Genomic DNA, 57,671 nt, shown 5'->3' with positions numbered 1-57,671 from the left:
CGTTGTAATAGAAGATGGCACCACTGGTCATAATCCCAGTTTTTAGAAGGCCTTCGCCGAGACCCTTCCAAGTGTCGAATGTACCGTCTGGCCCTACGCCGACCATTGACTTTAGGCCGTTCACCGTGCCTTTTCCTGAGTCCCACGCACCGTCCCACAATTTCCGGATCCCTAAGCGGGTGTCTGGCGGATTCAGCGCGGCGTTGAGATCCTCACCCGGCTTGGCAGTTGCGGTCCGCCCGTCGGAGGTTTTCGCAGTCCGGTTACCGTCGGGCGAAGTGCTGATCTCGATCCAAGTCCCGTCGGAACCGCCAATTCGTTGAGTGACTGTGCCGTTATTCCATTTTGTGAGGACGCCGTCTTCATTCAGGCGACCGGAGGTGATTTTGCCATCTTTGCCATAGTTGATTCGCCCGATGACCTTGCCGGATTTATCAGTGATCTGACTTTGTTGTAGCCCAGTCTTGGCGTCGATGTAAGTGAAGGTGCGAGACCCTGTTTCCGGGTTGGTTGACATATAGACAGGTGAGCCAGCCGGATCCTTGTAGGTCGTCACCTTCTGGCCCGCGTCATTAATGAGCCATCCGGACCCGCGAGCGTCGATCTTTCCCGTCACCGAGGAAGCGCCCGAGGAATCTGTTTTGACCAGGGTCACACTTCCGTCGGGTGCCGTGCTCGAATGCTCCCAGTTCGATCCGATCTTCTGCGACACCGTGACTGTTTCACCGGTCGGACCATAGCTGCTGGTCACTGTCTCGCGGCCGTCCACCGCTGAACAAAAGCCGAAGCCGCCCCGTCATTGGCCGGGTCAGCGCCGGGCGACCAGTTGGCCCCGTCACCACCGCACCAGGCTCAAGTTGGGACTGGTAGCCCGACTGTCCGTTGGAATCGCTACTCCAGCGTTGGAATCCGCCCTCCCCGTTGGAGACCACCCGCTGACGGGACACGACATTGCCCGCCGCGTCATAAAAGACCTGATCAACGGTCTGGTCGCCATTGCCTTCGGGGATGACATTGACGACCTTGCCGCCATTGAATGTCGTCTCCCAAGTGTGACCGGGCTCCTGCCCGGCAGCTTCCGTCAGGACCGCGCCGCCAACGCCTACCTGCTCTGCAACGGGAACCTCCGGACTATCGGCCAGTGCGACCCCCGGGGAACCGTCTCCGTCGGGGTCATCGACGGTGCACTCTCCGACGCCGTCGCGCTCCACCTCGAGCTTCTGGATATAGCCGGTTGGCAGAGTCGACGCCGGGGCTGCCACATCGCCAGTCTGAACATTCGTTCCGCCGAGCGTTTCGATCGGCGTCGAGCTGTAGTCCGGAACGGTGGTATTGCCCGATGGCGCAGGGACCCCAGCCGGTGCTGTGATTGACGGAACACTCATGGTGCTAGGTCCTCAGCTCTCAAGATGGTCGGTGAACAAGGTCTGCGCCAACCGGAGCATCGCGATCGAACCGGCCGGACCCAGCAATCTGTAATCAGGTGGCGGCGACCAAGACCAGGCATCCCTTGTGAGGTTCATATCGGCAAGCGCAGGCGTGAGGTCGACGACATTCGGAAATTGCACGGTATCTCTCTCATCGTGTGCGCCAAGCGTGACTACGGTCAGCCGACCAGCGTCGCGGAAACGTGAGAGTGGGTGCTGGCCTGTCCACAACCAGCCCGGCGGCACGGTATCCGGAGATACCCCAACGACGTGAGTGACCTTCCGAAGCGCTGGCTGCATGAGGTCATCGGCGACCGTCGGATCTATCACGGTGATCGTCGAGCGGAACCGTCGCGCCAGAACGTCGCACGTCAATTGGACTTCGAACTGTGCCAGGGATGGGTCGCCTATGCCTAGGGCTAGTAGCGCGATGGGGCCATCGGCAGGAAAACTCAAGTAGTCGTCGATCTCCTTGCGCGGCACCGTCGCAGAGTCGACGTCCATCAAATCTAAGAGCCGTCCGACATCGGAGCCCGCTCGCAGTGACCTCGCGCTTTGGCCTGTTGCAGAAGGATCAAACACTGCGACTTCTTGTCGCTTCACAGTCGTCCAAACGCGCGCGATCACCGCGGCAATAAGTGCCACCGGTGCGTCGCTACTCAGGGGCACGACCGCAATTTTGCGAGGACGCCAGTCAGTCACGGCAGTCCGCCGCTCAAACGCAACTGCTGCGCGCAGGCGGCGGTGGTCGCTGAACACCTCAACAAGGTACATCGCGGACTCCGCGGCTCAGTCAATCGAGGTACGGGGCACTAGTATCGACAGCGTGAGAAAGCTAGTGGATCTGCCTGGGATGCGCGTCGGATATCAGGCAGGCGATGACGCCGCGGGGGCCGACGGGGTCGCGGCGAATCTGGATCCGACGTGGCTGACCGGGGAACCGCCATGGCGCGAACTGTTCGACGCCTGGCTGGCAGAGGCGGTGGCCACGCGGATTCCCGAACCGAACGCGATGGTGATCGGGACGGTCGACGCAGACGGACACCCAGCAACGCGGACCGTGCTGTGCAAAGGCGTCAGTGACGCGGGGATCGTCTTCTTTACCGGCTACGAATCCCAAAAGGGGCTGGCGTTGGCCGCCAACCCGTATGCGTCCGTGACCTTCCCCTGGATCGCGATGGAACGCCAGGTCCACTTCCGTGGGCCCGTCGTCAAAGTGGATCCCGAAGAGACCCAACGCTATTGGGATTCGCGACCGCGCGGATCCCAACTGTCCGGGTACGCGTCGGCACAGTCGCAGCCCATCGGGTCGCGAGCTGAACTCGAGGAAGCGGCCCGCGCTGCCGCCGAGCGATTCGGCGACGACGAACTCATCCCGGTTCCCGAAGCCTGGGGCGGCTATCGGCTCGAACCAGAAATCGTCGAATTCTGGCAGGGCCGTGCCAACCGCCTGCACAATCGGGCGCGGGCCGTCCGGACCGCTGACGGATGGCGCCTCGAGCGGCTCCAGCCCTAATGGCCAAGCGGATATTCGCCGACACGCGACCGCTGCAAAATATCTACTTCCGGCGGCTCTGGACCGCCAACATCATTACGGTCATCGGCGCGCAGCTGACGGTGGTAGCCGTGCCCGCGCAGCTGTACGCCATCACCGGCAGCTCCGCCTACGTCGGCCTGGCGGGCATCTTCGGGCTCGTGCCGCTCGTCGTTTTTGGCCTGTGGGGCGGGGCCCTCGCCGACACCTACGACCGTCGCCGCATCCTCATCGTCACCACGATCGGTCTCATCGTCACGTCGGCGGCCTTCTGGGCGCAAGCGGCGGCCGACCTCAATAATGTGTGGCTGCTGCTGATGATCTTTGCTGTTCAGCAAGGCTTCTTTGCGGTCAACCAGCCGACGCGGACCGCCGTGCTGCCGCGCATCATTTCGATGGAACAGCTCCCCGCCGCGAACTCCCTCAACATGACGGTGATGCAGGCCGGAGCCATCGCCGGGCCGCTGGTGGGCGGGGCGCTGATCCCGTTCATCGGGTTCTCGATGCTGTACGCGGCCGACGCCGTGTTCCTGTTCGCGACGCTGTGGGCCGTCGTCACGCTGCCACCGCTGCCTCCCGAACACACGCCCGGTATGGACAAACCGACGGCCGGCTTCAAATCAGTGATCGACGGCCTTGTCTACCTCAAGGGCCACAAAGTGCTCCTGATGTCGTTCGTCGTCGACCTCATCGCCATGATCTTCGGCATGCCGCGCGCCCTGTTCCCGCAGATCGCGCATGAAAGTTTCGGCGGCCCCACCGACGGCGGCCTCGCCTTCGCGCTCCTCTTTATTGCGATCCCGCTCGGCGCGGTGGTCGGAGGCGTGCTGTCGGGATGGGTGTCGCATGTGCGACGGCAGGGTATGGCCGTCATCATCTGCATCATCATTTGGGGACTGTCGATCGTCGTCGCTGGCGGTGTCCTGATCTTTGCCCACGGCACCATGCTGCCGATCTTGCCGATTGTGATCGTCGCTTTGATGATCGGTGGTGCCGCCGACATGGCGTCGGCTGCGTTCCGTCAGACGATGCTGCAGTCGGCCGCCAACGACGACGTCCGCGGCCGCCTACAGGGTGTCTTCATCGTGGTCGTGGCTGGCGGACCGCGCATCGCCGACGTGACCCACGGTGCGTCGGCCGCGATGGTCGGCACCGCCGTGACCTTCGCTGGCGGCGGCATCCTGGTAGTAGTGCTCACGGTGGTCGCGGCCTTCGCAGTCCCGGTGTTCTGGCGCTACCGGACGTCGTTGAAAGAAACCGACGCCACTTAAAGGTCGTTCAGAAACTCGATCATGGCGTCGTTGACCTGCTCGGCAGCTTCCATCTGCACAAAATGACCGGCACCGGGAACGATCAACGACCGCCGCAGTCCGGGCGTCATCTGCGCCGTGAGATCCAGAGCTTTGCTGCCCATCATGGTCAGCACCGGGTCTTCTGCGCCAGCGATGAACAGGGTCGGGACGGTGACGGGTTGGTCGTGGAGTTCGGCCATCTGCTCCCAGACGAGGTCTTCGGCGCGGTACCAGTTGAGGCCGCCGGTGAAGCCGGTGCGGGTGAATTCGTCGACGTAATGGTCGAACGATTCCTGCGTCAGCCACGGCCAGGGGAGTGCGGGCGGATCGGGGAGAACGTCGAGGTAGCCGTTGCCTTCGGTCGGGAACTTCCAGCAATCGAGGTAGTTCCCGTCGCCCGACAGCGCGTGAAAAATCTTGCCGAGAAACTCGCGGGGCGCAGCGTCCAACTCGCGGTCGGCGACGCCGTACTCCTGGAAGTAGTGGAAGTGCACGAAGTGCTTGGACGCCATGTAGGCGAAACCGTCGGTCGGTCGGATCTTTTGCCGCGGCATGCGGGGCACGCTCAATTGGATGAGGGCCCGCACGCGGTCGGGTGCGAGCGCAGGGAGATCCCAGGTCAGGTGGGCCCCAAAGTCATGGCCGCCGAACACGGCATCGTCGATCCCGAGGGCATCGAGCAGCCCGGTGAGATCGGCGACAGTGTGCGTGCGGTCGTAGGCGGCAACGTCAGTTGGGGCGTCGGTGCCGCCGTAGCCGCGCATGTCGGGTGCGATGACCCGAAAACCGGCGTCCGACAACGCCGTCAACTGGTGCCGCCAACTGTAGGCAAGGCCAGGGAAGCCGTGGCACAACACAATCGGCGTACCTTCGCCCTGCTCGGTGACGCGCATGGTGATGTCGCCAACCTCGACGGAACGGTGAACCAGCGGCGCAGGCATAGGAAGGCTCCTTGTTTCGGGGCAGGTGGACGGTAGTCAGTTGGACGGCCCAGACTCCGCTTGACCTTACGTACGCGCCGTCGCTCCGCTCCGTCTTTCCCCTTTTCTGTCACGATTCGACCAGACCGTCACCAAACGATGCGTTCGGTGACGGTCTGGCGGACGCCGGACCCGTGGATGTGACAGAAAAGGGGAAAATCCCGGGGCACAAAGCCCCTGCTACGTGCCCTTAACGTTCAGGATCTGGCGAAGGGTGTGTTCGACGTCGACGAGGTCGCGGGCGTCTTCCATCACCTGGTCGATGTCCTTGTAGGCGTCGGGGATCTCGTCGACCCATGCTTCGCCGTGCCGGTATTCGATGCCGACCATGCGGGCGGCGAGGTCGTCGGCGGTGAAGCGGCGCCTGGCTTCGGTCCGCGAGAACCGGCGTCCGGCACCGTGCGGCGCCGAATCCAATCCGGCCTTGCTTCCTTTACCTCGCACCACATACGACCGTGTGCCCATGGAACCCGGGATGACGCCCCGGACACCGTCGCCGGCATGGATCGCACCCTTTCGGGTGAGCCACACCGTCTTGCCGTGGTGCTTTTCCTGCACCGTGTAGTTGTGGTGGCAGTTCACGCGGTCGGTCTCGATGCTGTCGCGGTCGGGCCCGTCCAATGTTCGACGGCGCGCACAAAGCGGTCCATCATTTCGCCACGGTTCTCGAGCGCAAACTTCTGCGCCCACTTCAGGTCGGCGAGGTAGGCGCTGAACTCGGGCGTGCCCTGCGGCAGGTATGCAAGCTCGGGCGTCGGCAGCTCAATCCACCACTGCTTGCAGAGGCGTTCGGCGATCTTGATGTGCTTCTTCGCGATCTTGTTGCCAACCCCGCGAGACCCAGAGTGCAGAAACAGCCACACGTGGTCGCGTTCGTCGAGGCACAACTCAATAAAGTGGTTGCCGCCGCCCAGGGACCCCAGCTGCCGCTGCCACGTCGGCGAGTGACTCAGGTCGACGCCGGTGCGCTCGGCCAGTTCCGTCAGCTCGTCGAGGCGGGCCTGAGTGAAGTCGTAGCGGCCGGTCCCCGAGTTGTAGACGCCGGGCGACAGTGGGATCGCCGATTCCACCGAATCACGCAGCGCCGCCAGATCGAGGCCAGCGATGTCGGACGCGGTCAGGTGCGTTTCGACGGCGATCATGCCGCAGCCGATGTCGACGCCAACGGCTGCGGGGATCACCGCGTTCAACGTTGGGATCACGGTGCCGACCGCCGACCCCAACCCATGGTGGGCGTCGGGCATCAATGCGATATGCGAGTGCACGAAAGGCATTGATGCGGTCTGACGTGCCTGGGCCAGCGTCTTTTCTTCAAGGCTGGAGGCGTAGTTCAGGACCTTGGGTGCAATCATTTCGGGCATGGCGGTCATTTCTACCGGCGATCGCGTTGCCGGTCCACCCTTTTACTTTTAGTCGTTGACCTCGTTGGTGTTCCACGGCAGATTCGCGCGACGTTTGGCATGCACGGGGCAGTAATGGATCGGGTTGTCGCGCTCGGCACCCGACGGCAGGTTGCGGGCAGGTGTTTCCAGGAGTGGGGCGTCGGGGGCGACGCGGCCGGTCAAGCGATCATCGGCATCGCGGGCTCGGGGGTGGCGACGGTACCTCTTGGGCACCAGGCTCATCGTCGTGTGGACGAAGCGGCCAAACAATCGGAACCGGCGCTGATCGGCATCGGACCACTTCAGGCCCATCATTTCGCGGATCGGCTCATCGTAGAGGCCGGTCGTAACCCACATGTAGAAGCGTTGAATCTGCTGAATCTGGATGCGCCACAGCCAGTTCGGGACAATCCCCGGCATCCACGGCGGCTTTGGCAAGGTGGTGATGTCGAGGACGGTGCGGACGGCCTGATGGTCGCGCAGCACGTACCGGCACATGTGGTCCCAATACTCAAGGAAGTCCTCGTACGTGTCCGGACAGGGCCGCATGCTGACGCCGTACTGTGCGTACCAACCGCGCGACTCGTCGAAGAGGCGACGCTTGTCGGCCTCGGAGATCGGCGGTCCGAAGGCCTCGGCGCAGCGGATATTGCCGTACCAAAACGTGGCGTGCGCCCAATAGAAGACGTCCGGGTCGAGCGCGTGATAGCGCTCGCCGTTGTCCATCGTCCCCTTGATGGTGCGGTGATAGTCGCGGACCGTGCGACCGGTTTCGGGCGTGCGGTCGAACACGACGCCGCTGATTGGGTACAGCGATCGGTTGAGTCGTTCCCATCGTTCGCCGAAGAAGTCGGAGTGGTCCCACACGCCTGCGGCCAGTTTGGGATGCATGTTTTGCATGGACCCCGACCACAGGCCCATCAGGATGCCGCGCCAGTCGCCGAAGTAGCGCCACGTCACCGAGTCGGGGCCCGGCGGGGCAAGGGATTCGGTCGACGGGGAACCAGCCTCAACCTGCGTCATGAGACGAACCTATCGATGCGTCTCAGTCCTGTCAATCGCCGCGCTATCGAAGGATTAGTCGGACTTCATCGCCCGCCACCAATTGCGCAGCCAGCCACAGGGATTCGGTCGTCAGCACGGCGACCACCGGGTATCCGCCGGTCACCGGATGGTCGGCCAGGAAGATCACCGGCTGCCCACTAGGCGGAATCTGAATGCCGCCGAGCGGCACGCCCTCCGACAGCATGCCCGGGAGGTCCCGATGCTCCGGAAGTGGGGCATCCCCGACGCGATCGAGGCGCACCCCCACCCGATTGCTCGCGGGCGTCACCTGCCAGTGGCCTTCACTCAGCACGTCGACGTCGATCAGTCGCGCATCGCGCGGTCCCACTTCGGCAACTAGTTCGACGACCCGTGGGCTGCTGCCAACGGGGGCGAGTTGCGTTGTTGGCCAATCGAGTTCGTCGGAACGCAGCCGAATCTCGTCGCCTGCGCGGAGCGGTCGGGGGCCAAGGTGCGAGAGCAAGTCGGTCGACGCAGAACCAAGTTCCTGCGGTGCCAGAATTCCCCCGCGGATAGCCACATAGTTGCGTGCACCGCGCGACGGAGTGCCCACCCGCACCACCGCCTCGGCGGGAACCTCGATGGTTGCGTGGCTACCGACCGGGACGTCGTCGACGAAGACGTCTACCGCCGGACCGGTCACTGCCAGTACGACCGCCCGCTGTGTCCGCGCCGACCATCCGCCGAGGGTGATTTCGATTCCTGCGGCATCCTCTGGATTGCCGACCAATCGGTTCGCCAACGCGAGGGCCGGAAGGTCGGCTGCCCCCGACCGTGCGACCCCCATATCGGCGAGCCCGGGGCGCCCAAAGTCTTGAATTGTGGCCAACAATCCGGGGCTTAAAACGGACAAAGACGCCGGTGTGACCGAGATCGCTCGGTGGTCTGCGTCGGTCATTTTTGGGTCGCCAGAATCGACGTGATTTTGCATGGCCGACGGTCCGTGTGTCGCTGCCGAATCGACGGCGACAAACCGCACCAGCATCCCCGCGGCGAGCATCGCCGGCTCTCGTCGGCTGGGTTCCCAAAGCGGCGCATCGGTGTGACCCAACAGGTACCAACCGCCGGGCCCTTCGCGCGGATAGATGGCGCCGTATCCGGCCGCGACGGCCACCGAACCGGCGGGCACGGATGGTCGAGATTGAGGACGTCGAGCGATCTGCGCGAGGAGTTTGACGTCGCGGAGGGGGCTCGCCGGGTGGGGAACCAAATATGCGAAACCCGGTGCAAAGCCCAGGAATTGGGCCCTCCAGATGATCCGGGCATGTGCTTGGGCGAGGTGATTGGGACTCACTCCGACGAGCTCGGCGGCCTCGGCGAGATCGGCCCCGTCGTACACCGTTGGGATGACGGCATCGGCCCCCACATCGGTGGCGGTCTCCGGTTCGCGATGGCTTGCGGCGAAGGCTCGCCGCGCCCGGCGAACGACCCGTCGTACGCCGAGCTCGTCGAGTCCAGAACCCGGCCGCGCCTCGATCAGGATCGCCTGTGCGGACGACACCACATCGCACGGTGCGAGCCGCCCGCGAAGCACTGCCGAACGAAGTTCATGTGCCACCGAGGTGGTCTCGGATTCGCTGAACGCGACGCCATGAAAGTCCAAGACGATCGCATCGCCGCCCGCACGGAGCTCTCGCATTCCAACACGGTACCCACTTATGAGTAAGCTGAGCACGCGACAAATGTCGCGGCGCTGAACATGGGACCCACGTGCGGCGTCCGAGTCGAACCACGACTAGGTTGTTACCCAGCAACTGCTCACCCGCGAGTTATAAGGGGTTTGTGTGTCCGTTGATAAGGACGTGACCAACCAGGCGACAGGTAAGTTCACCTATCCCGGTGGCGAAATTGACCTGCCCATCCTTAAGGCCACCGAGGGTAGTGACTCGGTTGAGCTGGGGAAGTTCCTGGCTGATACAGGTATGACGACGTTCGACGGAGGCTTCGTCAACACGGCAGCCACCAAGTCGTCGATCACGTACATCGACGGCGACGCAGGCATCTTGCGTTACCGCGGCTACCCGATCGAGCAGCTCGCCGAGGGCTCGACCTTCATCGAGGTCAGCTACCTGCTGATTTACGGTGAGCTCCCAACTCCGACGCAGCTGGATGAATTCACCAACCGCATCCAGCGTCACACCCTCCTGCACGAGGACCTGAAGCGTTTCTTCGACGGCTTCCCGCGCAACGCGCACCCGATGCCCGTCGTTTCGAGCGCCGTCAACGCGCTCAGCGCCTACTACCAGGACTCGCTCGATCCCAAGGATCCCGAGCAGGTCGAACTGGCAACCATCCGACTCCTCGCGAAGCTGCCGACCATCGCGGCCTACGCCTACAAGAAGTCGCAGGGCCAGCCGTTCCTGTACCCGGACAACTCGTTGAGCCTGGTCGAGAACTTCCTCCGCATGACATTCGGCTTCCCGGCCGAGCCTTACGAGGTGAACCCCGAGGTCGCCAAGGCCCTCGACATGCTGTTCATCCTGCACGCCGACCACGAGCAGAACTGCTCCACGTCGACCGTCCGCCTCGTCGGATCGTCGCAGGCCAACCTCTTCACGTCCATCTCGGGCGGCATCAACGCACTGTGGGGCCCGCTGCACGGCGGCGCCAACCAGGCCGTGCTCGAAATGCTCGACGACATCCGCGCTTCCGGCGGCGACACCAAGGCCTTCATGACCAAGGTGAAGAACAAGGAAGACGGCGTCAAGCTCATGGGCTTCGGGCACCGCGTCTACAAGAACTACGACCCGCGTGCTGCGATCGTCAAGAAGACCGCCGACCAGATCCTGGAATCCCTGGGTGTCAGCGACGAACTCCTCGACATCGCCAAGGGCCTCGAAGAGGTTGCCCTCAACGACGACTACTTCGTCGAGCGTCGCCTGTACCCGAACGTCGACTTCTACACCGGCGTCATCTACCGGGCCATGGGCTTCCCGACCCGCATGTTCACAGTGCTGTTCGCTCTCGGACGCCTGCCCGGTTGGATTGCGCACTGGCGTGAAATGCACAACGACCCGACCACCAAGATTGGCCGCCCGCGTCAGCTGTACACCGGCTACACCGAGCGCGATTTCATCCAGATGGGGGACCGTTAAATCATGAGCAAGCCTGAAGTTGATTTTCCCGAAGGCCCGGCACCGAGCAGCTTGGAGATCACCGACCTGGTGGTTGGCGAGGGCCCCGAGGCGCAGCGCGGCGGCACCGTTGACGTGCACTACGTTGGCGTTGAGTTTGAGTCCGGCGAAGAGTTCGACTCGTCGTGGGACCGCGGCCAGTCGGCCCGCTTCCCGCTGGAAGCGCTCATCCCCGGATGGCAAGAGGGCATCCCCGGCATGAAGGTCGGCGGTCGTCGTCGGCTGGTCGTGCCGCCGGAGCTGGCCTACGGTCCGGCCGGTGCTGGCCACCGACTGTCGGGCAAGACCTTGATCTTCGTGATCGACCTGCTTGGCGTCTAAATGATTGTTCTTGAAGAGCCGCGTCGCATCTGCGACGCGGCTCTTTGGTTTGGGTGAGCTTCGTAGTTGAATCCCCAATTTGGCCAAAAATGGCCGAATTTGCCCAGATGATCTCGGGTAGGGGATTCAAATACGAGCGAGGAGATTGCCAATGACATTCACCGCGATGGTTGCCCGCGAAAACGACGGGGTTATCACCCTGGCGCGGGAAGACGTCGACGAGTCGTTCCTTCCCGAAGGGGACGTCACGGTACGCGTGGAATATTCGTCGATCAACTACAAGGATGCGCTTGCGGTGACGCCGCGCGGCGGTGTGGTTCGCACCTATCCGATCATTCCGGGGATCGACGTCGCTGGCGTGGTTACCGAGTCGTCGTCGAACCTGTTTTCCCCGGGTGATCGGGTGGTCGCTCATGGGCATGCGATCGGCACCGCCCAGCATGGCGGGTATGCCGAGTACGCACGGGTTTCCAGTGATTGGACGATGAAACTGGATGCATTGAGCACCCGCGAAGCTGCCGCGATCGGTACCGCAGGCTTCACTGCGGCGATGAGCGTTCAGGCTCTCCTGAATCGGGGAGTGCAGCCGTCCGATGGGCCGGTGCTGGTGACCGGTGCCAGCGGTGGCGTCGGCACGGTGAGCGTTGACCTGCTGGCGAAGCGCGGCTTTGAAGTGATTGCGTCGTCGGGCAAAGCCGACGCCGTCGAACTTCTGACGAGCCTCGGGGCATCGTCGGTGATCGGCCGTCTCCCCGAGGATCCGGATGCGAAAATCCGTCCGCTCGACAAGCAACGTTGGGCGGCGGCCATTGATTGCGTCGGTGGTCGTACCTTGGCGTATGTTTTGGCCACGACGCAGTACGGCGGGACGGTCGCTGCGAGCGGGCTTACCGGTGGTGCTGGGCTGGAAACGACAGTGATGCCGTTTATCTTGCGCGGCGTGACGCTGGAAGGCATTGATTCGGTGATGGCGAGCACCGATGTGCGTCGCGGCTTGTGGCGGCGTCTCGAATCCGACCTTCGGCCCGCCCACCTAGACAAGCTCATCTACGAGACGAGCCTCGACGACTTGCCTGCGGCCTTGAGCAGCATTCTTGCAGGTGAAGCGACCGGCCGGGGGATTGTGAAGGCGATCTAGCTGAGGCGGTGCGACCCCGGTCGGGTGAATGTCCGAATGGGTCGATAGCATTTGCGCATGATTGTGAGCAATGCCATCGGACAGGTTGTAACGATCGAGCTGGCCCGCGAAGAGAAGCGAAATGCCCTTGACGAAGCGATGGTCGCTGACCTGTCGTCGGCTTTTACCGAGGCGGTTGAGGGCGGTGCCCGAGCGATTGTGCTGACCGGTCGCGGTGCAGTGTTCAGCGCTGGCGCGGACCTTTCCGGACCCGTCTACGACCAAGCGTTCATTACCAAGTTGGTTGCTCTCGTCGCGCAGATTGAGGCGACGCCCGTCCCGGTGATTGCCGCGATTAACGGTCCGGCGCTGGGTGCCGGTCTGCAGTTGGCGATGGCCGCCGACCTCCGGGTGATGGTGCCCGGTTCGGTTGTCGGGATTCCGGCGGCGAAGATTGGGGTGGCGGTTGACGAGTGGACGATTCGTCGGCTCGTTTCGCTGGCTGGTGACGGTCATGCCCGAGGCATGTTCTTGGGTTGTGAGCCGCTGTCGGCCGATAAGGCGCTGAGTGTTGGTTTCGCGAATCGTCTCGGTGACCTTACTGACGCCCAGCATTGGGCTTCGGAGATCGCCACCTACGCTCCGCTCACTCTCCGCCACTACAAGATGGTTTTGACCGGTGACGGTGCCCGCGACGAAGCCCCAGAAGACCGCACGGCCGCCCAAGTCGCGGCCTGGATGAGCGATGACCTCCAAGAGGGCCGTGTTGCCCGCACCGAAAAGCGCGCCCCCGTCTTCACCGGCCGCTAGCCGCCCGACCGGTATTTTTCGCTCCGCTCAACCGCCCCTTTTCTGTCACGATTCGACCAGACCGTCACCGATCACTGCGATCGGTGACGGTCTGGTCGCTTCGCGACGACGTTTTGCGTCAGAAAAGTGCAGATTTGTGGGGCGCAAATTAGACGTGCAGCGGCACCTCGGTAACCTTTGTAAGTCTTTGCCTGTACCGAGAGGAACGTCGTGCGTAGAAGAGCCTGGGTAGGAGTTGCCCTCGCATCCGTGACACTGCTTTCGGGCTGCGGGTCCGACGACGCTTCCGCAGGTCCACAGGTGAAGACGCTCGGTGAGGCGTGCGATGTCCTCGGGCCATCAATCGCTGAGTTCACCCGACAGGCCGTGCGCTGGCAGCTACCTTCGGCACCGTCCGCGGATGGGCCGATCATCCCATTCGACACTTACGTGAAGATGGTCGACGACGCCGATCCCGACCAGCGTCGTGCGAAAGACCTTGCAGTGCAGATCAACCGCCTAACGCCAGAGATGAAGGCGGCGATCGACAACGGTAACGATGCGGCCGCACGGAAGGTCGTCGACTCTGCACGAAAGCTGGAGGACGAGTTCATTGCGGTCTGTTCCACCGACGCGACATGGACGGGGAAGAACGCCCTTGTCAGCATCCGCAAACAGCTGGACGAGCAGCCGTTGACTGGGACCCCGGTCCTCGCTCCGCCGTCGTAGGGTTCGCACGCTGTCACGTCGTAGATTTCCCGCGAGATAACGTCTCGGGCCCTCTCAGGCGGTTCTGCGGGCCCCGAATCTGAACCTTTCTGTCACAAAACCGTGGCCCCATTCGACCAGACCGTCACCGATCGCGGTGATCGGTGACGGCCTGGTCGAATCGTGACAGAAAAGCGGAATTGAGCGGAGCGAAATAGGCCGTCAGGGATGGCGGGCGTGGGGCTATTTGCCGAGGGTTTGGGTTAGGTAGGGGTTGGCGAAGGTGCGGTTGGGGTCGAACTTGTCGCGGATGGCGAGGAAGTCGTTGAACTTCGGGTAGACGGACTCGAAGTAGGCGGCGTCGCGGTTGTGCATCTTGCCCCAGTGGGGACGACCGCCATGCGCCATCATGATGTCTTCGACGTCACGGAAGTACGCGTGGGAATCCGCCACGTCGTCGCGGTGGTAGCGGTGCACGGCGATATAACCGCTGGCACGACCGTGTGCTGTCGACAGCATGAGGTCATCGGCAGCGGCGGCGCGCACCTCAATCGGGAAGCTGACCTTGTACTTGCGGCGATTGATCATCGACCGCACCTCGCGCAAAGCGTCCGGGACCGCCTCCAGCGGCACCGCGTACTCCATTTCGCGGAAACGGACGTCGCGGTCGGAGATAAAGATCTTGTCCGACCGGTCGACGTAGCGGCGGGCCGACAGTCCGCGCCCGGTGAGCTGGCTGATCGCCGGAACCAGTGCCGGAGCCTTGGAGCCGATGGTGCACAGGACTCGCAGCAAGTCGTTCGACAGGAGTTCATCATCGATGTAGCGGCGGACCTTGCCCGGCCCGCTCGCTGGCGTGCTCGCAGGTAGACGTGTGTTGGTCTTGGTAAGCGTGCAGGTGGTGTGCGGGAACCAGTAGAACTCGTAGTGGTCGACGTTGGCGACATTCTCAAGGAAATTGTCAATCGTCTCATCGGCGTCGCCGGGGGCTTCGATCGCTTCGATGGCGTACGCGTCGGTCACCTGCAAGGTGATTTCGGTGAGGATGCCGAGAGCACCGAGACCGAGGGCGGCGGCCTTAAGCTCGGGATCGTTCTCGCCAATGGTGCGGACCTTGCCTGTGCCGTCGACGAGGGTGACCCCGCGGATCTGCGTCGAGATGCCGCCAAACTGGCCGCCGGTGCCGTGGGTGCCGGTCGACGTCGCGCCCGAAACGGTCTGCCGGTCAACGTCACCGAGGTTGATCATCGCGAGGCCCAGCGGGTCCAGGATGCCGGGGATTTGGTGCAGGTTGGTTCCGGCACCCAGCGTGATCCGCTTGGTTTCGGGGTCAAAACTGCGTACACCCTTGAACCCGGCCATCGAGACCTGGATGCCGGGAGCGATGGCGATCTCCGAGAAACTGTGGCCTGCGCCGACGGGTTTGACGACATCGCCGCGCTCAGCAGCTGCGGCGACATCTGCGGCCAACTCATCAACGTTCTGCGGGACGATCAACCGGTTGGGGGTGCAGCTAGCGGTATTGCCCCAGTTGCTCCACGTTCCTGACGCTGCATTGCTCACAAGAAACACTTCCCTTCTCCACGGTAGGTCGGGACCACGTCGACGACCTTTGCCTCGCCGTCAGCACTGCGCTCAATGAGCGCGACTGACGCGGAACGCTCGCATACTTCACCCGATTTGGTGTGCCGGAACCAAACTCTATCGCCCACAGACAGCGACGCTGCAGCCTTACCCTGCAACGGCGTTTGCACTTCGCCTGCGGCCTCGGTGCCGACAAATTGCAGGTCGGCGGGCCACACGGGCTTGGGGAGACGGTCGGGGCCGGGAGGCCCGGAAGCGATCCAGCCGCCGCCAGCGCACGTCACGATTTCGTGGTCGGGTCGACGCAGCACGTCCAGCCCGAACGACAGTGCGGGCGCGGGCTGGAAATGTTTGTAAGTATCGAACAGGTGGCCGCCGAAGAAGCCGCTGCCCGCAGCGATGTCGGTGATGGCGGCGTCTTTCGCCGTCTCTTCGAGCGAACCGGTGCCGCCGCCGTTGACGAACTCAAGATCGGCGACCTCGCGCATGGCGGCAATCGCCTTCGCGCGCCGGTGGCGGAGTTCGCGCATCGACACGGCCTGCATCGCTTGCACGGCGGTATTCATCAGGGCCTTGCCAGCGACTTCGTTGCCGACGCCGGCGACCTGCGCCTCGTACGACATCGCACCGACGAGGCGGAAACCCTTGCGTGAGTCGATAGCTCGCGCAAGCCTTCGTGCCTGCTCGACGCTGTGAATGGGGGAGCGACGCACGCCAACGTGAATGTGGCCAGCGACGGCGCGCAGAGAGGCGTCGAGGTCGATGGCGATCCGAACGGTCGGACGCTTTTCCGGCGGCAGCACGGAGTCGACGATGTCGAGTTGTGCCACGTCGTCAACGAGCAGGGTGACTCGTTCGCAGGCGGTTTCGTCGGCGAACAACTCGGCGAGCGCGCCACGCTTCACCGACGGATAGCCGAGGAGCACATCGGTGATGCCCGACTCGACGGCCAGCCAGTGAGCTTCGGCGACGTCGTAGGCGAGGACGCCAGCGAAACCGTCACGGCCCAAGATGTCGTCGATGACCGAGCGCACGCGCAGCGATTTGCTGGCTACGCGGATCGGGACGCCACCGGCACGGCGGCGAAGGTCGGCGATGTTGTGTTCTAAGGCGCCAAGATCGAGGGCGATAACCGGGGAGTCGAGCCCGGCGCGCGCGACCGCGTCGTTGATTCCGCCCCAGTACGCTTCCGGGTCCGTGACGTAGGGCAAGCCGGTAGTCATTGCGCAGCACTCCTTTTAAATGCGAGCGTTTCGGAAGACCCGAATTACCCGTTACCGATTACGCTAGACAAGCGTGAGGTCTCTGGGAAACGCGGCTGCGGCGAGTGCATTGGCATTACAGGTGAAATTGGCAAAGAAGGCAGGGATCTTGCCTCCGATGCGGGCTCTCGGTGCAAATCGTGAGCAAATCGCGCCGATGACCGCATCGTCGGACTTCGCCCGCGACGGTGTCTTCGCGAACCTGGATCCGGCCCCCGACATCGAGGGGCCCGACATGGGAATCGCGATGGACATGCTGCGACACCCAGGCAAACCGAACGCCCCAATTCCGGTACTGCGCCCGACGTTTCCGGCAACTCCGGACGGCATGTCTGTCACGTGGCTGGGGCATGCGAGTGCCGTCGTCGACCTCGACGGCGTCCGGATGGTCACGGACCCGGTACTGTCCCAGCGGTGTTCGCCGTCGCAATTCATCGGACCGAAACGCCTGCACCGTGCACCGTTGACCGCCGCTGAACTGCCACACCTCGACGTCGTCCTCATCAGCCACGACCACTACGACCATCTCGACACTCCGACAGTGATCGCGATTGCTCGAGCACAACCGGAAGCGATCTTCGTTGTCCCGATCGGGGTGGGTGCGCACTTGCAGGCGTGGGGGGTTGCGCCCGACCGCATTCGGCAGGCCGATTGGTACGAGCAGGTCGATCTCACGGTCCGCGGGACAACCATTCGCTTTCATGCCGCACCGGCACGGCACTTTTCCGGGCGCAGCGTCGCCCGGAATCTGACCCAGTGGGTCAGCTGGTCGGTGATCGGTCCACACCACCGGTTCTTTTTCTCCGGAGATACGGGGATGACGCAGTCGTATGTGCAGACCGGCCGGGATTTTGGGCCCTTCGATGTCACCCTGATTGCTATCGGTGCCTACGACCCGAGCTGGCCCGATATCCATTTGACTCCGGAAGAGGCCGTGGCAATCCACCAAATGCTCAACGGCGCGCCCGGACCAGGCATTCTGCTGCCAATCCACTGGGGTACTTTCAACTTGGCGCGCCACTCGTGGGCTGATCCGATGGTTCGGCTGACAACCGAAGCCCAGCGGCTCGGCTTCGACGTATGTGCGCCACGGCCCGGAGCCACGTTGGTCGCGGAAAACCGCACCGGCACAGCCTTTTTCGACGCGACATGGTGGGAGCGATGCGCATGACCACGCCGACGACAACCGAGCGAGACCCCGGACTGACGGCAGCTCAAGTCGCCGAGCAGGTCGCGGCGGGCCGCACCAACGTCGCCGATAGCAAGTCGGGGCGCACTGTCCTCGACATCGTGAAAGCCAATGTCTTCACCCGGATCAACGCGATTCTGGGCGTGCTCTTCGTCATCGTCGCATCGACCGGTTCGTTTATTAATGGGCTCTTCGGGCTGCTGATCATCGCGAACAGCGGCATCGGCATCATTCAGGAAGTCCGCGCCAAGCGGACCCTCGACCGACTGGCGATTGTCGGACAGGCCAAGCCGATGGTCCGGCGCGACGGCGTTGTCACCGCGATGGCTGCCGAAGAGGTGGTCCTGGGCGACATCATCGAATTGGGCCCCGGCGATCAAGTTGTTGTCGACGGCGAGGCAATCGAGTCCGAGGCCCTCGACATCGACGAGTCGCTCCTGACCGGTGAAGCCGATGCCGTCGATAAGGCCTGCGGTGACGAGATCATGTCGGGCAGTTTTGTCGTCTCGGGCTCAGGCGCCTATCGCGCCACCAAGGTGGGACCGGACTCGTACGCGAACAAGTTGGCCGCAGAGGCCTCCACCTTCACCCTGGTGTCGTCGGAACTGCGGTCGGGTATCGACCAGATCCTGAAGGTCATTACGTGGCTGCTGATTCCCGCAGGCATCTTGACGATCGTCAACCAACTCTTCATTAGCCAGAATGGGCTGCGCTCGGCGCTGCTCGGCATGGTCGCGGCGCTGGTGCCGATGGTCCCCGAGGGCCTCGTGCTGATGACGTCGATCGCCTTTGCTGTCGGCGTGGTCCGGCTCGGCAGACGCCAATGCCTGGTGAATGAGTTGCCCGCGATTGAAGGTTTGGCTCGCGTCGATATCGTCTGCACCGACAAGACCGGCACGCTCACCGAGAACGGCATGCGCTGCGCCGAGGTGCGCCTGGTGTGTGACGACGTCGAGCAGGCTGCGGTCGAAGCAGCCCTCTCGGCAATCGCCGCCAACGACCCGCACCCCAACGCCAGCATCGAAGCGGTTCAAGAAGCGTTTCCTGACGCCCCCGCCTGGACGACGTCGTCGATCCTGCCGTTTAGCTCGGCCAACAAGTTCTCGGGCATGTCGTTTATCGACGCGCAGCAGGCCTCTCAGGGTAACTGGCTGATCGGTGCGCCCGACGTGCTGTTGGACCCGGAATCGGAGACCGCGAAACTGGCCTCCGACCTGGGATCCACAGGGCTACGCATACTGCTGGTCGCAACAACTGACGTCCCGGTCGACACGGTGCCCAGCGGTGCGTCAAAGATCCCGGGCACCCTCGTGCCCACCGCGCTGATCGTGCTCGAACAGCGTGTTCGCTCCGACGCCCGCGACACCATCGAGTACTTCGAATCGCAGCATGTGGCCGTCAAGATTATTTCGGGCGACAACGCTCGTTCGGTTGGTGCTGTTGGCGCATCGTTGGGGCTCGGTTCCGCAGATACGGCCGTCGACGCCCGCGAACTGCCCACGGACGGCGACTCGCTGGCGGCGGTGATCGCTGACGCGGACGCATTCGGTCGCGTGCTGCCCGATCAGAAGCGATCCATGGTGAAGGCGTTGCAGGCCAAGGAACACACTGTCGCGATGACCGGCGACGGTGTCAACGATGTCCTGGCGCTCAAAGATGCCGACATTGGCGTCGCCATGGGTTCGGGTTCGTCGGCGGCGCGTTCGGTGGCGCAGATTGTGCTGCTCGATAACAAATTCGCCACCCTCCCGTACGTCGTCGGTGAGGGTCGTCGCGTCATCGGGAACATTGAGCGGGTCTCGAACCTGTTCCTCACCAAGACCGTGTACGCGGTCCTGCTGGCGCTGCTCATCGGCGGTGCCGGGCTCCTGGCCAAGCTGATGGGTTGGGCTGCCATTAGCTACCCGTTCCAGCCGATTCACGTCACCATTTCGGCATGGTTCACGATCGGTGTGCCAGCATTCGTCTTGTCGCTGGCCCCGAACAACGAGCGTGCCAAGCGGGGTTTTGTTCGCCGAGTGCTGACCCAAGCGGTCCCGAACGGCATCATCGTGGGGCTGGCAACGTTTGTGTGCTTCTTGCTGGTGAACCGGGACTATTCGGGGATGCTGGGGAGTTACGTGGGGCATTTAGCGACGAACCCGGGCGACGGTGTCGCGACGGTCGCTAACGCCAGCCAAACTTTGGGGGCAGTTCAAACACAGGCCGCAACAGCAGCTCTCGTCACGATGATTTCCATCGCCCTGTACGTGCTGGCGGTGGTGGCGCGACCGTACAACTGGTGGAAGATTGTGCTTCTCGCGGTGTCGGTCGGCATGTACGTGCTCATCTTTACGGTCCCGTTTAGTCAGCGGTTGTTCCACCTGGATTCGTCTAACGGACACATGATGACGATCGCCGCAGTTTGTGCCATTGTCGGCTGTATTGCAATTGAGGTTTCTACGCGAGTTTTGAGCCGAATCTTGGCGCGGACATCGTAGTATTACCTGCATGGACATGGATGGAATTGTTAACAAGGCAAAAGACGCGCTGAAGTCGAACCCGGATCTCATCGAGAAGGGTGGCGACATGATCGATAAGGTCACCGGCGGAAAGTTCGCAGACAAGGTCGACCAGGCGCAGGACGCGGCCCGCAAGGCTGTTGGCGCTGATGGTGAAGCGCCAGCCGCCGAATAGTAGCGAGCAACCTGATCTCAATGCGTTAAGTCAGTTTTGCTTTGGCATGCCGTCGGTATGCCGAAACGGACTGCGCGTCAGCTATCCAAAATCGCCACGGCCAATCTGCGGCGAGGCGGATACCGACGCGCGGTCCGTTTTTGATTTCAATGGGCTCGTTCGGGCGTTGCGGTGATAGATGAACGCCGTTCTCGGTTAAGAGGTCGGTCGCGAGATCGGCTTTCGTAATTCCCAAGGCGCGTGTCAGATTGCCCGGTCCTCGGGCCAACAGATCGTCGGCGACGTTGCCCCGTCGTTCTCTGGCGAGTTCAATACCGTCGACGATCCGTCCCGCACGCAACAGCACGGCAGATCCCTGGCCTTCCTCGCTGGTGACGATATTTGCGCAGAAATGCGTGTGGATCTGATACACGTAGAGCCGGAACGGCGGCCCGTACATGATCTCCGACCGCGGGGTCCGCTTATAGGCGTGTGAGGCGGGGTCGTCGGGTCCGTTATACGCTTCAACTTCCGTGACCTGCACGGACACCCCGTGGCCCACCAGGGTTCTGCCGAGGATTCCGCGCGCGGCAGCCAGGACTGGCGGCTCGTCGAGCCGAGAATTTCCATCCAAATCTACCTGTGACGGTGAGTTGCGGTTAGGGTATTCAGTCATGGCGAAGACCAGCGAATCCATTCATGTTGCGCTCTCCCCGGACGATACCTTTGCGTGCGTCGCGGACCTCTCGCGGTACTCCGAGTGGTTGGTGCTGCACGACGGATGGCGCAGTCCACTCCCACCGGCCGACGATCTGAAGAAGGGCACCAAGATTTCCTCGGTGATCGTCGCCAAGGGTATTCGAGTGCGTTTTGCGTGGGAGATTGAGAAGTTTGACCGGCCCAAGCAGGTGATGCTCAAGGGCAACGGCAAAGGTGGCGTGAAGGCCAAACTTGACCTCGTGATTACGCCCATCGGCGACGACTCCAAAATCACGTTCAACGTCGACCTTGGCGGTCTGCCACTGATCGGCCCGGCGGGCAAGGCGGCGATCGCCGCAGTCAAGGGCGACATCGCGAAGTCGTTGGTGAAGTTCAACGAGATCTACGGCCAGTAGTCGGCCCAAGTCTTGATGTTCGGCCAAACCATCGGCGTCGAGCATCACAAAAGGGGCCACCCGATCGCGTGTAGATGTCGACAATTAGCGGCATCGAAGGCGAAGGGGTGACCCCAATCGTGGATCGTTAGTCTTCGATGGGGCGGAATCCACCGGAGATAGCAGTCGGAACAGTCGCGAACCACAGGTCAGGTTTCACGACGTCGTACAGGACCTCGCCGGGCACGTAGAAGAGCCCGGTTTCGTTGACGGCCTTGATGGGGTAGCCCTCAGGTGCGCGCATCGGGTCGGCCGCGAGCGGACGCGTTGCGCCGATTGGCAGTGGCACGGCGCCACCTTCGGCCGGGACTCGGGCACCCGGACGAACGGGGGTTGCCGCAGCGGTCGCGGCAGCTGCGGACTTGGCGATCGAACCGGCTGCACTCGATTCGGTTCCATCGGCCAAGCCAGCGAGCCGCTTGGTGCGCTCAGGCGTGACTTCCGGGAAACCTGGGCCGGTTGCGGGTTTGACGGCCTTGTAGTCGTACGACTTCCGGCGACGCGTCCATGCGAGCAGGAACAGTAGCGGCAGCAGGAGGAGCAGCAGCCACCACCAAGGCGAGATGCCGCCGTTGTCAGCGTTCACATTCGGGGTGTCGACGTTGACCGTCGGAGCATCGATGCTGACGCTGGGGGCGGTCACGTCGACCGACGGAAGGCTCACCTTGGGCAGTTCAACGCCGGGCAGGCCGAAGTCAGCACCCCAGTTCGGGAGCTTCAGTCCGCTGAGCGATGCGGCGAGTGATGCGGGCATCGAGCTCCACTTGCCGGTCTTCAGGTCGAAGGTCAGGTCGCCGTTGGCGAAGCTCTGGGTCAGGTTGGTTCCGTCGACCTTCATCTCGGCGGTCGGAACTCCGAGGGTCTTGCCGAGTTCGGTGCTTGCCGCACTCATCGGTCCGCGAACCAACCATGCGCCGTCAGTCGGGGTCCAGAAGATCTTGGGGTCGCCCGTACCGGCAAATTCGGCGACGCGGCTGGGGTCGCCCACGGTGCTGTCGGCTTCGTTGGTGTCGGGGAAGCCGATGTCGGCCGGGCCATTATTTTGCTGCGTGTAACGCTCGTCGATGGCGCCGTAAAGGACCTTTGCGCCAGTCTTTTCGGACCAGAAAATGGTGCCGCCCGCAAAAACCTGCTTGAAGCCGTCGCCGCTTTCGGTGACCGATCCCTTTTTAGCCCCGAGTCCGGCGTCGTTAAAGCCGCGATCGACAGCACCTGATTCGATCTGCGACGACAGCTGGTTAATCGCTGTCGTGGCGTCGTCAACAGGTGCGGCAAGTGCGGTGGCGGGAACCAGCAGTGCGGAGCCGACCGCTACTGCGAGTCCTAAGGTGAGGGCGCTTAAACGCGTCTTCATCGCTAGATCCTCCTAGTCCGAAATGCGAAGCATTTGCTTCGGTTTTGACTGTAAGCCACAAAACGGCACGGTTCGGGGTTTTGCCTGGCTGACATGCCATTTTTACCATAAGTCATGGTCGGGCATATGTTGCCTTATGTTTAAGGCAAAAAGGGATGAGCGAAATTGGACTGTAGGGCTGAGTGTCGTAGGTATTAGTTATTGATCTCGCGGTGGAATCCACTTAATTGGTGCGCCGGATGCGCGTTTACTGACGGTTGCGTCGGGCGTGTCGAGAAAGTGATTACCGCCGACTGCGGCGATATGAGTGCTCCCGGCAGGATTCGAACCTGCGACACCCGCTTTAGGAGAGCGGTGCTCTATCCCCTGAGCTACGAGAGCGGAGACCGGTGGTGATGCGGGCAGAATGAACTTCTCGCCGCATCGGCCAGTCACGGTCGGCGGGCACGGTGGGGATTGTGTTGCCGACGGAAAGAGTCTACGTGAAGCCCCGCCTACACCTTGCTCAGGTCAACCTCTCGCGTCTCCTGACCCCGGCCGAGCGGCCATCTCCGAGCTCGCCGACTACCTTATTGTCATGACCAAATCGACTACCGGACAGCTGACTGTGCTGGTCACCGGAGCAAGCACGGGAATTGGCGAGGCCGTCGCACGGCAGTTCATCGCCCTCGGACACAAGGTATACGGGACCAGTCGGAACCCTGAGACGGTAAAGAACCCAATCCCCGGTGTCACCTACGTGCGCCTCGACAACGCCGATTACGCCACGGCTACCGCGTGCGCCGAAACCGTCGGCGACATCGACATCCTGATTAACAATGCAGGTGAAAGCGCTGCTGGCGCATTTGAAGACACCCCGATGGAGGCCGTCGAGCACCTCTTTCGAGTGAATGTTTTCGGGCCGATTGCGTTGACGAAGGCCGTGCTTCCCGGCATGCGCCGCCGCCGCACCGGCACCGTCGTGATGGTCGGGTCGATGCTCTCGAGTTTTCCCGTCGCCTTCCGAACCAACTACTCGGCGACCAAGTCGGCCCTCAAGGGGTACGCGATGGCGCTGCGCCGCGAGGTCGCGCCGTACGGAATCCGCGTCACCACCGTAGAACCCGGCACGATCGCCACCGGAATCGGCGATCACCGCACCATTCACATCGGCGATGATTCGGTGTATCGCGACGAGTACGAAACGGTCGCCGCGGCCACCAGACGCAACGAAAGTAAGGGCATCGCGTCGGAGAAGATGGCCGAGAAAATTTTGGAAGCGGCCCTCGCGTCGAATCCCAAACCGCTCTACGCGCGTGGCAACAGTGCACCGCTGGTGTTCAGCCTCGCTCGAATCGCCCCGCGTCAGTTGGTTCTGGACCTCACTGCACGCAAGCACGGACTGAAGAGGGTTCGCCGCTAGCCCAGGTTTCGATTTGCGTTGGGACATGCCGCGCGCTGCGGCGTGTCCCAACGCAAATCGCCTAGCGATCGAGAGTCACCATGGGTGGGCGACGGCATCTAAGACCGCGTCGGCGATTTCCTGTCGGCAGATGACGAAGTCGGGCATGTACGGTTGCGGATTGTTGTAAACGATCGGGCGACCATTGAGCCGACTGCAATGCAGGCCCGCGGCCAAAGCGACGCCGACCGGCGCGCAATTGTCCCACTCGTACTGGCCGCCGGAATGGACGTAGGCGTCCACATCGCCGCGCACGACCGCCATGGCTTTGGCGCCGGCCGAACCGATACGAACCGGGTTCAGTCCCACACGTTCGCAGACCGCCGCCGAATGGTACGAGTGCCCGTAGCGTGACACCGCGATTCGGCCCGACAGGGGACCATCGACCGCTGGGACTTCGTCACTGCGGAACACCTGCCCTTTGGCGGGGAGGGACACCGCGGACGCGACGGGTGCGCCGTTGATGGTGAGCGCAACGTGGACCGCCCAATCGGACGTGCCCATTGAATATTCGCTTGTCCCATCGAGGGGATCGATGATCCACACCCGTTCTGCGGTGGAGCGATCGCCGACGTCCTCGGCCTCCTCCGACAGGACCGCGTCGCGTCGACGGTGCCTCCGCAGCACTTGGGAAATCCAGGCCTGCGCCATCGCATCGCCCACGTCGCCGAGTTGCTCGCCAGCGAGTAGCCCCTCATGTCGGACGCCGTTCAAGATCTCGCCAGCCCCCTCGGCAATCGCCGCGGCGAGTTGAGTGTCGGACATCGCAGGCGGAGAGTGACGCATCCTCTAACTAGAACACACCGGCCGCGCCGACCGTCCACAGATTGCCGGGGCGTGGCGCACACTGGGTTCATGCCGGAACTTCCCGAAGTGACCGCCATTGCGACGTTCCTCGATTCACGTATCGCTGGACTGCCGATTCGGCGCGTCGATATTGCCTCGCTGTCCGTACTGAAGACCGCAGATCCGCCGTACTCGGCGCTGGCTGGTCGAACCGTGTCGAGCGTCGACCGGATCGCCAAATACCTCGTTATCCGAACAGTGCCGGGCCCCGATGGCTCGCCGGATGAGGAGATCGATTTGGTGGTGCACCTTTCGCGCGCGGGCTGGGTGCGATGGAGTGAAGCGCTGTCCCAGGCGCCGCCCAAACCCGGTGGAAAGGGGCCGATCGCGCTTCGTGTGCACTGCGGCCTCCCGGGTGAGGGGTTCGATGTGACCGAGGCGGGAACACAGAAGCGACTGGCCGCGTGGGTCGTGCGCGATACCGCCGATGTGGAACGTATTGCCACCCTCGGGCCAGATGTGCTGGCACTGTCGAAGGAACAGTTCGCGCAGATCCTGGCTGGCCGCAACGCAAGGATCAAGAATCTGCTCACCGACCAGCGCGTCATCGCCGGCGTCGGCAACGCCTACTCCGACGAAATCCTGCACACCGCACAACTCTCGCCCTTCGCGACCGCCAGCAAGCTCGACGCCGCGCAGGTGGAAGCGCTTTATACGGCGACACGAACGGTGCTTCTCGACGCCGTCGAACGTTTGGAAGGTCAGGGCGTCGGGAACCTGAAGTCGGAGAAGCGCACCGGCCTGCGCGTGCACGCGCGGACCGGCATGCCGTGTCCGGTGTGCGGTGACACGGTCCGTGAGGTGTCATTCGCGGACCGCTCGTTCCAGTACTGTCCCACCTGTCAAACCGGTGGGAAGATCCTGGCCGACCGTCGGATGTCGCGCCTGCTGAAGTAGCTACTTGCGCACCTTGGTGCGGACCAGCAGGACGTTGTAGTCGTCCCAGCGGCTCGCGTTGAAATACAGTTCCGGGCCGCTACCGCGCAGTGCTGGCGAGTTGGGCAGCATCATCGGTGCATACAGTTCCAAGCTCGACGGCGCGATGCGCCGCGCGGGACTCCACGGGCCCTGCGGGTGCGCCGCAGTGCGTAGGAGAACTCCGCGCGGGCTGTCGAGCATCACGTACCGGTTTAGGTAAGGGCTCCACGCGACCGACAGTTCGGTGACGGGTCCGCGCACAATGGGGCGGGCCGAGTCGGGGGACGGAGTCCAACCGCGACCGTTCCAGTATTGGTAAGCACCAAGATTCAGGATGTCGTTGGGCCGGAAGCGGGCAATGTGTGCCGCGCCGAAGCGGCCGTTGGGAGTGCCGTACTGGTAGACCCAGCCAGCGTCCGGGCCGACCCCCTTGACGTAGGCGCCCTGCTGGAACTTGGCGTCGCCGTTGATGCCGAGGTTGGGGCGAATCGTGCCCTGGGGGGTGCGCCAGCTACGACCGTTGTCATTGGAAACCGCGGTCGCCGAGTAGTTGGTGAACCACGTGCTGGCCGGGCCCCACGAACGTACCGACATGAAGTTCACGTACTGCTTGCCGCCGATGGAGATGCCTGCGGTCGGGATGGTGGTTTTCTCGATGCCGTCGAAGCCGACAGCTCCAAACATCTCGCCGACGAAACCGCGGCCGTCCAGGCGCACACCGTCGGACAGGTTGCCGTCGCTGGACCTCAGCAGGGCATTGTGTCGCCACTGCTGGTCACTGGTCAGGCAGTTGCCGAACGTGTCGCCGAAGGCCATCAGAGTTTGGCCGCGGCCGTTGTCCCATGCGACGCCGACGTCGGTACCGGAAATGCCAAAGCGCTTGTACGTCTTGTTGGGACTGAGCGGGCCGGTGACCCACGACACTGTTTGCGTGCGGCCGTTGTTGAAGGCGGGCATCGCCTTTTGCGGTCCGGTCGCGGAGCCACCGCGCGGAAGGAACTTATTAATGACCGGGATGTTGACGCCCGTACCGCTGTTGCTGCAAGACCGAGCGTCGGCGGCACCGACGCCGGAAACGGCGGTCAGGGTCGAAGCGACGACGACGCAGGCGGCAAGGGCAGGTAGAACTCGGCGCATAGATCTCAATCTTCTCTACTGGTAGTGCATTGTCTTCCTTGCTATCAGTCGGGCTGGCAGGACACAGCCACTTGCATCACGATCCGGACTCGATGCCTCATCTGCGGAGTTTCGTTTCCACGAGTACGACGTTGTACTCGGACCAGCGGCTGCCGTTGAAGTACAACTCGGGTCCGGTGCCCTTCAACGCCGGAGACTGCGGCAGCATCATCGGGCCGTAAAGACCGTGGGTGCTCGGCACCAGGATCCGCGGCAGACTCCACGGGCCTTGGGGATGCTCGGCCGTGCGGAAGTGCACGCCGAGAGTTCCGGTGTCGAGCATGACGTACTTGTTCAGGTACGGACTCCATGCGACGGAGAGTTCGCTGACGGGCGCGCCGACTACGCGCGCTTTGCTGGAGGTGATGCCGTCGATGGTCGGGGACCAACCCGAGCCAGTCCAGTACTCGAACTTGGTGAGGTCGAGGATGTCGGCCGGGCGAACTCGCGACAGGTAGAGCGCCCCGTAGCGGCCGTTGGGGGTGCCGTATTGATAGATCCATCCGGCCTCGTCGCGCTGGCCTTCCACATAGGCCGCTTGCTGGAACTTGGCGTCGTTGGCCTGCGCCGACGGCCACCCGACTGGCAACGGCACGGTGACGCCAGCGTTCACGCGGATCGTATCGAGCTGGGTGGTCCAAGTTTGGCCGTTGTCACTGGATACGGCGGTTGCCGAAAAGTTGGTCGCCCAGACGCCGGAGTCGCCCCACGATCGCACCGACATGTAGTTGAGGTATTGCTTGCCTGCGATGGAGATGGCCGAGGTCGGGATGGTCGTGACTTCGATTCCACTCCACCCGATGGCACCGATCATCTGGGTGGCGTAGCGCGGTGCGGCGGCAGTCACCGACGCGCCGGAGTTGATGTCGCCCGGGATGCCGTAGGGGACGGACAGGCCGTCGTGGAGGTCGTTGTCGTTGGTGCGCAGCAGCACATTGTGGCGCCACTGCTTACCGGCGACGCTGCAATCGCCAAAGGTGTCGCCGAAGGCGAGGAGTGTCTGGCCCGAACCGTTGTCCCACGCCACGCCGAGGTCGGTGCCGGAGATGCCGAATCGGTCGAAGGTGTCGTTCTTGCTTTTGGGGCCGGTTACCCAATCGATGATTCGAGTGACGCCGTTATTGAAATAGGGGGCCGGGCCCTGCGTCCCGGTGACGCCGCTAATAGATCCGCCGATGGAACCGCCGATGGATCCGGTGTCGAGGAAGGGCAGGCTCGAGCCGTTGGCGTTGCTGCCGCACGGGGCGGCGTCGGCGGTACCTGCGGTTCCGGCGAGAGGGACAACGGTGAGGCCTACTGCAGCGAGTGTGACCGCGGCTAGCGCGAGTGTGAGCGAGCGTGCGGGAAAGCGCATGCAACTCTCCTGGTATCAAAGTGACTCAAGTTACTAATGTGGCTAGAGTGGTAATGGTTTCATCAGGCCTGCGGCTCCGCAAGGCCTGGCCGGATCCGAGATGCTCTTGAAACCCGACCCGTTGACCGGGATGGCCCACGCGGCAATGTCACAGCAACCCGGTACATTCGGGCCATGTTGCGCGAGAAGATCATCATCACCGGAGCAAGTTCGGGTCTCGGCGAAGGCATGGCGCGCGAATTTGCCGCGCGCGGCCGCAGTCTGGGACTGGCTGCCCGCCGACTCGATCGTCTCGACGAACTTGCGGGCGAATTACGTTCGCAGGCAAAGCAAGTCGCGATATCCAAGCTCGACGTCACCAACGTTGAGTCAGTGCCCGTCGTATTCGACGCGCTCGCCGACGAACTCGGCGGACTCGATCGTGTCATCGTCAACGCGGGACTCGGCAAGGGTGCGCCCATCGGAACCGGTCACGCCGCCGCCAATATCGAAACGATCGAAACCAACCTCGTCGGTGCCCTCGCTCAGATCGAGGCAGCCATGAGCATCTTCCGCAAACAGAACGCCGGGCACCTGGTGCTTGTCAGTTCGATGAGCGCGGTCCGCGGGATGCCGAAAGCGCAAGCGGCCTACTCGGCGTCGAAAGCCGGGCTGTCCGCGCTCGGGCAGGGACTGCAGGCCGAAATGGCTCGCACCCCAATCAAGGTGACCGTGCTTCTGCCGGGCTACATCGAGACCGATATCAACCGCGGCGTCAAAACATCAATGATGACTGACACCGATACCGGAGTGAAGGCGATGGTCGCGGCCATTGAAGCCGAACGCACACGTGCCGCCGTCCCGTCCTGGCCTTGGACTCCTATTTCGTGGGGTCTGAAATTCCTGCCGGACGCCCTGTCTTCCAAGTTGATCTAGCCACCTGTCGGCAAGGCCTAAACGAAACGCATAATGTGGAACCAATGATGACCAATCTCCGAGGACGACTCGACGGGGGCGATGACACCGACATCACCTCTACCGTCTCCTGGCACGCGTTGGCCGCCCACCAGCAGCACGTGTACTCCCTGCACCTGCGCGAGCTGTTTGTCATGGAGCCCGACCGAGGCCGCGAAATGGTGGTCGACGCCGGCGACGTCCACCTGGACTTTTCGAAGAACCTGATCACCCACGAGACGGTCGAACTCCTTTCGGCGTTGGCGCGCGAAGCCGGCGTCGAAGAAAAGCGCGACGAAATGTTCGCCGGAGCCCACCTCAACACGTCCGAGGACCGGGCGGCGCTGCACATCGCCCTGCGACTGCCCCGCGGCGCAGAGTTGCTCGTCGATGGGCACAATGTGGTCGACGACGTCCACGCCGTTCTCGACGCCATGGGGGATTTCACCGACCGCGTCCGCAACGGTGAATGGACCGGGCACACCGGCAAGCGCATCACCGACGTCGTCAACATCGGGATCGGTGGCAGCGACCTCGGCCCCGAAATGGCGTACGACGCCCTCCGCTTCTATCGCCATCCGGAAATTACCGGACACTTCGTGTCCAACAGCGATCCGTCCGACGTGATGTCGGTCCTCAACGGCCTCAACGCGGAAACCACGCTGTTCGTCGTGTCGTCAAAAACCTTCACCACCCTGGAAACCATCACCAATGCCACCGCCGCCAAGCGGTGGCTGTTGCGTGAACTCGGCGCGACCGGCGATTCCGACATCGTCGCCAAACACTTCGTCGCAGTGAGCACGAATACTGAAGAGGTCGAGAAGTTCGGCATCGACACCGACAATATGTTCGGCTTCTGGAACTGGGTTGGCGGTCGCTACTCGATCGACTCGGCAATCGGACTGTCGTTGATGATTGCGATCGGTCGCGATCACTTCGCCGACTTCCTCGCTGGCTTCCACGCCATCGACGAACATTTCCGCACCGCGCCGCTGGAAAAGAACGCACCGGCACTGATGGGCATGATTGGCCTTTGGTACTCCAACTTTTGGGATGCGCAGTCGCAGGCCGTGATGCCTTACTCGAACGACCTCGCGCGATTCCCCGCCTACCTGCAGCAGTTGACGATGGAGTCGAACGGGAAGTCCGTCACCACATCAGGCCATCATGTGACGACGCCGACCGGATCGATCTATTGGGGTGAGCCCGGCACCAATGGTCAGCACGCCTTCTTTCAACTGCTGCACCAGGGCACCTGGCTGATTCCCGCCGATTTCATCGGGTTCGCGAAGCCGCTCGAAGACCTGCCTGCCGCTGATGGTCGCAGCATGCACGACATTCTCATGAGCAACTTCTTCGCCCAAACCGACGTCCTCGCGTTCGGCAAGACGGCCGACGACATCGCCGCCGAGGGGGTGCCGCCAAAGTTGGTGCCGCACAAGGTGATGCCGGGCAACCGCCCGTCGACGTCGATCCTCGCACCGCAACTCACACCGTCGGTCCTCGGGCAACTGATCGCGCTGTACGAGCACGAGACGTTCGTGAAGGCGATGGTCTGGGGAATTAACCCCTTCGATCAGTGGGGCGTCGAATTGGGTAAGAAACAGGCCAACGAACTCGTCGGAGCCATCAGCGACCCCGAACCGCCCGCCACCATGCCCGACTCATCAACCGACGCCCTCGTGCGCTGGTACCGCGAGCAGCGCGGCCGACGGTCGTAGGGGCACAGGAACCGAACCGTTCTGCGGAAAATTCTGCGGGAAAGGCGGGGCTAGCGGCCGAGGGGGCCGCGGCCTAGGCGCAGCAGCAGCATGGCCAGGGTGTGGCCTTCGGTGCCGAGGGCAGAGAAGCGGTCCAGAACCTTCATTTCGCGGCTGTGCACCAGACGCGGGCCGCCCGTTGCCATGCGATGCGCGCCGATCTTCTTCGACACGGCGCTGCGACGCTCAATGGCGGCCAAGATGATCGCGTCCATCCGATCGATTTCGGGACGCAATTCGTCAATGTCGTCGGGGAGCAGGCTCACATCGGACGACAGATTTAGGGCGTCGAGGTCGAGGGCAAACAGTTCCGCGTCGGACGTCGTGTTATCTGCCGGGTTGGTCTCGCGCTGCTGCTCATCGTTGCCACTCACAGAGCCAATTTTGCCACGCGGGGTTCGCGGGGTGGACGGCGAGTGGTGAACAATGCGGGGATGACGACCGACACAATCACTGCCAGACGGGTCGGAGCCATTGCGCTCGGACTGATCGCCGCACAACTGGTAGTGCGCGCTGTCCTGGTGATTTGGGGCAACTTCTACTGGGACGACCTCATTCTGATCGGTCGCGCAACATCAAATCCGATCCTGTCCTGGGACTTCCTGGGGTACAGCCACGACGGTCATTTCATGCCGGGTGCATTCCTGTTGGCTGGCCTGACGACGGTCCTCGCACCGGTCCAATGGTGGCTACCCGCCGTGACGCTGGTGGTATTGCAGGCGATCGCGTCGCTGGCGGTGTGGCGGATGATCTCGATCATCGCCCCGCGCGCCCGCGGTTGGAGCCTGGTGGCGCTGACGTTCTATCTCTTCGCGCCAATGACGGTGAGCGCGTACGTGTGGTGGGCGGCGGGCCTGAATACGCTGCCGATGCAGGCGGCGATGGCTGTCGTGGTTGCCAACGTGGTGGTTTTGGTGCGCGATCGACCGGATGCCGAGCGGAGTCGACGTCTCACGATTGGTGCTGCCGTGGCGTTCGCCGTCGGGTTGCTGTTCTTTGAGAAGTCTCTGTTCATCCTGCCGGTCGCGGTCGTGGTGGCAGTGCTGGTGATGCGATCGACGCGAGATCCGCGCGCCGATGACGACGACTACCGAAACTCGCCGCTCACCCAGGCCTTCTTGCGGGCCCGGACCCTGTGGCTGGTTCTTGCCACCATGTTCATTGCGTGGATCGTGTTGTTCTTTGCCACTTCCACGGCCACCGCCGGCGAACACTCGCTGGCGCAGACGGCGAAACTGGTATGGCGCAGCATCAATGAAGCGATCATTCCGTCGCTGGTCGGTGGACCGTGGGTGTGGGACCGATGGACGCCGTCGCCGCCCATGGGTTTCCCCAGCATTTGGATGATTGTCGCGGGCTGGGCGGTGCTGGTCGCGGTGGTCGTCCTGACCTCCAGGAATCGGCGGGGCGCGCCAGCGATCTGGGTGTTTGCACTCGGCTACGCGGTTCTCGCGCAGGTCCCGGTGATGTGGAATCGGTCGAGCGATAACACGGCCCTCGAACTCGCGCAGACCATGCGCTACCTGCCCGACACTGCGCTGGTGCTGGCAATTGCTTTGGCGCTGATCGCTGCGGCCCCGCGCAAGGGTGGCGCACATGTCGCGGCCCCGGCGGCTGTTGATCGTCGTCCCGCGGGGATTGCGACGGCCGCATGCGTGCTGTTTGCGGTGTCGGCGATGGTCTCAACCATGTCGTTTGGGCAGTCGTGGCGTGACGACCCCACCGGTGACTACATCGCGACGGCCCGCGAATCCCTCGCCCAGATGGATGGCAAGACGATGTTCGACCAACCGCTGCCGATCGAAGTGTTGCTGCCGGTCGCGTTCCCAAACAACATGATTAGTCACGTCTTCGGTCGGCTCGACCAGCGTCCGGAGTTCGGGACTGTCACCGACGAACTGAAAGTGCTCAACCCGCGCGGGCAGTTGGTGGCAGGTGCGGTGACGCCGCAGCGAACCTTCGACGCCAGCCGGGGTAGCTGCGCCAAACCCAGCATTGATGGACCTACGGCGTTGTCGCTGAGTGGACCGCTGATTGTCTGGCGTTGGACCGTCGGATTCAGTTACTGCGCCAACCAGGACGGGATCGTCGAATTGGCTTTGGGCGGTGGCAAGGCGGTGCGGGTCCCGGTGAAGCAGGGCCTGCATCCGGTGTATGTCCAAATCGATGGCAGTGGACTCAAGTTGCGCGTCCGGCCGGTCACTCCCGGGCTGCGACTGCACACCGGAGAGGGGCGAGTCGGCGAAGCGGTGATGGCGGAGTACGCACCGTAACCGGAGACCGGATCTGTCGGAGGTCGCAGGTAATCTGAATAGGCCATGAACTCTTCACTTGCCGCCCTCGACGAATCCACTCTGAGCGTCCGAGGACGTGAACTTCTCGACGGACTCAATCCGCAGCAGCGGGCTGCGGTCTTGCACACGGGTGCGCCGTTGCTGATCGTCGCAGGTGCAGGGTCAGGTAAGACGGCTGTCCTGACCCGCCGGATTGCGTTCCTGCTCGCTGAACGCGGTGTCACCCCAGGTCAGATCCTTGCGATTACCTTCACGAACAAGGCCGCCGCCGAGATGCGGGAGCGCGTCATCGACCTCGTCGGGCCGCGCGCGGCATACATGTGGGTCTCGACGTTCCACTCCACCTGCGTGCGGATCTTGCGCGCGCAGTCAGCCCTGCTTGGCAATCGGAACTCCAACTTCTCCATCTACGACGCCGACGACTCCCGTCGGCTGCTCGGCATGGTGGTGCGCGATCTCGATCTCGACCCAAAGAAGTTCAGCCCGCGCGGCGTCGGCACCCAGATCTCCAACTTCAAAAACGAACTCAAAGGCCCCGACGACGCCGCGGCCGAAGCATCGGCCGAAGGTGAGGGGGCGGCAGCGGGCATCATCGCCCAGATCTACGCCGAATACCAGCGCCGCCTCGCGTCGGCCAATGCCTTCGACTTTGACGACTTGATCGGAGAGACCGTCTCCCTGCTGCAACGGCATCCGGCAGTTGCCGAATACTATCGGCGCCGCTTCCGCCATGTGCTGATCGACGAATACCAGGACACCAACCACGCCCAATATGTGCTGGTCCGGGAACTGGTCGGTGCCGACGTCAACACCGAATCTGACGTCGAACCGTCGGAACTGTGCGTGGTTGGCGATGCCGACCAGTCGATCTACGCCTTCCGTGGTGCCACCATCCGCAACATCGAGCAGTTCGAGGTCGACTATCCGAACGCCGAAACCATCCTGCTGGAGCAGAACTACCGATCGACGCAAACCATCCTGTCGGCGGCCAACGCGGTGATTTCCCGCAACGGCAACAGGCGCGAGAAGAAACTGTGGACCGACTCGGGCACCGGCGACCCAATCGTCGGCTACGTCGCCGACTCCGATCGCGACGAAGCCGCGTTCATTGCTAAAGAGATTGAAGAACTCGTCGACTACTCGATCGGCGGCTCATCGACGCATACCTACGCCGACATTGCCGTCTTCTATCGCACCAATACCGGGTCACGCCCGCTTGAGGAAGTCTTTGTTCGGCACGGCATCCCCTACAAGGTGGTCGGCGGAACCAAGTTTTACGAGCGCAAGGAGGTCCGCGACATCGTCGCCTACCTGCGCGTAGTCGCCAACCCCGACGACGCCGTTAGCTTGCGACGCATCCTGAACACGCCGCGCCGAGGTATCGGCGATCGCGCGGAAGCCGTCGTGGCCGTGCACGCCGAGAACCTCGGAATCACTTTCTATCAAGCGCTCATCGACGCCACCGAGAACCGCGTCGCCCTCTTGAATACGCGGGCCGTTAAACAGATCACCGGATTTGTGAACATGATCGAGGGCCTGCGCAGCGATTTCCTGATGGCATTCGGTGCCGTCGGCGGGGATGCGGACGAGGCCATTGCCGACGCCACGACCGAAGGCGCCGATGTCGGTGACCTCGTGGACGCGATCGTCGACCGCAGCGGCTACCGCGAGGAGTTGGAAGCCTCCAACGACCCGCAAGATGCCGCGCGCATGGACAACCTCAACGAACTGATCGCCGTCGCCCGTGACTTCAGCGTCGAGGCGGCTCAGAGCGCCGAAGAAGAAACCGATCTCGACGATCAGGTGGAGCCCGGCGACGTGGTCGGCGACGGTGAACCTGAGCCGGGGTCCCTCGCTGCATTCTTGGAAAAGGTCGCGTTGGTTGCCGATGCCGATCAAGTACCCGACGAAGGTGAAGGCGTCGTCACAATGATGACCCTGCACACGGCGAAGGGCCTGGAGTTCCCGGTGGTCTTTGTGACCGGCTGGGAAGACGGACACTTCCCGCACATGCGTGCCCTCGGCGACCCGGCCGAACTAAGCGAGGAGCGTCGTCTGGCTTACGTCGGCATCACCCGTGCCCGGCTAAAGCTGTATTTGACGCGAGCCCTGTCGCGCGCCTCGTGGGGGCAGCCGGTGTCGAATCCCGTATCCCGATTCCTGGAGGAAATCCCGGCGCACCTTCTCGACTGGCGTCGGGTCGAACCGAAGCGCGGTATGCGTGAGTTCGGCTCCCGCGGCGGCAGTTTCGGCTTCGGTTCGACGACGGGCGGCAGCAGTACCGAGTCCGGTTTGGGTTCGGGCTTCCGCGGGCGGTCGTCGTACTCGTCCGATCCGACGCGGGGTCGCAACAAGATGGTCAACTACGAAGTTGGTGACCGGATGAACCACCCGCAGTACGGGATGGGGAAGGCAGTCGCGAAAGAAGGCAGCGGAGTCACCGAACGGATCACGTTCGACTTCGGCGGCAAGGTTGGTCGAGTCACTTTGATGACAACCGGCGGACTACCTGGCGAAAAGCTGTAGTTTGGCGGAAGCCGTGGACCTAGAGCGAAAAGGTGCTCTGGCGAAAAGGCGGTAGAGCGAAGGGACCTATCCGGTGAGGGCGGAGAGGCGAATGCCCATCTTCGCAAGCCACACGGCAGGATCGACCTTGACCATGGATCCGCCCTTGGGAATCCAGCGCTCGAAGTGCAGGTGCGGGCCGGTGGAGAAGCCTTCGGAGCCGACCATGCCGATGGTGTCGCCCGCTGTGACCGTCTGTCCCTTGTGAACGAGTACGCCCGAGGATGCCATGTGGCCGTACATGGTGATGGTGCCGTCGGCAGCCTTGATCTGAATCCAGTTCCCGTAGCCGGAGGCTGGGCCCGCGTCGACAACGACACCGTCGGTGGCGGCGTGAATGGGGGTACCCAGCGGTGCCGCCATGTCGATTCCGCCGTGGAACGAACCCCAGCGGGGAGCGAAGGCGGACGTGAGCTGGTAGCTGCCGAGGGGCAGTGGACTCGAGATCAGCGGCTTCTGCTTGGCGGCGATTGCGGCAGCCTGAGCCTTGGCAAGGGCAGCGCCCTGCTTGAGCTGAGTCTTGTAGGTGTTCATGTCCGACTCAGCCGAGGCGGCAACCACGCCGACGGGACCGTCGTCGTTGGTGACGTTGCTGGCGTTCGCGATGCCGAGCGCGTCGGCGGGAGCGGGGTCGGCCGGTGCTTCGGCGATGGGGCTGGCCTGATCGCTCGAACCGGAACCGGTCACGGCAATGGCGGTAGCGCCAGCGGCAATCGCAAACAATGCGGTGCGGGCGCGGAGGGCAGACGATGGTGCCGCCAGGCGGTGCTTCGGCTTATTGCGCTCAGGCGCAGGTGCGCCGACCGGGCGGGGTGCCACGTCGACTGCAGTCTCGCGAGGAAGCAGAATTTCGGTGGTGCTGACGTTGTCGTTGCCGAGGGGGCCGGCAGTGCTGCCGAGTCCGATGCGCAGATTCTTCGACAGCTGCGGGAAATCGCGCGTCGAAGGAGTGTCGGTAGAGGTGGACAAATCGGACGGAGAGGGAGTGTGGTCCTGGCGGGCTGCTGTGCCGTCACGGTCGAGAAGGCTCCGTGTTGCCAAGTTGTTCACCTCAAAAATCTAGTCCTGCATTCATCGGCGGGCGGGTCGCTCGTCGTGACCTAGTCGTTACCAACCTCAATGACGGTAGCCAAAGGTTGGCTTGAAGTCCACCGGTTGGTTTTGTGACGTCCCGGATCTCGTGACGATTTGGCCTTATTTAACGTGCACAATTTAACGTGCACACGGGGTTACTCGCCAGTAGCGGGTGAGATGTCGCACAAGGAGGGGGCCGCGTGTGAATACGACACGGTGGGGGCACTAGGGTTGCCTATGGTCCGCGCTACACCGAAGCGGGCAATTAAATTACTTCAGATGGTGAGCTGAATGGATCTCTTCGAATACCAGGCGAAGGAACTGTTCGCCAAGCATGGGGTACCCACCACACCGGGTCGGGTCACTGACACTGCCGCCGATGCGCGGGCTATTGCCGAGGAAATCGGCAAGCCTGTGATGATCAAGGCGCAGGTCAAGGTCGGCGGCCGCGGCAAGGCGGGTGGCGTCAAGTACGCCGCAACCCCTGATGACGCACAGACGCACGCTGAAAACATCCTCGGGCTCGATATCAAGGGCCACGTCGTTAAGCGACTCCTTGTCGCCGAAGCCAGCGACATCGCCGAGGAGTACTACATCTCGTTCCTGCTCGATCGCGCCAACCGCACCTACCTGGCCATGTGCTCGGTCGAAGGTGGCATGGAGATCGAAGAGGTCGCGGCAACCAAGCCTGACCGCTTGGCCCGCATCGCCGTTGACGCCGTCAAGGGCGTCGACCTGGCATTCGCCCGCGAAATCGCCGAGCAGGGTCACCTGCCCGCTGAGGTCCTCGACGCGGCAGCCGTGACGATCCAGAAGCTGTGGGAAGTCTTCGTCGCCGAAGATGCCCTGCTGGTTGAGGTCAACCCGCTCGTCCGCACCCCGGACGATCAGATCCTCGCACTCGACGGCAAGGTCACCCTCGACGAGAACGCAGAGTTCCGTCAGGCCGACCACGCTGAGTTCGCCGACATCGATGCGACTGATCCGCTTGAGCTCAAGGCCAAGGAGAACGACCTCAACTACGTCAAGCTCGACGGCGAAGTTGGTGTTATCGGCAACGGTGCAGGTCTGGTCATGTCGACCCTCGACGTTGTCGCCTACGCAGGCGAAAACCACGGTGGCGTGAAGCCGGCGAACTTCCTGGACATTGGCGGCGGCGCATCGGCCGACGTCATGGCCGCTGGCCTCGACGTCATCTTGGGTGACGCACAGGTCAAGAGCGTCTTCGTGAACGTCTTCGGTGGCATCACCGCCTGTGACGCTGTTGCCAACGGCATCATCGGCGCGCTCGCCAAGCTGGGCGACACCGCAAGCAAGCCGCTGGTGGTTCGCCTCGACGGCAACAAGGTCGAGGAGGGTCGCAAGATCCTAGCTGAGGCCAACCATCCGCTGGTGACCGTGGCTGAAACCATGGATGCCGGTGCCGACAAGGCCGCCGAGCTGGCGAACAAGTAGGAGACCACAAGACTCATGTCGATCTACCTGAACAAGAACAACAAAGTCATCGTCCAGGGCATCACCGGCGGCGAAGGCACCAAGCACACCGCGCTGATGCTGAAGGCCGGCACCAATGTCGTCGGTGGCGTCAACGCCCGCAAGGCCGGAACCACGGTCTCGCACGTCGACGCTGACGGCAATGCGGTTGAGCTGCCCGTCTTTGCTTCGGTTGCCGAGGCAATGGAGAAGACCGGGGCTGACACCTCGATCGCCTTCGTTCCGCCAGCCTTCTCGAAGGATGCCATCATTGAGGCCATCGACGCGGAGATCCCGCTGCTCGTGGTCATCACCGAGGGCATCCCGGTGCAGGACTCGGCTTACGCCTGGGCCTACAACGTGGAGAAGGGCGCCAAGACCCGCATCATCGGGCCGAACTGCCCCGGCATCATCACCCCCGGTGAGGCACTGGTCGGCATCACGCCGAACAACATCACCGACAAGGGACCGATCGGCCTCGTGTCGAAGTCGGGCACCCTGACCTACCAGATGATGTACGAACTGCGTGACCTCGGTTTCTCGACTGCCATCGGCATCGGCGGCGACCCGGTCATCGGTACCACTCACATCGACGCCATCGAGGCCTTCGAGAACGACCCGGAGACCAAGCTGATCGTCATGATCGGTGAGATCGGTGGCGACGCTGAAGAGCGCGCGGCCGACTACATCAAGGCCAACGTCACCAAGCCGGTCGTCGGCTACGTGGCTGGCTTCACCGCTCCGGAAGGCAAGACCATGGGCCACGCTGGCGCCATCGTGTCGGGCAGTTCCGGTACGGCGCAGGCCAAGAAGGAAGCCCTCGAGGCAGCCGGTGTCAAGGTCGGCAAGACGCCGTCCGAGACCGCAGCGTTGGCTCGCGAGCTCTTCGCGGCACTGTAGATCGAATCTGCTGGCACTCGCGGCCAGACACAAGCTAAACCCCGGGGCGGCATTGCCACCCCGGGGTTTTTGCTGTGAGGCATAATTGATCGGTGATAACAGGATTGGTTTCGGGTGCGGTAACTCGCGTGCTCGGCATACCGCGGGCGGTGATTCGCGGCGTGCTGTCTGAGGCGATTGAGTTCCTCACCGTGGAGATCGACCTGACCGAAGTGCTTGTGTCTGCTGTCGACCTCAATCGAGTGTTGAAGGAAGTGGATCTGCAGGCGGTCGTCGAGCGACTCGACCTGAATGCGCTGCTGGCAACCCTCGACTTGCAGAAGATCCTCGAGGGCATCGACCTCAACCCGTTGCTGGAATCCCTCGATCTGAACCCCGTGGTGCAGAAACTAGATCTGAACGGCCTTATCGCGGGGGTGGATCTGAACAAGGTGGTCGGAACCATCGACATTGACGGCGTTCTCGAACGCGTCGATCTGGTGGTCGTGGGTAATCGGGTCATTGAGGGCGTCGACCTGTCGTCAATCGTCCGCGACGCCAGCTCAACAGTCACGACAGAAATGATCTCCGACGTCCGGAGCGGTAGCGAGCGAGCCGACGATGCCGTGGATGGCTTCGTCGATCGAGTGTTGAGGCGGAAGCCAAACCATGAAGGGTGATCGGCGGGTCGCCGGAATTGTCACCAGGGGCATCGCCGCCGTCATCGACTGCTTCGTGATTATCGCGGCCCTCGGCATCGGGTACCTGATTACCGCATTCATTCTGTTCTCCATCAAGGGCACCAGGTTCAGCTTTCCGGAGGTGAGCTGGTGGTTCACCACAACGACGTTTTTCGCCAGCTCGTTTGTTTACCTCGTGGTCTGCTGGTCCATAACGGGACGCACCATCGGGAACGTGCTGATGGGGCTTCGCGTAGTGCGGATCAGCGGTCGACGACTGCATTTTGTTCAGATCCTGTTGCGCGCGGCCGCATACTTGATGTTTCCATTCGGCTTGTTCTGGGTGGCGCTGTCGCCGCGACGTCTGTCACTCCAGGACGCGCTGCTGCGGACCAAGGTGGTTTACACCAGCGACGACTAACGAACCCGGCCGGGATCGGGCATCATCGGGCGTATGCGTACCGATAGGCCTGATGCTTCGACGTTGATCGACGCCGTCGTCGACCCTGGTTCGTTTCAGTTGTGGACGCCGCCCGACGAACCGGAGTCGGTCGTCACCGGACGCGCCACTGTCGCTGGGCATGCAGTGGTGCTCGTGGTCAGCGAATTTGCAATCGCGGGTGGTTCCATCGGCGCAGTGGCCGGGGCCCGCATTGTCGAGGCTATCGGCCGAGCGACGGCGCAATCGCTGCCGCTGGTTGCGCTGCCAGCTTCCGGCGGCACGCGCATGCAAGAGGGGACACCCGCATTCCTGCAGATGGCGGCAATCACCGCCGCCGTGAACGACCACCGCGACGCGGGCCTGCCGTACATCGTTTACCTGCGCCATCCGACCACCGGCGGGGTATTCGCATCGTGGGGCTCCCTCGGGGACATCACTTGGGCGCAGCCCGGGGCGCTCACCGGTTTTCTCGGACCCAAGGTGTACGAGGGGATCTACGGGGAGCGGTTCCCCGTGGGTGTCCAGACCGCCGAGAACCTGCTCAGCCACCGACTGCTCGACGATGTCTTCGCCGCGGAGGAACTCGGGTATCGGCTCGCGCGGGTGCTCGGCGCACTCGACCCGGCGCCCGATAGTGTTCCGGCCGAACGGTCGCACAGCCTCCTGGCCAGGCCGGTCGACGACGCGTGGTCGGCGGTGGTGGCGACTCGTCGTGATGGCCGACCCGGCCTCGTCGAACTTGAAGAACACCTCGGCGCCGTGCCCATCGCCGGTCCCGGTCCGGTGCGAGTATCGATTGTCCGGTTTGGCGGTAGGCCGACCATCCTGGTTGGACAGGACCGAGCGATTCAGGCTGCGGGCGAGCCCATCGGGGCCGACGACCTGCGGATCGCGCGCCGAGCCATCGGCTTGGCTGCCCGGTGGCGATTGCCGCTGGTGACTGTCGTCGATACCAGCGGTGGTGAGCTTTCGCAGGCTGCGGAAGAATCGGGTCTCGCGCGGCAGATCGCGGCGTCGACCTCGGAGCTGCTGTCGGCACCGGTTCCGACGGTGTCGATTCTGCTCGGGCAGGGGACCGGTGGTGCTGCGCTGGCGATGTTCCCGGCCGACCGCGTGATTGGGGCGGCCGATGCCTGGCTTTCTCCGTTACCGCCGGAGGGTGCCAGCATCATCATGCACGGCGATACCGACCATGCCCCTGAGATGGCACGCGCCCAACACATTTGGGTGCCGGAACTGTCCGAGCTGGGCATCGTCGACCAGGTTGTCAATACCCTTGACGAGGTCGTGACGGCAGTCGATGAGTGGGTGGCGTCCGGTCCGCGGCCGGATCGGGCGGGTCGTGTTCGCGTCGGGCGATAAACTGGCGACGACATGACTTCCGAAACCGCCCCGTCGCCGCGTCCAGCCACCAGACGTGAGCAGGCGAAGGCAGCTCGCCGCGTAGAGATTTTGGCGGCTGCCGCGCAGCAGATGGCGCAGCGGGGCTACGCGGGCATGCGGTTGGAAGATATCGGTGCCGCCGTTGGGATTAGCGGCCCAGCCATGTACCGGCATTTTGAATCGAAGTCCGAATTGCTCGACACCATCCTGGTCGACGTCAGCCAACGACTCCGCGACGGCGGTCAGCTCGCCGTCGAAGAGGGTGGCACCCCGACCGAGGTGCTTCAGCGATTGATCGGCTTCCATATTGATGTGCTCGTGACCCGCCCCGACCTCATTAGCATTCAAGATCGGGACCTGTGGTCGCTGTCGGACGATGCCCGCCACCAGGTGCGTCGACTGCAGCGCAGCTACGTTGAACTGTGGGTAGATGTGTTGGTGCAGCGGGCGGCCGACCGCGGCGTCGAACTTGAGGCTGTTGAAGCACGAGTGCGGACGCATGCCATGTTCGGTCTGCTGAACTCGTCGCCGCGCCTTCCGGCCTTCCCTCTCGATCGCCTCCGTACCCTCCTGTCCGCCATGGCCATGGGTGCCTTGGACGGCTAGTCGCTCCGCTCCTGCCGTTCTCGCATGATGCGTCGATTCCCGCACTATGTCAGACATAGTGCGGGAATCGACGCATCATGCGAGAACGGGCAGGGACGCGTTTAGTGGAGCGTGAACTCGTGGCGTTTGCGGTCGAAGGCGATGGGGTCGACGCCGTCGCGGATGCGGCTGGCTAGGTCGGGGTTCGCCAGGTGCAGGCGGCCGACGGCGATCAGGTCGAACTCGCCGTCGGCAATGCGGTCGGCGGCGCCGTCGAGCGAATGGTCCGGGGCCGTGACGGGTTCGGACTGCTTGCTACCGGCCAACGGCGTCGGCAAGGTGCCTGCCGGCATGCCCGCGCTGCCAACCGCCATCGCCGCTTTGCCCGTCAGCTTCTTGGCCCACCCGGCGAGTCCGAGGTTGCTGCCCTCAAACGCCGGGGTGGTGAAGTAGCGGATGCTCGCGTCGAAAACGTCGACGCCCGCGTCGGCCAAAGCGCCAAGCAGCACGCCCAACTCCTCGGGTGTGTCGGCGATCCGGGCCGTGTAGTCCTGCTGCTTGTGCTGGGAGAAGCGGTAAAAGATGGGGAGGTCGTCGCCGATCTCAGCGCGGACCGCGCTCACCACGGCGGCCGGGAAGGCGGCACGACGCTCCAGGTCGCCACCCCACCGGTCATCGCGGCTGTTGGTATCGGCCCACATGAAGGCATCGAGTAGGTAGCCGTGGCCACCGTGGATGGCAATCCCGTCGAAGCCCAGATCCACCGCGTTGCGAGCACTTGTGACGTATCCGGCGATCACCTCCGCAATGTCCTCATCGGTCATCGGGCGCGTCTCGGGACGGCAGAAGTCGATGTACTTTTCCGAATAGCCGGTGCGTCCGGGCGTACCCCAACGGCCCGACGGTCGCATCGGGGTGATCGCCGGGTCCACGCGGGCCATCGCACCCCACAGGGGTCCGACGTGCCAGAGCTGCGGAATGATCAGCCCACCTTCGGCATGCACGCCGTCGACCACCGACTGCCAGCCGGCCAGGGCTTCGTCACCGTGCAGACGCGGAACATCGGGGCTGTCGACGGCCGACGGGTGGTCGATCGCGACCCCTTCGGTCACGATCAGGCCCGTGCCACCAGCGGCACGCTTGCGGTAGTACTCGGCAACATCGGGTCCGGGGATCCCGTTGGGGGATTGCTGGCGCGTCATCGGCGACATCACCAGTCGGTTCGGGACGGTGAGGTTGCGGATGGTGAGCGGGGACAGCAGTGAGGTCACAGTTTTCCAATCAGGTTAAAGAAGTCTGGCGTCTTGTCTTCGCGCAGGCGGACGAGGGTGCGGTAGCTGATCAGCCACTTGTCGCCGACCAGCCGGTACTCCTCGTGGTAGTGGCCGTAGCCATGGAGGTGTTCTTCGTGGTCGCCGTTGGTCCACCACAGATGGTCTTCCATCGCCCAGATTCCGCGGGCGGTGGTGTTGGACGTCAGCTCAATTTGCGGAGTGTGGCCGTGGTGCACCGAAGTGATCGGGATGTGCCCGTCAAGCAGTCTCTTGATGGCTGCGGTCAGCGGGCCGGGACCGACAACGCGGTTGGACACGCCGTCGGAGACTGGCTGCTTGTTAGCGGGGAGACCGCCCCAGGTTTCGGAGACAACATCGTCGGTGTGCAGGGTTGGATAGATCTCCCATTCCTTGCAGTCCATGCAACGGAGTCGCTCGGCAAAGGTGTTCTTGATGCATTCGATTGCCCACAGCTTCTCGGCTGGGGTCAGCGTGATTTCTGTAGTCATAACTGGACTCTACTTTCGTCGCGCGGGCGTCGAGATCGAATGTCCACTGACCGGGACCTCTTGTTCGAAGCTTTTTTGTGGATGACTAGCGATTGTGCCCGCGCTCACGTATTCTCTAACTCAGTTAATGGCTACTAACTGAAAGGGTGGGCATGGCTGCCTCGACTTCATTCGACGCGCACCGCGCCAATGTGGCGGAGTTGCGGGCAAATTTGCTCGCCGCTTCGCAGGGTGGCAGCGAGAAGGCGCGCGAGCGGCACCTCTCGCGCGGGAAGATCCTGGTCCGCGATCGCATCGATGCGCTGATCGACCCAGGCTCACCGTTTTTGGAGGTTGCGCCGCTGGCCGCGCACGAGATGTACGACGGCAAGGCACCGTCCGCTGGCGTGGTCGCGGGTATCGGCCGCATCCACGGCCGCGAGTGCATGATCGTCGCCAACGACGCCACCGTCTCTGGCGGTACGTACTACCCAGTCACGGTGAAGAAGCACTTGCGCGCGCAGGAGATCGCCGCGCAGAACCGACTCCCGTGCATCTACCTGGTCGACTCCGGCGGCGCGATGCTCCTGAACCAGGACGACGTCTTCCCCGACCGCGACCACTTTGGGCGCATCTTCTTTAACCAGGCCAACATGAGTGCCGCGGGCATCCCGCAGATCTCGGCGGTCTTGGGTTCTTCGACGGCCGGTGGCGCGTACGTGCCCGCGATGAGTGATGAGAACGTGATCGTCCGTAACCAGGGCACGATCTTCTTGGCCGGGCCGCCGCTGGTGAAGGCCGCGACCGGTGAGGACGTCACCGCCGAAGAACTCGGCGGCGGCACCATGCATTCGACGGTTTCCGGCGTCACCGATCACCTGGTCGACAACGACGAGCAAGCCCTCGCCAAGGTCCGCGAAATCGTCGCAACGTTTGGCCCGCGCGACGCCGCGCAGTGGGACACCGTCCCCACTCGTTCACCGCAGCGCCCCCAAACCGATCTGTACGACGTGGTCCCCACTGATCCACGCATCCCGTACGACGTGCGCGAGGTCATCGAGATCCTGTCCGACGGCGGCGAGTACACCGAGTTCAAGGCGGGTTACGGCACGTCGTTGGTCACCGCGTTCACCAAGATTCACGGCCATCCGGTGGGCATTGTCGCCAACAACGGGGTGCTGTTTTCGGAGTCGGCGCTCAAGGGGGCGCACTTTGTGGAACTGTGCGACCAACGTCGGATCCCGCTGCTGTTTTTGCAGAACATCACCGGCTTCATGGTGGGACGCCAGTACGAAGAGGGCGGCATCGCCAAGAACGGCGCCAAGATGGTCAACGCCGTCGCCTGCGCCCGCGTACCCAAGCTGACGGTGATGATCGGCGGTTCGTTCGGTGCGGGCAATTACTCGATGTGTGGTCGCGCGTACTCGCCGCGGTTCCTGTGGATGTGGCCCAACGCGCGCATCTCGGTGATGGGTGGCCCGCAGGCCGCCGACACTCTTGCCACCGTGCGCCGCGGCGGCATCGAGCGGTCGGGTGGGTCTTGGTCGGCCGAGGACGAAGAGTCTTTTAAGGCCCCCATCCGCGACCAGTTTGAGACGCAATCCACCGCGTACTACTCCACCGCACGCCTGTGGGACGACGGCATCATCGACCCTGCCGACACCCGCACCGTCCTCGGCCTGGCCTTGGAAGCGTGCCGGTATGCACCGCTGACCGACCCCGCCTACGGCGTCTTCCGGATGTGAGAGGCAACCACATGAACGCTCCTGCAAACACCCGCACTCCCGTCACCCGCACGCGCAGCATCCGCAAGGTGCTCGTCGCCAACCGCGGTGAAATCGCCTGCCGCGTTATCGATACGCTGCGCCAGATGGGCATCAAGTCGGTCGCTGTCTACTCCGATCCGGATGCAGATGCGCCCCACGTGAAGGCAGCCGACGAAGCGGTTCGCCTCGGCCCAGCCGCTGCGGTTGACAGCTACCTGCGCATCGACGCCGTGATCGAAGCGGCCAAGATCACCGGGGCCGACGCCGTCCATCCCGGTTACGGCTTCCTGTCCGAGAATCAACAGTTCGCGAAGGCCCTGGCCGACGCGGACATCATCTTCATCGGCCCGCCCGCGTCGGCGATCGCGACGATGGGCGACAAGATCACCGCCCGCGCCGCCGTCACCGCCCGTGATGTTCCCGTGGTTCCCGGCATCTCCCGTCCGGGTCTCACCGATGAGGAATTGATTGACGGGGCCGACGGCGTCGGGTTCCCCGTCCTGATTAAGCCCAGCGCGGGTGGCGGCGGCAAGGGTATGCACCGCGTCGAAGACCTTGCTGGCCTGCCCGAAGCGTTGGCGACGGCACGACGCGAGGCGGCCTCTGCGTTCGGTGACGACACTTTGTTCCTAGAGCATTTCGTGCTGACGCCCCGCCACATCGAAGTGCAGATCCTGGCCGACAACCACGGCAACGTGATTCACCTCGGCGAACGCGAGTGTTCGCTGCAGCGTCGCCACCAGAAGGTGATTGAGGAAGCGCCGTCGGCCCTGCTCGACGAGGCCACTCGGGCTCGGATTGGCGAGGCGGCCTGCGACGCCGCACGCAGTGTCGGGTACACCGGCGCGGGCACGGTGGAGTTCATCGTGTCGGCCACCGCGCCCGACAAGTTTTTCTTCATGGAGATGAACACCCGCCTGCAGGTGGAGCACCCCGTTACCGAAATGGTGACCGGCGTCGACCTCGTGGAACAGCAGGTCCGGATCGCGCGCGGTGAAACCCTCTCGCTGACGCAAGACGACATCGTGCTGACCGGGCATGCCATCGAGGCCCGCGTGTACGCCGAAGATCCCGCGCAGGGTTTCCTGCCGACCGGTGGCTCCGTGTCGCGGCTGACGTGGCCTACCCATGCGTCGATGGGGGGTCGCGAAGGGAGCATTCGCATCGATAGCGGCATTGTCGCCGGATCGGTGATCGGTAGCGACTACGACCCGATGTTGGCCAAGGTGATCGCCTATGGTGCCGACCGTGCCGAGGCCATCGACCGACTCGACGAAGCTCTCGCCGACACGCGTCTGCTGGGCGTGGTTAGCAACATTGATTTCTGTCGACACGTCCTCGCCATGCCCGAAGTTCGCGACGGCGTTCTCGACACCGAACTCCTGGACCGCATCGCCGTCGACTACACCGCACCCGAAGCCGACCCGCGCGCCCTCGTTGCGGCGACGCTCGGTGCACTCGACCTCGGTACCCCGGACGATGTGTGGTCGTCGGCGCTCGGCTTCCGGATCGGCGCGCCGTCGCCCGTCGTGGCACGACTGTCGGGGGCACAACTGTCTGGGGCTGGCCGCCGGTACACGGTGTCCGCGCAGATCACGGATACCAGCCCCGGTCTCCTCGACGCCGACGTGACGATTGAAACCAATGTCGACGAAGACGAAGCGCAGCCGGAGAGCTGGAACGCACCCGTCCGACTCCGCCAAGTGACGCCCGGTGTCTTCGACCTGGTTTTTGACGGTCGTTCGCGACGCTGGGAAGTGCTACTCGACGCGGCCGGCGGTCGTCGTTGGGTCTCGGGGCAACCGGGAACGTGGATTTTCCAGACAGTCCACATGCTTTCCGACCACGATGAGGGGGAGGCTGCGGGCAGCGTCGTCAGCCCGATGCCGGGGACCGTGGTTGCGGTGCCGGGCGTCGACGGCGACCCCGTTACCGCGGGCGATCCGCTAGTGGTTGTGGAGGCCATGAAGATGGAACACACGCTCCGCGCACCGGTCGATGGAACAGCGTCGATCAGTGTGCGCGTCGGCCAGAAGGTCGATGCGCAGCAGTTGCTCGCGCATGTTTCGGCATAGCACCAACAGAACTTTCGAATACGGCACGTACGAACAAGAAGGATTGTCGATCAGATGGAACTGACTCAGGAATACACCGACCTGGTGAACACGGTGCGCGACTTTGCCCAGTCCGTGGTGGCGCCGGTCTCGGCCAAGCACGACGAGGAGAAGTCGTTCCCGTACGAGGTCGTCGCGCAGATGGGCGAGATGGGCCTGTTCGGTTTGCCGTTCAGCGAAGAGTTCGGCGGCATGGGCGGCGACTACTTCGCGCTCGCTTTGGCGCTGGAGGAACTTGGCAAGGTCGACCAGTCGGTGGCGATCACCGTCGAAGCTGGCGTCGGGCTCGGTGCCATGCCGATCTACCGCTTCGGCACGCAGGAGCAAAAGGAAACCTGGCTCCCGGATCTCCTAGCGGGTAAGCATCTAGCCGGATTCGGGCTTACTGAACCCGGTGCCGGATCCGATGCCGGGGCCACCGTCACGACCGCCCGCGAGGACGGCGACGAGTGGGTCATCAACGGCAACAAGCAGTTCATCACTAACTCGGGCACCGACATCACGTCGCTGGTCACGGTCACTGCGGTGACGGGGGAGCGCAGCAACGGCAAGAAGGAAATCTCGACGATCATCGTGCCTGCCGGTACCCCGGGCTTCACCGCCGAACCGGCCTACAACAAGGTCGGCTGGAATGCCTCGGACACGCATCCACTGAGCTTCGACGACGCCCGCGTGCCGCGCGGCAACCTGCTCGGCGAGCGGGGCCGCGGTTACGCGAACTTCCTGTCGATCTTGGACGAGGGGCGCATCGCGATCGCCGGACTGGCGACGGGTGTGGCGCAGGGGTGCGTCGACGAGTCGATCAAGTATGCGCGCGAGCGCAAGTCGTTCGGGAAGCCGATCGCCGAGTACCAGTCGGTGTCGTTCGCGATTGCCCGGATGGAGGCCCGCGCGCACGTTTCGCGGATGGCGTACTACGACGCTGCGGCAAAGATGTTGGCTGGCAAGCCTTTCAAGAAGGAAGCGGCGATCGCGAAGATGGTCTCGTCGGAGGCGGCGATGGACAATGCGCGCATGGCGACGCAGATCCACGGCGGCTACGGCTTCATGAACGAGTACCCGGTGGCGCGCCATTACCGCGACTCCAAGATCCTTGAGATCGGTGAGGGCACCACCGAGGTTCAGCTCATGCTGATCGCCCGATCGTTGGGATTGAACGCATGACTGAGGGCAAGCGCGTCACACAGCGCGGACTCTGGTTTGAGGAGTTCGAAGTCGGAACCATCTACGAGCACCGGCCCGGACGTACCGTCACCGAAGCGGACAACACATTCTTCACCGCTCTCACCATGAACACCCAGGCTCTGCATCTGGACGCCGCATGGTCGGCGACGCAGCCGGGATTTGGTGGACAACGCCTGGTGAACTCGATGTTCACGTTGTCGACGATTGTGGGACTGTCGGTGGCGCAGCTGACCCAGGGCACCCTGGTAGCCAATCTGGGTTTCCACGAAATTGCTTTCCCGGCACCGATGTTCGCCGGTGACACCCTGTACGCCGAAACCGAATGCACCGGCAAGCGACTGAGTAAGTCGCGGCCCGGTGAGGGCATCGTCGACCTGACGCACATTGGGCGCAACCAAGACGGGGTGCTGGTGGCGCGGGCTTCGCGGTCCACGCTGGTGCGCGTGCGCCCGGAAGGGGAATGACGATGGCCGCGAAAGAAGCGTGGACGCCCGCGGGCCCGGCACTTCTGTTCTGTCCCGCCGACCGCCCCGAACGGTATGCGAAAGCACTCGATCGCTCGGACGTGGTGATCCTCGATCTTGAGGATGCTGTCGCGCAGGCCAACAAGGCGCAGGCGCGGTCAGCGCTTATCGGCAACCCGATTGCCGCCGACCGCGTCATCGTCCGCATCAACCCGGCGGACAGTGTCGAGCATCAACTGGATCTCGATGCGGTGCAGGCGACGTCGTACCGCGTGGTGATGCAGGCCAAGGTGGAGTCGGTCGCGCAGCTCACCGCGCACGGGCTACCCACTCTCGCGCTAATCGAAACCCCGCTCGGGGCTGTGCGCGTAGAAGAAATCGCGTCCGCACCGAACTGCGTCGGACTCATGTGGGGTGCCGAGGATCTGGCTGCGGGTATGGGTGGTACGTCCAGCCGGTTCGGCGACGACGAAGCCAATACGGGTAGCTACCGCGACATTGCCCGGCATGTGCGGGCCCGCGTGCGACTGGCCGCCGCCGCCTTCGGTGTTGCTGCGATCGACTCCGTTCACATCGATATTGACGACGTTGACGGCCTCGTTGGTGAAGTTCGCGATGCCGTCGCTCAGGGATACACGGCCACCGCATGCATTCACCCGAGTCAGGTTCAGCACATCCGGGCCGGGTACGCGCCAGCACCCGAACGCGTTGAGTGGGCGCACAAGGTGATGGCTGGTGCCGTAGAGAACGATGGCGGCGTCTTTGCCGTCGACGGACAGATGATTGACGGACCGGTGATTGCGCAGGCACGCGCGGTCTTGGCCCGTGTGACGACCGACCCCCGCTGATCCGAATAGGAGCGCACCTTCCATGACTGCCTTCGACACTTCACTCTCGTATGCGGCGGGCGAATCGCAGCCGCCACTGCTGACTCAGACGATCGGGACGACGCTTGCCGCCACGACCGCCAAGTTCCCGGACTCCGACGCGCTGATCGATGCGGCGGTGGACCGCACCTGGACCTACGCCGAACTGCGTCGCGACGTGATTTCTTTGGCCGCGGGCCTGGTGCGGCACGGGGTCACGACCGGGGACCGCGTTGCCCTGTGGGCACCCAACCGTTTTGAATGGGTGCTGACGCAGTTTGCGGCAGCGGAAATCGGCGCGATCCTGGTGGTCCTGAACCCGGCGTATCGGCGAAGCGAAGTGGCGTATGCGCTGAAACAGTCGGGCGCAACGCTGGTGCTGACGGCCGAGAAGTTCCGGGACGCCGAGTACGCCGTCATGATCGACGACGTCCGCGACCAGGTTCCCGACCTGCGCGAAGTGGTGGTCTTCGAGTCGGACACGTTCGCCGAAATGTTGACGGAGCCGTCGTCGGACGAGGTCACCAAGGTTGCGGAGTTGGCCGCAGGTCTCACCGACGACGATCCGATCAACATTCAGTACACGTCGGGCACCACCGGCGCGCCGAAGGGCGTCACCCTGACGCACCGCAACATCGGCAACAACGGCTACATGGTCGGTGCGCTGCTCGACTACACCGAAGCCGACCGCATCTGCCTGCCTGTGCCCTTCTACCACTGCTTCGGCATGGTGATGGGCAACCTTGCGGCGATCGCCTTCGGCGCAACGATGGTGATCCCGGGCCCTGGCTTCGACCCGCGGGACACCCTGGGGGCCGTCGAAAAGTACCGCTGCACCAGCCTGTATGGCGTGCCGACCATGTTCATTGCGGAGTTGGCTGCGCTTGATGCTGGCGCCGGGAGCGGAGCGAGCGGGCCAAAAGTAGCTGGCGCCGGGAGCGGAGCGAGCGGGCCAAGTGTAGCTGGCGCCGGGAGCGGAGCGAGCGGGCCAAATGTAGCTGGCGCGGAATTCGACTTGTCGTCGTTGCGGACGGGGATCATGGCGGGATCTCCATGCCCGGAGCAGGTGATGCGGCGGGTGCTCGATGAGATGAACATGTCGCAGGTGTCGATTTGTTACGGGATGACCGAGACCAGTCCGGTGTCGACCCAAACGCGTATGGACGACGACGTGGACCTGCGCGTGGCCACCGTGGGGCGCGTGGGCCCGCACTTGGAAATCAAGATCATTGATCCGGTGACCGGCGAGACGCTGCCCCGGGGCGAGACCGGTGAGTTCTGCACGCGCGGGTACTCGGTGATGAAGGGGTACTGGAAAGACCCAGCAAAGACTGCCGAAGTGCTCAGCGAGGAAGGCTGGATGCGGACCGGCGATCTCGGGGTAATGGGTGACGACGGCTATGTCCGCATCACCGGACGCATCAAGGACCTAGTGATTCGCGGCGGCGAGAACATTTATCCGCGCGAGGTGGAAGAGTTCCTGTACACCCATCCGGACATTATTGATGCCCAGGTCATCGGTGTCCCCGACGAGAAGTACGGCGAAGAACTCATGGCGTGGATTCAGCTCCGCGAGGGCGCATCGCCGCTGACCGTCGACGACGTCCGCGCGTTCGCGACCGGTCACATCGCCCGGCATAAGATTCCGCGGTATGTACACGTCGTTGACGAGTTCCCGATGACGGTCACGGGCAAGGTACGGAAGGTGGAAATGCGCGCGCAGTCGATCGAGTTTTTGGGGTTGAGTAAGTGACCGTAGTTGCACGGTTCGCGGAGCAGATGAGCGCCCGCACCGGTCAAGATCTCTCCACCTACGGTGCTTTGTGGCAGCAGTCGGTCACTGATCTGCCGGGCTTTTGGCGGGGCGTGTGGGACTTTTTCAATCTCGACGCGATCGCTGAAACCCCTTTGGCTGCAGGCGATTCCGCTGTTCTCGCCGACGACTCCATGCCCGGTGCCGTGTGGTTCCCGGAGGTGAAGCTCAACTACGTGGATGCGATTCTGCGGCACGCGGGTCTACCGGGCGAGGCCATCGTCGGCCTTGATGAGGACGGTAACCGCTGCGCGATCACGTGGGCCGAGTTGCCGACCCGCGTCGGCGCGGTGGCGCATGCCCTGCGTGAAGCTGGTGTTGGTGTTGGAGACGTGGTCGCGGCCTACCTACCGGATCTTCCGGAGACGGTGATCGCCTTCCTCGCGACCGCGTCCCTGGGTGCCATCTGGTCCGGGTGCGGCCAGGACTATGCACCCGAGGGTGCGGCGGGACGCCTGGCGCAACTCGACCCGAAGGTCTTGATCTCGGCAGCCGGTTACCGCTACAACGGCCGCGATATCGACAAGCGTGCCGAGTCGGTGGAACTAGCGAGCCTGCTCGGCGAGAACCTCACCCACATCATGGTCGGCGACCCGGGCGCTCACTCGGTGACGCGGTGGTCGGACATCGTGGCCGACACCGACCACCTTCCCGAGCCGCTGAAGGTCCCCTTCGACCACCCGCTGTGGGTCCTATTTTCGTCGGGCACCACGGGCAAGCCCAAGGGCATCGTGCACGGCCACGGCGGCGTCGTCCTGGAACACCTCAAGGCGGCAGCCATCCAGTCCGACCTCACCGAGCAGTCGGTGTTCTTCTGGCAGACCGCGCTGAGCTGGATGATGTGGAATTACCAGGTGGCGGGGCTGCTTGTTGGGGCGCGCATCATTACCTACAGTGGTTCGGCCCTCTATCCGGATGCCGATCGACTGTGGCAGATCGTCGAAGGTGAGCGTGTCACATTCTTTGGCACCAGTCCCGGACAACTGCAGGCCAGTCGCAAGGGCAACCTGCACCCCGGCACCGACCACGACCTGTCGTCGTTGACCCTGCTCGGCAGTACAGGCTCCACACTGGCCGCCGACCTGTTCGACTGGGTCGACGACAACGTGAAAGCCGGGCTCCCGATCTCCTCGATTAGCGGCGGCACGGATGTCGTGAGCGCCTTCGCTGGCGGAAGCACCGGCGTGCCAGTGGTGGCCGGAGAACTGTCGACGCGGTATCTGGGCGTCGCGTTGGAGAGCTGGTCGCCGTCGGGCGAGCCGCTCGTGGACGAGGTCGGCGAGATGGTTATCACCGCACCGATGCCGTCGATGCCCGTCATGTTCTGGAACGACCACACCGGCGAGCGCTACCGCAATGCCTACTTCACGCACACGTGGGAGGGGGAGGGGCCCGCGAAACCCGTTTGGCGACATGGCGATTGGGTCACAGTTACAGACCGCGGATCGTTGGTTATTCACGGCCGCAGCGATGCCACGCTCAATCGGCACGGCATCCGCATGGGGTCGGCAGACATTTACGAGATCGTCGAAGGCATTCCTGAGATCGCCGAAGCCTTTGTCCTGGGAGTCGACGGCCCGCCCGGCAAGTACTGGATGCCGCTGTTTGTGACCCTGGTGCCCGGTGCTGAGTTCACCGACGAACTTACCTCGCGGGTCGCCAGTGAAGTGAAGCAGAAACTGTCGCCGCGGCATGTGCCTGACGAAATCGTCGTGGCACCCGGTATCCCGCATACGCGGACTGGGAAAAAGCTCGAAGTCCCGGTCACCGCGATCCTCGCTGGCCGCAGTGAAGTGAATATCGACCCCAAGTCCGTTGATGATTATGCGCTGATCGATTGGTATGCCGACCAGGGGCGCAAGCATCGTTGGTGAGCCGAACAGCGGATGGTCACCCGCGGGATGTCGGGGTTGTGTATTAGCGTTGACGGAGTTCGACGGTCATCAACACCGGTGGCCCACATCTCACTAGGAGTATTTGGATGACTTATCCGCAGTCAGGTTCTGGCTACGGCCAGGGCGACGCCGGAGCCCAGTCGGCATACGGTCAGCAGCAGTACGGCCAGCAGCAGCAGGCCGGCTACGGACAGCAGCAGTACGGACAGCCGCAGGCCGCTTATGGTCAGCAGCAGTACGGTCAGCAGCAGTATGGCCAGCAGGGCTACGGTTACCAGGCGCCTAAGCCAGCCGGCCAGGGATTGCCCGCTAACACGACGACCATCCTCGCGGGCGTTATCGGCGGCCTCGGCGTCATCATGCTGTTCCTCGGCTTTTTGGCCGGAGCGAAGGCTGAGGGCTACCGCACCACGGTGACGGCCAAGGTTTTCGAAACCAACTTTGTCGGCCCTTACGTCCTCCTCGCCGTCGCTGGAGTCCTCGCGCTGGTCACGTTCTTGCTGGGCCGCGAGAAGTGGGTTGCGGGCGGCGTGTTCGCACTGACCACGGTGTCGGCGCTGGTGACGATCTTCCAGTTCTCAACTGTCGAGTACGACAAGGGTGTCGGCGCGATCCTGCTCCTCATCTTCTCGATCCTTGCCTTCCTTGCCTCTGTCGTTTGGCTCCTGATCGAGGGTGGGCAGATCAAGACCGCTCCGGCTGTCGCCGCTACCCCGGGTGCCGCTGACGCTTCGGCTCAGCAGTACAGCTACGGCCAGCAGGCACAGCAGCCTGCCGCATACGGCCAGTCCGATCCGGCCGCACAGTCGCCGTACGGCCAGCCTGCCCAGTCGGGTTACGGCCAGCCGTCGTCGCCTTCTAACCCGGCTCCGGGTGCGAGCGATTCCACCACGGTGTTCCAGCAGCCGGACAACGGCCAGCAGCAGTAGTTTTCAGCTCCGCCGGAAGCGGTGCGAGAGGGTTCTCTGACGAACCTTCTCGCACCGCTTTCTTGTTTTTGGACATAGTTTCCTGAGCGCGCGGCGCGTCGAGAGGCACCGCTCGGCGGGGCATGACACTCTCGAACGTGATGTCTGCGCCTTCCACCGAGAACTTGGCGACCCGTCTGCGACAGGTCCGCCTGGCTAAGCGTGTGGACACGGCCCCGAAACCGCCCGTCACCTGGCATGTCATCAAGGTGGCACTGACGGTTCCGACCATCGCGTGGCTAGCCATTGCCGTCGTCGTGCTGATTGTGAAGTTGGCTGCTGGCGATGGCTTCTCCGGTATCGGCGCAGTCACTGCTGCCGGCTGGCTCGCCGTCAACCAGACGGCGCTGATGATCGGCGGCGTCACGATCGGCGTCTTGCCGTTGGTGCCGACCCTGCTCGTTGGCTACGGCACCTACCGGGTGGTGAAGCGGGCGACCGCCGAGTCAGGTTCCTTCAACGAACTTCTCAGCATCGCCGGTACCGCTGTGGCGGGCCCGTTGTTGGCGACGGCGTTGGCGCTTGCGGTGGTGGCCGACGGTGCGTCGGCCAGTGCGATCGGCAATCCCAATGCGTTGGCCGCTTTCGGCACCACCATCCTGGTGCACGGTGTGGCCGCCATGTGCGGCCTGCTGCCCCGGGTGGTGCAGCCGTTCTTGGAAGAGTTCGCGATCCCCGCATCCGACCGCGTTGGTGCGCGCGGCGGCGCGGCCGCATTTGCGGTGCTCATAGTCGGTGGGGCGCTGGCCGTGTTCTTCGGTTACCTCACCCACTTCGGTGCGATCGGTGACCTGATCGCCGACGGCAACACCTTCGACGGTTACCTCGGCCTCACCGGGCTCTCGATCCTGTATTTGCCAAACATGGTGATCGGCGCTGCGGCGATGACCGTCGGTGCCAGCGCGACGTTCGGCGGTACCGTTCTCGATTCCTTCAGTACTTACGTTGGTGCGGTGCCTCCGCTGCCGGTAGCGGGCGTGGTCCCGACCAACGACCTCGGTGCCGCCGGGGCTCTCATGTTCGCGGCGCCAATTGCCGCCGGGATTCTCCTCGGTTGGTACACGCGCAGTGACAACGTGAAGGCCCACTTTCGAGCGATCGGCGTCGGCGCTGCCCTCGCCTCGGGCCTCATGGTCGTCGTAACCGCAGTTTCGGGTGGCACGCTCGGCGAGATAGGCAAGGTCGGCGTCAGCATTCCCGTCGCCGGCGTCTTCACGTTCACGTCGGTCGGCGTCACCGCGGCGCTGGTTGCGGGTGTGCTTTGGTTGGTCGGCCGCCGCGGTACCCCCGTTCAGGTGGAGGTCGACGGCTCCGACGAAGCAGAACTGGACGAGCCGTTCTTCGACGAGGACGACGACTTCGAGCAGATCGCCGAGTCGGATGTCGAGGTTGATGAGCTCGATGTGGAAGACGAGTTCGCAGAGGAAGATGCGGAAGAAGCTGAGGGAGCGTCCCCCTCAGCCCCTGCCGACGACAAATAGTCCGCGGTGACCCTTCACGGGGACGCCCCCGTATTCAACTCTCCGAGTGCGACCGAGTTCAGCCACCCCCGCTCTCCGAGTGCGACCGAGCGCAGCCATCCCCGCTCTTCGAGTAACGACCGAGCGCAGCGAGGGAGTGTATCGAGGAGGCGCTCCTCGATACGCCGACTCCGCTGCGCTCCGTCGGCTACTCGGAGACCGGAAGGTACGACTGTGCGTGCGTCCCTCGCTCTCCGAGTAGCGACTGAGCGGAGCGAGGGAGTGTATCGAGGAGCAGCTTGGACCTCCCGCAACGCTGGGAAACGGCAGGAACTAAGCTGTACGGCGTGACATCAGCCCAGGACGCACGTGTGCCCGTAGTCGTCATGGCATCCGGAACCGGATCGTTGATGGCCGCCATTCTCGACCTCGCCGCTACTGCCGACGCACCGTTCCAGGTGGTTGGGGTTGTCGTCGATCGGGATTGCGCCGCCGCCGACCGGGCAGTCGACGCCGGGCTTCCCGTCGTCCTGTGTGAACTCCGCGACTATCCCGACCGCGCTGCATGGGATGCCGCTCTCACCGCGGCCGTGGCCGAACTTGCACCCGAGTGGGTCGTGACCGCGGG

Annotated in this window: 49 protein-coding genes, 1 tRNA gene and 1 pseudogene (1 of these 51 only partly in view); 33 read left to right on the top strand and 18 right to left on the bottom strand. The window is 63.5% G+C overall.

Going from position 1 to position 57,671, the window contains the following annotated elements:
- Nucleotides 1–722 precede the first annotated feature (722 nt).
- Together AC1L34_RS10680 and AC1L34_RS10675 are read right to left on the bottom strand one after the other, a co-directional pair.
- Entirely contained in the window at nt 723–1,385 is a 663-nt protein-coding gene (locus AC1L34_RS10680; protein WP_424325798.1) for a hypothetical protein, read from the bottom strand.
- A gap of 12 nt (nt 1,386–1,397) precedes the next feature.
- Complete coding sequence (locus AC1L34_RS10675) at nt 1,398–2,186, bottom strand: hypothetical protein (RefSeq protein ID WP_424295043.1); 789 nt, start codon at nt 2,184–2,186, stop codon at nt 1,398–1,400.
- Between the two features lie 94 nt (nt 2,187–2,280).
- Here AC1L34_RS10675 and pdxH point away from each other — a divergent pair, with 94 nt between their 5' ends.
- Nucleotides 2,281–2,943 carry a pyridoxamine 5'-phosphate oxidase gene (gene pdxH / locus AC1L34_RS10670; RefSeq protein WP_424295048.1) on the top strand — a complete coding sequence of 221 codons (663 nt, stop codon included), beginning with the start codon at nt 2,281–2,283 and terminating at the stop codon, nt 2,941–2,943.
- On the top strand, nt 2,943–4,232 hold the full coding sequence (locus AC1L34_RS10665) for an MFS transporter (RefSeq protein ID WP_424295044.1): 1,290 nt from the start codon (nt 2,943–2,945) through the stop codon (nt 4,230–4,232). The genes pdxH and AC1L34_RS10665 overlap by 1 nt, the downstream gene beginning before the upstream one ends.
- On the opposite strand, the gene AC1L34_RS10660 is transcribed toward AC1L34_RS10665, so the two are convergent.
- From AC1L34_RS10660 to AC1L34_RS10645, 4 genes and pseudogenes are all read right to left on the bottom strand, one after another.
- The gene (locus tag AC1L34_RS10660; protein ID WP_424295046.1) at nt 4,229–5,194 is read right to left on the bottom strand and encodes an alpha/beta fold hydrolase; all 966 of its coding nucleotides are present in this window, start codon (nt 5,192–5,194) and stop codon (nt 4,229–4,231) included. The two genes, AC1L34_RS10665 and AC1L34_RS10660, sit on opposite strands and share 4 nt — an antisense overlap.
- 219 nt (nt 5,195–5,413) lie before the next feature.
- Nucleotides 5,414–6,594: pseudogene (locus tag AC1L34_RS10655) on the bottom strand (RtcB family protein).
- 48 nt (nt 6,595–6,642) lie between these two features.
- A complete protein-coding gene (locus AC1L34_RS10650; RefSeq protein ID WP_424293404.1) occupies nt 6,643–7,638 on the bottom strand; it encodes an oxygenase MpaB family protein in 996 nt (331 codons plus the stop codon).
- Between the two features lie 43 nt (nt 7,639–7,681).
- On the bottom strand, nt 7,682–9,319 hold the full coding sequence (locus tag AC1L34_RS10645) for a 5-oxoprolinase subunit B/C family protein (protein WP_424293405.1): 1,638 nt from the start codon (nt 9,317–9,319) through the stop codon (nt 7,682–7,684).
- 145 nt (nt 9,320–9,464) lie between these two features.
- Between AC1L34_RS10645 and AC1L34_RS10640 the strand changes: the two genes are divergently transcribed.
- From AC1L34_RS10640 to AC1L34_RS10620, 5 genes are all read left to right on the top strand, one after another.
- On the top strand, nt 9,465–10,775 hold the full coding sequence (locus AC1L34_RS10640) for a citrate synthase (protein ID WP_424293406.1): 1,311 nt from the start codon (nt 9,465–9,467) through the stop codon (nt 10,773–10,775).
- 3 nt (nt 10,776–10,778) lie between these two features.
- A complete protein-coding gene (locus AC1L34_RS10635; RefSeq protein ID WP_424293407.1) occupies nt 10,779–11,135 on the top strand; it encodes an FKBP-type peptidyl-prolyl cis-trans isomerase in 357 nt (118 codons plus the stop codon).
- 151 nt (nt 11,136–11,286) lie between these two features.
- A complete protein-coding gene (locus AC1L34_RS10630; RefSeq protein ID WP_424293943.1) occupies nt 11,287–12,273 on the top strand; it encodes an oxidoreductase in 987 nt (328 codons plus the stop codon).
- A 57-nt stretch (nt 12,274–12,330) separates the two neighbouring features.
- Nucleotides 12,331–13,062 (top strand): enoyl-CoA hydratase, encoded by a 732-nt coding sequence (locus tag AC1L34_RS10625; RefSeq protein ID WP_424293944.1) that lies wholly within the window; start codon nt 12,331–12,333, stop codon nt 13,060–13,062.
- Between the two features lie 249 nt (nt 13,063–13,311).
- Nucleotides 13,312–13,770: a hypothetical protein gene (locus tag AC1L34_RS10620; protein WP_424295500.1), complete on the top strand. Its 459-nt coding sequence runs from the start codon at nt 13,312–13,314 to the stop codon at nt 13,768–13,770.
- A 222-nt stretch (nt 13,771–13,992) separates the two neighbouring features.
- On the opposite strand, the gene AC1L34_RS10615 is transcribed toward AC1L34_RS10620, so the two are convergent.
- Together AC1L34_RS10615 and AC1L34_RS10610 are read right to left on the bottom strand one after the other, a co-directional pair.
- Nucleotides 13,993–15,312, bottom strand: a complete 1,320-nt coding sequence (locus AC1L34_RS10615; RefSeq protein WP_424295498.1) for a D-arabinono-1,4-lactone oxidase — start codon at nt 15,310–15,312, stop codon at nt 13,993–13,995.
- Nucleotides 15,309–16,556 (bottom strand): alanine racemase, encoded by a 1,248-nt coding sequence (locus AC1L34_RS10610; protein ID WP_424295497.1) that lies wholly within the window; start codon nt 16,554–16,556, stop codon nt 15,309–15,311. Before AC1L34_RS10610 ends, AC1L34_RS10615 begins: the two co-directional genes overlap by 4 nt.
- Before the next feature lie 157 nt (nt 16,557–16,713).
- Between AC1L34_RS10610 and AC1L34_RS10605 the strand changes: the two genes are divergently transcribed.
- Genes AC1L34_RS10605 through AC1L34_RS10595 form a run of 3 tightly spaced genes read left to right on the top strand, consistent with a single transcriptional unit; the run spans nt 16,714 to nt 20,460 of the window.
- Nucleotides 16,714–17,766, top strand: a complete 1,053-nt coding sequence (locus tag AC1L34_RS10605; protein WP_424295502.1) for an MBL fold metallo-hydrolase — start codon at nt 16,714–16,716, stop codon at nt 17,764–17,766.
- Nucleotides 17,763–20,264: an HAD-IC family P-type ATPase gene (locus AC1L34_RS10600; protein ID WP_424295495.1), complete on the top strand. Its 2,502-nt coding sequence runs from the start codon at nt 17,763–17,765 to the stop codon at nt 20,262–20,264. Before AC1L34_RS10605 ends, AC1L34_RS10600 begins: the two co-directional genes overlap by 4 nt.
- Nucleotides 20,265–20,274: 10 nt before the next feature.
- Entirely contained in the window at nt 20,275–20,460 is a 186-nt protein-coding gene (locus tag AC1L34_RS10595; RefSeq protein WP_424295493.1) for an antitoxin, read from the top strand.
- A 25-nt stretch (nt 20,461–20,485) separates the two neighbouring features.
- On the opposite strand, the gene AC1L34_RS10590 is transcribed toward AC1L34_RS10595, so the two are convergent.
- The gene (locus AC1L34_RS10590; RefSeq protein ID WP_424295492.1) at nt 20,486–21,115 is read right to left on the bottom strand and encodes a DNA-3-methyladenine glycosylase; all 630 of its coding nucleotides are present in this window, start codon (nt 21,113–21,115) and stop codon (nt 20,486–20,488) included.
- Here AC1L34_RS10590 and AC1L34_RS10585 point away from each other — a divergent pair.
- Nucleotides 21,114–21,554, top strand: coding sequence for a type II toxin-antitoxin system Rv0910 family toxin (locus tag AC1L34_RS10585; RefSeq protein ID WP_424295490.1), 441 nt, complete (start codon nt 21,114–21,116; stop codon nt 21,552–21,554). The two genes, AC1L34_RS10590 and AC1L34_RS10585, sit on opposite strands and share 2 nt — an antisense overlap.
- 127 nt (nt 21,555–21,681) lie before the next feature.
- Here the strand turns inward: AC1L34_RS10585 and AC1L34_RS10580 are convergent, their stop codons facing one another.
- Both AC1L34_RS10580 and AC1L34_RS10575 read right to left on the bottom strand, forming a co-directional pair.
- Entirely contained in the window at nt 21,682–22,947 is a 1,266-nt protein-coding gene (locus AC1L34_RS10580; RefSeq protein WP_424323259.1) for an LGFP repeat-containing protein, read from the bottom strand.
- A 308-nt stretch (nt 22,948–23,255) separates the two neighbouring features.
- Nucleotides 23,256–23,328 (bottom strand) — tRNA-Arg (locus tag AC1L34_RS10575).
- 196 nt (nt 23,329–23,524) lie between these two features.
- Between AC1L34_RS10575 and AC1L34_RS10570 the strand changes: the two genes are divergently transcribed.
- Nucleotides 23,525–24,349 (top strand): SDR family oxidoreductase, encoded by an 825-nt coding sequence (locus AC1L34_RS10570; protein ID WP_480034758.1) that lies wholly within the window; start codon nt 23,525–23,527, stop codon nt 24,347–24,349.
- A gap of 75 nt (nt 24,350–24,424) precedes the next feature.
- On the opposite strand, the gene AC1L34_RS10565 is transcribed toward AC1L34_RS10570, so the two are convergent.
- Nucleotides 24,425–25,174: a 3'(2'),5'-bisphosphate nucleotidase CysQ gene (locus AC1L34_RS10565; protein ID WP_424295041.1), complete on the bottom strand. Its 750-nt coding sequence runs from the start codon at nt 25,172–25,174 to the stop codon at nt 24,425–24,427.
- A gap of 69 nt (nt 25,175–25,243) precedes the next feature.
- Here AC1L34_RS10565 and AC1L34_RS10560 point away from each other — a divergent pair, with 69 nt between their 5' ends.
- Nucleotides 25,244–26,131, top strand: coding sequence for an Fpg/Nei family DNA glycosylase (locus AC1L34_RS10560; RefSeq protein ID WP_424295039.1), 888 nt, complete (start codon nt 25,244–25,246; stop codon nt 26,129–26,131).
- On the opposite strand, the gene AC1L34_RS10555 is transcribed toward AC1L34_RS10560, so the two are convergent.
- Both AC1L34_RS10555 and AC1L34_RS10550 read right to left on the bottom strand, forming a co-directional pair.
- Nucleotides 26,132–27,289: a DUF4185 domain-containing protein gene (locus AC1L34_RS10555; RefSeq protein WP_424295038.1), complete on the bottom strand. Its 1,158-nt coding sequence runs from the start codon at nt 27,287–27,289 to the stop codon at nt 26,132–26,134.
- A 97-nt stretch (nt 27,290–27,386) separates the two neighbouring features.
- Complete coding sequence (locus AC1L34_RS10550; protein ID WP_480034757.1) at nt 27,387–28,682, bottom strand: DUF4185 domain-containing protein; 1,296 nt, start codon at nt 28,680–28,682, stop codon at nt 27,387–27,389.
- Nucleotides 28,683–28,856: 174 nt separating this feature from the next.
- Between AC1L34_RS10550 and AC1L34_RS10545 the strand changes: the two genes are divergently transcribed.
- Nucleotides 28,857–29,597, top strand: a complete 741-nt coding sequence (locus AC1L34_RS10545; protein WP_424295034.1) for an SDR family oxidoreductase — start codon at nt 28,857–28,859, stop codon at nt 29,595–29,597.
- Between the two features lie 44 nt (nt 29,598–29,641).
- Nucleotides 29,642–31,336, top strand: coding sequence for a glucose-6-phosphate isomerase (gene pgi / locus AC1L34_RS10540; RefSeq protein WP_480034756.1), 1,695 nt, complete (start codon nt 29,642–29,644; stop codon nt 31,334–31,336).
- 50 nt (nt 31,337–31,386) lie between these two features.
- Here the strand turns inward: pgi and AC1L34_RS10535 are convergent, their stop codons facing one another.
- A complete protein-coding gene (locus AC1L34_RS10535) occupies nt 31,387–31,749 on the bottom strand; it encodes a chorismate mutase (protein ID WP_424295031.1) in 363 nt (120 codons plus the stop codon).
- A 60-nt stretch (nt 31,750–31,809) separates the two neighbouring features.
- On the opposite strand from AC1L34_RS10535, the gene AC1L34_RS10530 reads away from it, so the two are divergent.
- On the top strand, nt 31,810–33,648 hold the full coding sequence (locus AC1L34_RS10530) for a hypothetical protein (protein WP_424295029.1): 1,839 nt from the start codon (nt 31,810–31,812) through the stop codon (nt 33,646–33,648).
- A gap of 45 nt (nt 33,649–33,693) precedes the next feature.
- Nucleotides 33,694–36,195 carry a UvrD-helicase domain-containing protein gene (locus AC1L34_RS10525; protein WP_424295027.1) on the top strand — a complete coding sequence of 834 codons (2,502 nt, stop codon included), beginning with the start codon at nt 33,694–33,696 and terminating at the stop codon, nt 36,193–36,195.
- Nucleotides 36,196–36,261: 66 nt separating this feature from the next.
- On the opposite strand, the gene AC1L34_RS10520 is transcribed toward AC1L34_RS10525, so the two are convergent.
- Entirely contained in the window at nt 36,262–37,284 is a 1,023-nt protein-coding gene (locus AC1L34_RS10520) for a M23 family metallopeptidase (RefSeq protein WP_480034755.1), read from the bottom strand.
- A gap of 315 nt (nt 37,285–37,599) precedes the next feature.
- On the opposite strand from AC1L34_RS10520, the gene sucC reads away from it, so the two are divergent.
- The 6 genes from sucC (at nt 37,600) to AC1L34_RS10490 (ending at nt 42,771) form a co-directional block, all read left to right on the top strand.
- Nucleotides 37,600–38,763 (top strand): ADP-forming succinate--CoA ligase subunit beta, encoded by a 1,164-nt coding sequence (sucC, locus tag AC1L34_RS10515; protein ID WP_424295024.1) that lies wholly within the window; start codon nt 37,600–37,602, stop codon nt 38,761–38,763.
- A 15-nt stretch (nt 38,764–38,778) separates the two neighbouring features.
- Nucleotides 38,779–39,681: a succinate--CoA ligase subunit alpha gene (gene sucD, locus AC1L34_RS10510; RefSeq protein WP_424295022.1), complete on the top strand. Its 903-nt coding sequence runs from the start codon at nt 38,779–38,781 to the stop codon at nt 39,679–39,681.
- Between the two features lie 92 nt (nt 39,682–39,773).
- The gene (locus AC1L34_RS10505; RefSeq protein ID WP_424295020.1) at nt 39,774–40,340 is read left to right on the top strand and encodes a hypothetical protein; all 567 of its coding nucleotides are present in this window, start codon (nt 39,774–39,776) and stop codon (nt 40,338–40,340) included.
- Entirely contained in the window at nt 40,330–40,761 is a 432-nt protein-coding gene (locus AC1L34_RS10500; protein ID WP_480034754.1) for an RDD family protein, read from the top strand. The genes AC1L34_RS10505 and AC1L34_RS10500 overlap by 11 nt, the downstream gene beginning before the upstream one ends.
- Nucleotides 40,762–40,794: 33 nt before the next feature.
- Complete coding sequence (locus AC1L34_RS10495; RefSeq protein ID WP_480034753.1) at nt 40,795–42,144, top strand: carboxyl transferase domain-containing protein; 1,350 nt, start codon at nt 40,795–40,797, stop codon at nt 42,142–42,144.
- Nucleotides 42,145–42,156: 12 nt separating this feature from the next.
- Nucleotides 42,157–42,771, top strand: coding sequence for a TetR/AcrR family transcriptional regulator (locus tag AC1L34_RS10490; protein WP_480034752.1), 615 nt, complete (start codon nt 42,157–42,159; stop codon nt 42,769–42,771).
- 101 nt (nt 42,772–42,872) lie between these two features.
- Here the strand turns inward: AC1L34_RS10490 and AC1L34_RS10485 are convergent, their stop codons facing one another.
- The gene (locus tag AC1L34_RS10485) at nt 42,873–43,961 is read right to left on the bottom strand and encodes an oxidoreductase (RefSeq protein ID WP_424323759.1); all 1,089 of its coding nucleotides are present in this window, start codon (nt 43,959–43,961) and stop codon (nt 42,873–42,875) included.
- A 56-nt stretch (nt 43,962–44,017) separates the two neighbouring features.
- Complete coding sequence (locus tag AC1L34_RS10480; protein WP_424296083.1) at nt 44,018–44,533, bottom strand: nuclear transport factor 2 family protein; 516 nt, start codon at nt 44,531–44,533, stop codon at nt 44,018–44,020.
- A gap of 152 nt (nt 44,534–44,685) precedes the next feature.
- Here AC1L34_RS10480 and AC1L34_RS10475 point away from each other — a divergent pair, with 152 nt between their 5' ends.
- From AC1L34_RS10475 to purN, 10 genes are all read left to right on the top strand, one after another.
- The gene (locus AC1L34_RS10475; RefSeq protein WP_424321918.1) at nt 44,686–46,257 is read left to right on the top strand and encodes a carboxyl transferase domain-containing protein; all 1,572 of its coding nucleotides are present in this window, start codon (nt 44,686–44,688) and stop codon (nt 46,255–46,257) included.
- Between the two features lie 11 nt (nt 46,258–46,268).
- On the top strand, nt 46,269–48,353 hold the full coding sequence (locus AC1L34_RS10470) for an acetyl/propionyl/methylcrotonyl-CoA carboxylase subunit alpha (protein WP_480034751.1): 2,085 nt from the start codon (nt 46,269–46,271) through the stop codon (nt 48,351–48,353).
- Nucleotides 48,354–48,407: 54 nt separating this feature from the next.
- Nucleotides 48,408–49,556, top strand: a complete 1,149-nt coding sequence (locus AC1L34_RS10465) for an acyl-CoA dehydrogenase family protein (protein ID WP_480034750.1) — start codon at nt 48,408–48,410, stop codon at nt 49,554–49,556.
- Complete coding sequence (locus AC1L34_RS10460; RefSeq protein ID WP_424296075.1) at nt 49,553–50,041, top strand: MaoC family dehydratase; 489 nt, start codon at nt 49,553–49,555, stop codon at nt 50,039–50,041. Before AC1L34_RS10465 ends, AC1L34_RS10460 begins: the two co-directional genes overlap by 4 nt.
- A 2-nt stretch (nt 50,042–50,043) precedes the next feature.
- Entirely contained in the window at nt 50,044–50,889 is an 846-nt protein-coding gene (locus AC1L34_RS10455) for an HpcH/HpaI aldolase/citrate lyase family protein (protein WP_480034749.1), read from the top strand.
- A gap of 22 nt (nt 50,890–50,911) precedes the next feature.
- Entirely contained in the window at nt 50,912–52,660 is a 1,749-nt protein-coding gene (locus AC1L34_RS10450) for an AMP-binding protein (protein WP_480034748.1), read from the top strand.
- Nucleotides 52,661–52,686: 26 nt separating this feature from the next.
- Nucleotides 52,687–54,594 carry an acetoacetate--CoA ligase gene (locus AC1L34_RS10445; protein ID WP_424324226.1) on the top strand — a complete coding sequence of 636 codons (1,908 nt, stop codon included), beginning with the start codon at nt 52,687–52,689 and terminating at the stop codon, nt 54,592–54,594.
- Nucleotides 54,595–54,701: 107 nt separating this feature from the next.
- Nucleotides 54,702–55,544: a DUF5336 domain-containing protein gene (locus AC1L34_RS10440; protein ID WP_424293681.1), complete on the top strand. Its 843-nt coding sequence runs from the start codon at nt 54,702–54,704 to the stop codon at nt 55,542–55,544.
- 140 nt (nt 55,545–55,684) lie between these two features.
- Nucleotides 55,685–57,064, top strand: a complete 1,380-nt coding sequence (locus AC1L34_RS10435) for a cell division protein PerM (protein WP_480034747.1) — start codon at nt 55,685–55,687, stop codon at nt 57,062–57,064.
- Between the two features lie 365 nt (nt 57,065–57,429).
- Nucleotides 57,430–57,671, top strand: partial view of a phosphoribosylglycinamide formyltransferase gene (gene purN, locus AC1L34_RS10430; protein WP_424293684.1) — the 5' portion only. It continues 340 nt past the right edge of the window; only the first 242 of its 582 coding nucleotides appear in the window; its start codon is at nt 57,430–57,432; the stop codon falls past the right edge of the window.

Source organism: Gordonia sp. 34D, from assembly GCF_056682775.1.
This window is presented reverse-complemented; position numbering and strand designations above follow the sequence as displayed.

Bases quoted from the DNA above. Each gene is read 5' to 3' on its own strand.
- AC1L34_RS10475 (WP_424321918.1), top strand. From the start codon at position 44,686: ATGGCTGCCTCGACTTCATTCGACGCGCACCGCGCCAATGTGGCGGAG.
- AC1L34_RS10650 (WP_424293404.1), bottom strand. From the start codon at position 7,638: ATGACGCAGGTTGAGGCTGGTTCCCCGTCGACCGAATCCCTTGCCCCG.
- sucD (WP_424295022.1), top strand. From the start codon at position 38,779: ATGTCGATCTACCTGAACAAGAACAACAAAGTCATCGTCCAGGGCATC.
- AC1L34_RS10635 (WP_424293407.1), top strand. From the start codon at position 10,779: ATGAGCAAGCCTGAAGTTGATTTTCCCGAAGGCCCGGCACCGAGCAGC.
- AC1L34_RS10460 (WP_424296075.1), top strand. From the start codon at position 49,553: ATGACTGAGGGCAAGCGCGTCACACAGCGCGGACTCTGGTTTGAGGAG.
- AC1L34_RS10625 (WP_424293944.1), top strand. From the start codon at position 12,331: ATGATTGTGAGCAATGCCATCGGACAGGTTGTAACGATCGAGCTGGCC.
- AC1L34_RS10605 (WP_424295502.1), top strand. From the start codon at position 16,714: ATGCGGGCTCTCGGTGCAAATCGTGAGCAAATCGCGCCGATGACCGCA.
- AC1L34_RS10530 (WP_424295029.1), top strand. From the start codon at position 31,810: ATGACGACCGACACAATCACTGCCAGACGGGTCGGAGCCATTGCGCTC.
- sucC (WP_424295024.1), top strand. From the start codon at position 37,600: ATGGATCTCTTCGAATACCAGGCGAAGGAACTGTTCGCCAAGCATGGG.
- pdxH (WP_424295048.1), top strand. From the start codon at position 2,281: ATGCGCGTCGGATATCAGGCAGGCGATGACGCCGCGGGGGCCGACGGG.
- AC1L34_RS10610 (WP_424295497.1), bottom strand. From the start codon at position 16,556: ATGACTACCGGCTTGCCCTACGTCACGGACCCGGAAGCGTACTGGGGC.
- AC1L34_RS10450 (WP_480034748.1), top strand. From the start codon at position 50,912: ATGACTGCCTTCGACACTTCACTCTCGTATGCGGCGGGCGAATCGCAG.
- AC1L34_RS10470 (WP_480034751.1), top strand. From the start codon at position 46,269: ATGAACGCTCCTGCAAACACCCGCACTCCCGTCACCCGCACGCGCAGC.
- AC1L34_RS10590 (WP_424295492.1), bottom strand. From the start codon at position 21,115: ATGACTGAATACCCTAACCGCAACTCACCGTCACAGGTAGATTTGGAT.
- AC1L34_RS10445 (WP_424324226.1), top strand. From the start codon at position 52,687: ATGAGCGCCCGCACCGGTCAAGATCTCTCCACCTACGGTGCTTTGTGG.
- AC1L34_RS10595 (WP_424295493.1), top strand. From the start codon at position 20,275: ATGGACATGGATGGAATTGTTAACAAGGCAAAAGACGCGCTGAAGTCG.
- AC1L34_RS10680 (WP_424325798.1), bottom strand. From the start codon at position 1,385: ATGAGTGTTCCGTCAATCACAGCACCGGCTGGGGTCCCTGCGCCATCG.
- AC1L34_RS10585 (WP_424295490.1), top strand. From the start codon at position 21,114: ATGGCGAAGACCAGCGAATCCATTCATGTTGCGCTCTCCCCGGACGAT.
- AC1L34_RS10600 (WP_424295495.1), top strand. From the start codon at position 17,763: ATGACCACGCCGACGACAACCGAGCGAGACCCCGGACTGACGGCAGCT.
- AC1L34_RS10630 (WP_424293943.1), top strand. From the start codon at position 11,287: ATGACATTCACCGCGATGGTTGCCCGCGAAAACGACGGGGTTATCACC.
- AC1L34_RS10465 (WP_480034750.1), top strand. From the start codon at position 48,408: ATGGAACTGACTCAGGAATACACCGACCTGGTGAACACGGTGCGCGAC.
- AC1L34_RS10660 (WP_424295046.1), bottom strand. From the start codon at position 5,194: ATGCCTGCGCCGCTGGTTCACCGTTCCGTCGAGGTTGGCGACATCACC.
- AC1L34_RS10435 (WP_480034747.1), top strand. From the start codon at position 55,685: ATGTCTGCGCCTTCCACCGAGAACTTGGCGACCCGTCTGCGACAGGTC.
- AC1L34_RS10570 (WP_480034758.1), top strand. From the start codon at position 23,525: ATGACCAAATCGACTACCGGACAGCTGACTGTGCTGGTCACCGGAGCA.
- AC1L34_RS10645 (WP_424293405.1), bottom strand. From the start codon at position 9,319: ATGCGAGAGCTCCGTGCGGGCGGCGATGCGATCGTCTTGGACTTTCAT.
- pgi (WP_480034756.1), top strand. From the start codon at position 29,642: ATGATGACCAATCTCCGAGGACGACTCGACGGGGGCGATGACACCGAC.
- AC1L34_RS10495 (WP_480034753.1), top strand. From the start codon at position 40,795: ATGCGTACCGATAGGCCTGATGCTTCGACGTTGATCGACGCCGTCGTC.
- AC1L34_RS10560 (WP_424295039.1), top strand. From the start codon at position 25,244: ATGCCGGAACTTCCCGAAGTGACCGCCATTGCGACGTTCCTCGATTCA.
- AC1L34_RS10665 (WP_424295044.1), top strand. From the start codon at position 2,943: ATGGCCAAGCGGATATTCGCCGACACGCGACCGCTGCAAAATATCTAC.
- AC1L34_RS10555 (WP_424295038.1), bottom strand. From the start codon at position 27,289: ATGCGCCGAGTTCTACCTGCCCTTGCCGCCTGCGTCGTCGTCGCTTCG.
- AC1L34_RS10525 (WP_424295027.1), top strand. From the start codon at position 33,694: ATGAACTCTTCACTTGCCGCCCTCGACGAATCCACTCTGAGCGTCCGA.
- AC1L34_RS10455 (WP_480034749.1), top strand. From the start codon at position 50,044: ATGGCCGCGAAAGAAGCGTGGACGCCCGCGGGCCCGGCACTTCTGTTC.
- AC1L34_RS10565 (WP_424295041.1), bottom strand. From the start codon at position 25,174: ATGCGTCACTCTCCGCCTGCGATGTCCGACACTCAACTCGCCGCGGCG.
- AC1L34_RS10440 (WP_424293681.1), top strand. From the start codon at position 54,702: ATGACTTATCCGCAGTCAGGTTCTGGCTACGGCCAGGGCGACGCCGGA.
- AC1L34_RS10480 (WP_424296083.1), bottom strand. From the start codon at position 44,533: ATGACTACAGAAATCACGCTGACCCCAGCCGAGAAGCTGTGGGCAATC.
- AC1L34_RS10545 (WP_424295034.1), top strand. From the start codon at position 28,857: ATGTTGCGCGAGAAGATCATCATCACCGGAGCAAGTTCGGGTCTCGGC.
- AC1L34_RS10485 (WP_424323759.1), bottom strand. From the start codon at position 43,961: ATGTCGCCGATGACGCGCCAGCAATCCCCCAACGGGATCCCCGGACCC.
- AC1L34_RS10580 (WP_424323259.1), bottom strand. From the start codon at position 22,947: ATGAAGACGCGTTTAAGCGCCCTCACCTTAGGACTCGCAGTAGCGGTC.
- AC1L34_RS10550 (WP_480034757.1), bottom strand. From the start codon at position 28,682: ATGCGCTTTCCCGCACGCTCGCTCACACTCGCGCTAGCCGCGGTCACA.
- AC1L34_RS10500 (WP_480034754.1), top strand. From the start codon at position 40,330: ATGAAGGGTGATCGGCGGGTCGCCGGAATTGTCACCAGGGGCATCGCC.
- AC1L34_RS10490 (WP_480034752.1), top strand. From the start codon at position 42,157: ATGACTTCCGAAACCGCCCCGTCGCCGCGTCCAGCCACCAGACGTGAG.